Consider the following 57671-nt stretch of genomic DNA (forward strand, 5'->3'; position numbering starts at 1 on the left):
CGTTTGTAAAAGTAGTTACATTGTAACCTTTATCATTCAGTAATAATATATGGGGTTTTAACAGGTCGATTTCATCATCGGCCCATAATATTTTAGTTTCTTGCATGTTATTGTAAAAATAGGTGAATATTGCCGTTATATATTTGCAGGCAAATTAAAGTATAAATAAAAATAGCAATTTTTGTACCGTATCTGTCTATTTAACTATTTTTAACGATTGAATAAGAAGAAAATAATAAATGATCCGGTTTACGGATTCATAAGCATACCGTCCGAGTTGGTTTACGATGTTATATCTCATCCGTATTTTCAGCGTTTGCGCTACATCAAGCAACTTGGCATGACGCATTTGGTTTATCCGGGTGCCTTACACACGCGTTTTCACCACGCGTTGGGTGTTATGCATTTAATGAATCTGGCAATAGAGATATTAAGAAGCAAAGGACATTCTATTTCTGCTGAGGAAGAAGAAGCTGCAACTTTAGCCATTTTACTACACGATATCGGGCATGGTCCTTTTTCGCATGCACTTGAACATTCTTTGGTAACCGGAATAAAACACGAAGACATTTCGACCAGGTTAATGCAGGAATTAAATGCACACTTTGACGGAAAATTAACACAGGCTATAGCGGTTTTTAATGGTACACATCCAAAAAAGTTTCTTCATCAGCTTATATCCGGCCAGCTGGATTTAGATAGAATGGATTATCTGAACCGGGACAGCTTTTTTACCGGTGTAAGTGAGGGTGTAATTAGTTTCGACCGGATTATTAAAATGTTTAACGTTTATGATGATGACCTGGTAATTGAAGAAAAAGGCATTTATTCCATAGAAAAATTTCTAATTGCCCGCAGGTTGATGTATTGGCAGGTTTACTTGCATAAAACAGTTATTTCTGGAGAAATGCTTTTAGTTAAAATACTCGAAAGGGCTAAACAGCTATCTGTTGAGGGTTATGATCTTTTTGCTTCTCCATCTTTAAATCATTTTCTTAAAAACAATATTAACGAAGATGATTTTTTTAATGGCCAAACCCATATAGAGCATTTTACCAATTTAGACGATCAGGATATTTATGCCGCTGTAAAAGTTTGGGCTAAACATGCGGATAAAATACTGTCTACTTTATGCAAAATGCTAACCTCAAGAAATTTATATAAAGTGGAAATGGGAAATGAGATGGCCAATGAAGGCAGGATTCAATTTTTGCAAAATGCAGCCGTAAATTTACTGGGTATTCGCCCGGAAGAAGCTCGGTATTTTGTATTTACAGAGTCCATAAAAAACCGTGCATACAATGCCGGAGTTGGGAATATTAAAATTTTGATGAAAAATAACGATATTGTAGACATTGCAAAAGCTTCTGATTTATCAAATCTGGAGTCGTTACAAAAAACGGTAGAGAAATACATTCTCTGCTACCCCAGAGGGATTTAAGCCTTTTTAACAAAATATTTAACTTTAACTGCCGTTTTTAGTCTTATTATTGTGTAAAATATACACTCATTAACCCTAACAGGTTTTTTTGTTCATATCAATTTAACATTTACCTTTGTACGATGCAATTTACTGCCAAGCAGATAAGCGAGTTTTTAAACGGTTCCATTGATGGCAACCCAGATGTAGCTGTAACAGAACTCTCAAAGATAGAAGATGGGAAAGAAGGCTCTTTGTCTTTTCTTTCCAATCCTAAATATGAAAACTTTTTGTACTCTACACAGGCATCTGTGGTTATTGTCTCTAAAGATTTTAATCCTACGCAAGAATATACCAGCACTTTAATACGTGTTGATAATCCTTATAGTTCTTTTACCGTTTTACTGGATAAATACAACGAGGCCGTAAATGCCCAGTCAGAACAGTCGGGGGTTGATAAGCTGGCTTATGTAGATCCATCTGCTAAAATTGGCAAGAACGTATTTATCGGCGCTTTTTCTTACATAGCGGAAAATGTGGAGATTGCAGATGGGACCAAAATAAAAACACAAACTTTTATCGGTGCCAACTCTAAAATTGGCAATAACTGTACGTTTTTTCCGGGTGTTAAAATTTACCACAATTCCATTATTGGAGATCGCGTGGTTATCCATTCAAATACCGTAATTGGTAGCGATGGATTTGGTTTTGCACCACAAAAGGATGGCACTTACAACAAAATACCGCAAATTGGCAATGTAATTATTGAAGATGATGTTGAAATTGGTGCCAATACTACGGTAGACCGAGCTACAATGGGCTCTACAACCATAAAAAAAGGCGCAAAAATCGATAATCTGATACAAATTGCACACAATGCCGAAATTGGCGAAAACACCGTCTTAGCTGCTCAATCGGGCGTATCTGGAAGCACAAAAATTGGTGCTAACAGTGTAATCGGTGGTCAGGTGGGCATTGCAGGCCATTTAAGCTTAGCAAAAGGTACTCAAATTGGTGCCCAGGCTGGAATCAACTTTAATATAACAGAAGAAAATAAACAATGGCACGGTAGCCCTGCCCAACCTTTACGTAACTGGATGCGTGCCTCAGTAATTTTCAAACATCTTCCTGACGTTGAAAAAAGAATTAATGCGCTTGAGGAAGAACTAAAAAAACTTACATCCGAGTTGGAAAAGAATACAATACACAATGAACGTTAGACAAAAAACGATTAAAAAAGAAACATCTGTATCTGGTGTTGGTTTACATACCGGAGCAAATGTTACCCTTACCTTTTGCCCTGCGCCAGAGAATCATGGCTTCAAATTTCAACGTATCGATCTTGATGGTCATCCCATTATTGAGGCCGATGCAGACAATGTAACCGATACATCCCGCGGCACTACGCTTACCCAAAATGGCGCCAGTGTAAGCACTGTAGAGCATGTTATGGCTTCGCTAATTGGCATGGACCTGGATAACGTTTTAATCAAACTTGACGGCCCTGAAACACCAATTATGGATGGCAGTTCTATTCAGTTTATTGATTTGCTGGAAGAAGTTGGTGCCATTGAACAAAATGCCGATCGTGAGTATTTTACCATTCCGCATAACATTACCTACACCGAAGCAGATAGAAAAGTAGAGATTGTGGCAATGCCATTAGACGACTACCGGTTTACCTGCATGATCGATTATAACTCTCCCGTATTGGGCAGTCAGCACGCTGGCATTAGTACCATTGCAGAGTTTAAAAAAGAAATTGCTTCTTGCCGCACATTCTGCTTTCTACACGAATTGGAATATCAGCTGCAGCATAACCTGATAAAAGGTGGCGATTTAAATAACGCCATTGTTATTGTGGATAAAGAAGTAACCAAAGATGAATTAAACCATCTTGCAAAATTATTTAACCGTGCCGATATTGATGTTGCCCCACAAGGTATACTAAACAATATGGAGTTGCGCTACCAAAACGAACCTGCCCGCCATAAACTTTTAGATATGATTGGCGATTTGGCTTTGGTAGGTATGCACCTTAAAGGCCATATCATGGCCGCACGTCCTGGCCATGCCGCTAATGTTGCTTTTGCGAAAAAGATAAAAGCAGCCATTAAAAAAGAGAAAAACAAAAAAATACAAAAAGTGTACGATCCAAGCGCAAAACCATTGTACGACGTTGTTCAGATCATGGACATTTTGCCTCATCGTCAACCCTTTTTATTTGTAGATAAAATTTTAGAACTTTCAAAAAACCATGTAGTAGGCGTTAAAAACGTAACCATGAACGAAGAGTTCTTTAAAGGCCATTTCCCAGGTGCACCGGTTTTTCCTGGCGTTATTCAGATTGAGGCTATGGCCCAGGTAGGCGGGATTTTAGTTTTAAGTACCGTTCCTGATCCAAGAAATTACTTAACTTACTTTTTAAAAATAGACAACGTACGTTTCAGGGCGCAAGTGCTTCCTGGAGATACCATTGTTTTCCGTTGCGATTTATTAGAACCCATCAGAAGAGGTATTGCACAGATGAAAGGTGTTGGTATGGTTGGCGAAAAGATTGTTGTAGAGGCCGAAATGATGGCCCAAATTTCTAAAATTAAACAAACAGAACCTGCACAATAATGATACAACCATTAGCATATATACATCCCCAGGCTAAAATTGCCGAAAACGTAGTAATCGAACCTTTTGTAGTCATACATAAGGATGTGGAGATTGGAGAAGGCACCTGGATTGGTTCTAACGTAACCATTATGGATGGTGCGCGTATTGGTAAAAACTGCCGCATTTTTCCGGGCGCTGTAATATCCGGCGAGCCTCAGGATTTAAAATTCGCAGGCGAGGTGACAACGGCCGAAATTGGCGATAACACCACTATCAGAGAATGCGTAACCATTAACAGAGGTACAAAAGACAAATGGAAAACAACCATTGGAAGTAACTGTCTAATTCAGGCTTATTCTCACATTGCACACGATTGTGAAGTTGGCAATAACTGTATTTTCTCTAACAGCACCACTTTAGCCGGCCACATTACCATAGGCAACAATGTTGTTTTAGCGGGCTTAGTAGCCATTCACCAGTTTGTTAAAGTAGGTTCTTACGCTTTTGTAACTGGTGGTTCATTAGTTCGTAAAGATGTTCCTCCTTATGTTAAGGCCGCACGCGAACCTCTTTCTTATGCCGGTATTAATTCTGTAGGCCTGCGTAGAAGAGGATTTACAAACGAGCAAATTGATGAAATTCAGGAAATTTACCGTGTTCTTTTTGTAAAACACAACAATGTAACCAAAGCTTTGGATATGATCGAAGCCGAATTTAAACCAACGGAAATCCGTGATGAAATTGTTGATTTCATCCGCAATTCAAACCGCGGTGTAATGAAGGGCTTTGGCATGGGAAGCTAATTTAGAGCCAAAGGTAAAAGACCAAAGCACAGATAAAAAATAAGTATAACATGTTCATGGCTACTTTAACGCTAATCAGAACCAACTCAGATAACGCCGATTTTAGACAATTGGTTGCTTTGCTGGATCAGGATTTAGCCCTTAGAGATGGCGATGAACATGCTTTTTACGCCCAGTTTAATAAAGTTGATGCCATTAAAGAAGTGGTTGTGGCTTATCAAAACGAAACACCGGTTGGCTGTGGCGCGATAAAACCCTTTTCTGCCACAGAAGCCGAAGTAAAAAGGATGTTTGTGCATCCAGACAACCGAAATAAAGGTATAGCAGCTAAAATTGTTACCGAACTGGAAAACTGGGCAACGGAAATAGGTTTTTCTGCCACAATGCTCGAAACCGGCAAAAAACAACCCGAAGCCATAGCGTTATATCAAAAGGCTGGTTACAGCATTATACCTAATTACGGTCAATACATCGGCGTGGCAAACAGCGTTTGTATGTCTAAAACTTTAAGCCTCGGATGAAAATTAGCTTAAACAACGTTGGCAGAAGATTTAACAAAGAGTGGATTTTCAAAAATTTGAGCACGGAGTTTGTAACGGGAAAAAGCTATGCCATTTTGGGCCCCAATGGCTCAGGTAAATCTACCTTGCTAAGTGTTTTAACTGGAAGTTTAACCCCATCAGAAGGAGACATTACCTACCATACAACAAAAGAAATTCCTGTAGAAAATATTTACCAGCACATTAGTCTTGCAGCACCATACTTAGAACTTGTTGAAACATTTACCTTAAAAGAAATTATTGAATTCCATTTTAAGTTTAAAGATTATGCTGAGGGTGTAAACGCGAAAGAACTAATTACCATCCTGGGTTTGGAAAAATCGGCAAATAAAGAAATTAAGTATTTTTCATCAGGAATGAAGCAAAGAACCAAACTTGCTCTTGCTTGTTGCGCCAACACCCCAATTTTATTTTTAGATGAACCAACCAGCAATTTAGACGTTCAAGGGATAAATTGGTACCGCGAATTGATTGAAAATTTTTCAAAAGACAGGTTAACGATAATTGGTTCAAATCAAATCCAGGAATACGAATTCTGCTCAGAAACCATTCAAATATCTGACTACAAGCAATTTACCTAAAAATCAATTCTCCTTCTAAACGTCTGTTTTGTCATACATTTGTATTATAAATATTTTTTTAAAAAAATATTTTGTAATTAATAAATAGTTCTTACCTTTGCACCACCAAAAAGAGAAACATTTATTAAACAATTCTCTTCCAGGAAACGAATTTATTTCTGCATTGCAGAATCAAAATATACAGCTGTAAAAGGCAAAAAATTTTTTCATAGTTTAGTTTGAGGTTTAGGTTGATTATGCCTTTGGAGTGGTTCCCAAAGGCATTTCTTTTATATTAGCTTTTTTGTTAATTTTTTTACCTTTGAATTCAAAATCGAATTAAAACAAAAGTATTTCTAATAAAACATGGCAAAAGCATCAGAAGTAAAAAGCGGAAATGTTCTTCGTTTTAACGGAGATTTGGTAAGTGTAGAAGAATATATCCACCGCACGCCAGGAAATTTAAGGGCATTTTATCAGGCTCGGATGAGAAATGTAAAAACAGGAAAAATAGTTGAATACCGTTTCCGTACTGATGAAGAAGTAACCATTTGCCGGGTTGAAACCAGCGATTATCAGTATTTATATGAAGATGGTGATTATTTAGTGGTGATGGACAACAATACTTTTGAGCAATACAATATCCCGAAATTACTTTTCGGTACGGCTGTAAAGTTTCTTAAAGAAGGTATGAACGTTACCATTGCCTTTGAAAGCGAAGAGCCGATTGTTGCGCAATTACCAAACAGTGTTGAACTGGAAATTACCTATTCAGAACCTGCCGTTAAAGGGGATACTTCTACCAGTGCACAAAAATATGCCACTGTTGAAACGGGTGCCGAAATCAGGGTGCCCTTGTTTATCAATCAGGGCGATAAAGTTAAAGTAGACACAAAAACAGGCGACTATATAGAACGGGTTAAATAATTCGGTTCACAAAATAGTTGAAATGCCTTTGGAGAAATTCAAAGGCATTTTTTATTGCTTATTGCAACCCGGTATAGTAAAACTGGATTTACAACCCTAAACCTGATTGTACGGATGCCCCGGTTTTTTTATTGGGGCAGGAGGAAAAGCGGGACTTTAATAGCCGATGGAACACAGAACAGTCCTTTCCAAATTCTTTAAAAACCCAATGCATCTATAAAACAGGCTAATAAATGCAGAACACAAAGAATTTGCGCTATATTTTTACTAAAATAATTTTACCTTTGCCGACACGAAAAACTGAAATATAAAATCCAAATCAGGATAACACAATATGGCAAAAGCATCAGAAATAAAAACCGGTAACATTCTTCGTATAAACAACGAACTGGTTACTGTTGACGAATGGAATCACCGTACACCAGGAAAAGGCGGCGCATTTTACACTGGTAAATTCCGCAACATTAAATCAGGAAGAATTGTTGAAGCTCGTATGAATACCGACGAGGCTGTAGAAATCTGTCGCGTAGAAACTAATGATTACCAATATTTATACGAAGAAGGTGATTACTTGGTGGTAATGGACAACAACAGTTACGAGCAGTTTAACGTTGAAAAAGCTTTGTTTGGCAATGCCATAAAGTTTTTAAAAGAAGGCATGAACATTATTGTTTCAATGGAAAGCGATGAAGCGATTATGGCTCAATTACCAAACTTTGCTGAATTTGAAATTACGTATTCAGAGCCTGCTGTTAAAGGTGATACTTCTACAAATGCACTAAAAGCAGCTACACTTGAAAATGGTGTTGAAGTTAAAGTTCCAATGTTTGTTAACCAAGGAGACAAAATTAAAATTGATACCCGCACAGGGGAATACGTGGAGCGCGTAAAATAATTTTACCGCAACAAGATTACTGAAAGCCTTTAAAGATTTAACTTTAAAGGCTTTTTTATGCAATACAATGCACAAATGAGACATAAAGGCCAGACAGTATATTTTATTATTTAACTTTGTTATTATGCTGAAAGCAGAGATCAGAAAGCAAGCCCTTAAAGAACGTCTGGCGTTAAATGAAAACGAATACGTCGCCCTAAACAACAAGCTCTTAAATCAGTTTAAACAGCTTGATTTTACCAAAATTAAAACACTCCACATCTTTTTACCTATCGCGGAAAAAAGAGAACCCAATACTTTTATTCTGATTGACTGGATGCAAAAAAATCATTCTGAAATTAAAATTATTGTGCCCCGTGCCGATTTTGAAACGGCTTTAATGACCAACCATGAGTATATTGGATTTGATGATTTAAAGAAAAACCTTTACAACATCCTTGAACCGCAAAAAGGAGGTTTGTATGAAGATGAAATTGACATGGTGATTGTTCCTTTACTCGCTTTTGATCAAAATGGTTATCGGGTTGGTTACGGCAAAGGCTTTTACGACCGGTTTTTACAAAATATAGATACTCAGAAAATAGGCTTATCTTTGAGCGCGGCAATCGATAAAATAGATGATGTTCATGAAAATGACATCCGATTGGATTTTTGTATTACACCCACTCAAATTTTAGCTTTTTAAACACAGTCATGGAAAAGGAAATCGTTATCAAAACAGAAAAACAATACGAGGATAATATGATTGCTGTTTTTGAATTACAGGAAAAGGAAGAACTAACACCTGAAGACCTAAAGCAGATTGAATTAATGTTAAAAGCTGGAGAAAAATACGAGGCTGATCATTTGTAGTGCTGCAACTGTTGCGCCTTAATAAAATCACTCACCAGATAGGCAATTAATTTAGAGGTCAACTTATTTACCCGTCCATCAATCATTCTGGATGCGCCTTCGGTTAAATGGAGGTATGTATAATTTTTATTTCCGGTTAATATTAATTTCCTGATGTCGTTTACAGCAAATCCAGAAGGGGTTTCTGCACTGGAAAGTACATTTTGAATACAATCCAGATCAACCTCCAGGCCAGTATGGCCGCTTAATTTAGAAAGCAAACCCATATGATCACTTCCTTTCAAAACATCATCAAAAAACACTGCATCTAATTTCGGGTCTTCCTCAATTTGATTTAGAATGGTTTCATTATTATAATTTTGATGCAATCCAAAAATAGAATAATGATTTAAAAAGCCTTCTTTTAAGGCATAAGTAAACCCGTTTCCACTGTGCCGGCCTTCCATGGCCCTTAAATCAGCATGCGCATCAACGTTAATTACATCAATTGGCTTTTTTAAAGCGAGAGACGATCCTTTAATAATTGGGTAAGCATTATTATGCCCGCCACCAATTACAATTGGGATTTTACCCGCGGCCACAATTTTTTCAATCACCGGATAAACGAGGTTGTCTATATCTGCTACTTTATTTCTTAAACCTTCAACAGAGGCATCGTTGGGTTCTTCAATTTCAAAATGGCCTAAAACCAAAAGTTCATCGCCACGAAGAAATTTATTACTCTGAATATTAAGAATAGCCACAATACCTGGTTTCCAGGTAGAAGCTGCCCCCGCATTGCCATAATTTGCCCGCACACCAATATCTTCCGGAATGCCCAATAAAACAAATTTAGCCGTCGATGATTTGATTTCATCCAAAGCATTAACTACCTGTACTTTTTCAGCAAGTTTTACCTCTCCTTCCCTATAAATAAGGAGTTTGTTGATCTCTTCCTGATTGTATAGTTTAAAACTATCCATTGTAAATTTTTCCGTTTAAAATAACCGTTTCTATCTGTGGCTGCCCAAAACTATAAGGCAAATAAGCCACTGACGGCATTGGCCTGGTGATAAATAAGTTTGCTTTTTTACCAATCGCAATGCTTCCAAAATCTGCACTGAGTTCCATTGCTGCTGCTCCATTTAAAGATGCCGCATTTATAGCTTGCTCGGGCAGTAATTTCATTTTTATGCAGGCCAGCGAAACCACAAAATTCATATTCCCTGAAGGTGTTGAACCCGGATTATAATCTGTAGCCAGCGCCATTGGTAAATTTGCAGCAATAAACCCTTTTGCATTGGCAAATGGAATGCCTAAGTAAAACGAGCACGACGGCAATAAGGTTACAATGGTTGTTGTATTTTTTAGGCTGTTGATTACATTTTCGTCTGTTTCTTCCAGATGATCAACTGAAACGGCTTTATTTTTAACACCAACCTCTACTCCGCCTGAAACGGACAACTGATTGGCATGGATTTTTGGTTTAAGCCCATATCTTGCACCAGCCTGCAAAATCAGATCGGTTTCCTCAACAGAAAAGAATCCCTTTTCACAAAAAACATCGATGTAATCTGCAAGGTTCTCTGCAGCAATTTTAGGCAGCATTTCGTCAACAATTAAATTGATATAACCTTTGTGATTATCCTTGTAAGCATTTGGATAAGCATGCGCAGCTAAAAATGTTGCTTTAACCGGAATTGGAAACCGCTGTTTTAAACGTTGGATAACCCGCAGCATTTTCAATTCACTTTCTACCGTTAAGCCGTAACCGCTTTTAATTTCAACAGCACCAGTACCCAACATAATCATTTGTTGTAATCTGTTGGATGCGCTTTTAAACAATTCCTCTTCTGTGGCAATTTGCAATTTACGGGCAGAATTTAAAATTCCACCACCCGCAGCGGCAATTTCTTCATAACTTTTACCTTCAATTTTCATGGCAAATTCTTCTTCGCGCGATGCAGCAAACACAATGTGCGTATGACTATCGCACCAGGAAGGAAAAACATATTTTCCCTGCACATCAATGGCGGGTATGCCCGAAACAGAAGCCGGCAATTGCTCCATGGTTCCAAAATCTTTTATTAAATCATTTTCGATTAAAAGCCAGGCATTTTCCAAAACAGGCAAATTTGCCATTTCGTTTCCTGAAAGAACTAATTTTTCTTTACCATGCAAGCCAACAAGGCCTTTTATATTTATGATTAGCATTTGGTTAGGTGTTATAAGTTGCGGTTATAAAAAAGCAAGGGATTCAAACCATTCTAAATTTTATATCCAATACTATTCTATTTCTAAAAGAACAGGGCAATGGTCTGAATGTATCGCATCTGCAAGGATTCTAACATTTTTTAAACGTTTTTCCATTGGCTTTGTTGCTAAATGGTAATCAATACGCCAACCCAGGTTTTTACCTCTCGAACCTGCCCGGTAACTCCACCAGGTATAATGATGGGGATCTTTATTAAAATGACGGAAAGCATCTATAAAGCCATTTTCCAAAAACAGTTGCATCCATTCCCTTTCTTGGGGCAAAAAGCCTGAAGAATTTGCATTCGATTTTGGGTTATGGATATCAATGGCAGTATGGCAAATATTATAATCTCCGCTAACAATTAAATTTGGGATTTCTTTGCGCAGGCTTCCAATATACTGATCAAAGAAACGCATAAATTCGTACTTTTTCACCTGGCGTTCATCTCCACTTGAGCCTGAGGGCATGTATAAGCTCATTAAGGAAAAATCATCAAAATCTGCCCTTAATATTCTGCCTTCCTTATCAATCCATTCTTCTCCGCAACCATATTCAACATGGTTTGGTTTTACCCTTGTAAGGATGGCCACGCCGCTATAGCCTTTTTTTTCGGCCGGAAACCAGTAATGATGATAGCCCAATTGCTCAATTAAAGCAATGATTTCAGGAATTTGAACGGGCAAAGCTTTAACTTCCTGCAAACAAATCATATCAGCATTGGTTGCCTGCAACCAGCCAAAAAAGTTTTTAGTACTTGCGGCACGAATCCCATTAACGTTATAAGAAATAATCTTCATTTAATTTTACTGGTTTAAGATTTAACTTTTATCGATTCCTGTAAAAGTTGCTTTTCCAGCTTTTTTGCTTCCCTTTTTTTCAAAAGTGAAATCTCCATTTTTACATCTTCTTTTGGTCTGTTGTTCCCGTCAGTGGTTAAAGCTGCAATTTTATCAACCATATCCAAGCCCACAACAATTTCTCCGTAAACGGTATAATTCCGATCCAGGTGTGGCGTACCCCCAATGGTTTTATAAACCTGCCTTTGCCATTCAGGAATTTTAAACTTCAACCGTTTTTCTTCCAGGTTATTCAACTGCTCATCGGTAAAAACTTTTCCCTGCACCAAATAAAACTGGCATCCGCTTGATGCTTTTTCAGGATTATTATCTCGTGCTGCAGCCAAGGTTCCTTTTTTATGAAATAAGCTATCCCGAAATTCGGCCGGAATTGTATAACCCACATCACCATTACCTAAAAGAGAATCGGGTTTTGCCGTTTTAGAATCCGGATCTCCGCCCTGAATCATAAAATCTTTAATTACACGGTGAAATAAGGTTCCATTGTAAAAGCCAGATTTAGTAAGCTTGATAAAGTTATCTCTATGCAAAGGAGTTTCATTATATAACTTTACAATACATTCGCCGTATTGGGTTTTTATCCGTACGTACTGGTTTTTGGGTTTAGCGGCAAATGCCGAAAGCACAGAAAATGTGCATAGCAACAATAATAATCGTTTCATTTTAATGGTGTTTCGGCTAAATTAAATTAAAAAATGAAATTCATTAAATAAATGAATCACTAATTCAATATTTTTTCACATACCTTTGTATCCATGAAAGTTAAACAAAAAATAGCACTGTCTATGGCCGTATTTTATGCGGTTAGTGTTATTGGTTTGGCTATGAGTTTGCATTTTTGTGGAGGGAAACTTGCTAACGTCCACTTCTTTAGCAGCGAAATTTCATGCAATCTTTGTAAGGATATTCCGGTATCAAAAAAAGATGATGGCTGCTGCAAAAACACGGAAGTAAGCGTTAAAGTTAAAGATAGTCACCAGGTAGAGGCTCAGATACAAATGCCGAAACTATTTTCTATCCAGCTTTTTCTGCATCCGCCGGTTTTAGAATTTTTAAGCAATATCACCCCGGAATTTTTCAGTAAAATTTCCAATAAAGCGCCTCCATTATCTTCGCGGCTCTCTCTTCATATTTTCAACTGCATTTTCAGGAATTAGGATTTTCTTGCATTTCCATCGTGCTGAAGCAATTTCAGCATCAGTTTGGCTATTCAGGCGTTGATTAAGCACCACAATAGTTCATCCATTATTCTAATTCAAAAAAATCATGAAAGCAATTAAAATATTCAGCATTATTATGCTCTTTTTTGCCGCGAAAATATCGGCACAACAAATTTCTACAGCGGATTTACAGGTAACGGGCTTAACTTGCTCCATGTGCTCTAACGCAACAGAAAAATCTTTAAAAACCCTTAATTTCATCGGATCAATTAAGGCAGATTTAAATAAAAACATCTTTGTTTTAACCTTTAAAAAAGGTGCTGACATTAGCCTTGACCAGGTAAGAAAAAAAGTACAGGATGCGGGTTTTTCTGTTGGTAATTTAACTGCCGATTTTAATTTCGACCAGGTAAAAGTTGATGATAAAGGACAGGCTATTGTTGATGGCAACGTTTATCGTTTTGTAAATGCAAAAAACAAAACTTTAAATGGCATTGTAAAAGCAACCGTTATCGATAAAGATTTTATCTCAGGTTCTCAATTTAAAAAACAAGCTTCGGCGGTTAATTCTGATGCTTACAGCAGCGGTACGGGTATTGTAAACGGTAAAAAAACCCGGATTTATCATTTAAGCATTTCTTAATGATGAAAAAACTATGCGTAGTGGTACTGGTTATGATCGGTACCATTACAACTGCCTTTAGTCAGGAATTATATGTTTTTACGGAGCCGGCCAGTAATATGCCCTCAAAATCAATTGGGGTAAGGATTACTAACGAAGGCATGTTTAACAACCCCGGATTTGTGAGTCGTACCATTCCTGAGGTAATGATTGGCTTTAACAAAAACCTGATGATGCATGCACAGGCTTTTCTATCTGACATGGACGGAAATTATAGGCTTGAGGGTGGAAGTTTGTATGCTAAATACAGGTTTATTTCCATGGATGAGGCCCAAAGTCATTTCAGGGCAGCAGCATTCGGACGAATCAGCACCAGCAAACGGCCTACCTATACAAGGGATATAAACCTGGAGGGCGACAACAGTGGCTTGCAGGGTGGTTTTATTTTCACACAGCTTTTACATAAGCTTGCTTTATCTGCAACTTTGGGTTATGCCCATGCCTTTCAAAACAACGAAAGACAGGTTGCAGGTATGCCCGAACCAAAAAATATGCTTTCATATAGCTTATCTTCCGGTTACCTGGTATTGCCTGTGGTTTACAAAGATTATAAACAACCCAATTTTAATGTTTATCTTGAATTGTTGGGCAAAACAGACCCTCAAAGCGGAAAATCCTATCTGGATCTGGCACCCGCGGTTCAGGTGATCTTAAACAGTACAACACGAATTGATTTGGGATACCGTTTTCAGGCGGCTGGAAATTTAGAAGACCGGTACACCAAAAACATGTACATGATCCGTGCAGAATTTAACTTTTTTAATGTTTTAAAATAAAATCAAAATGAAAAAAATAATATTTATGATGGCTTTCGTAACCATCTTCTCAACAAAATTCAGTTTCGCACAAAGTAAAACCGACCTGGCATTTAATCAAGTATTAACGGCATATTATGATGTAAAAAATGCTTTAGCAACAGATAAAAAAGATTTAGCAATTGAAAAATCGAAAGTTTTATTGGCTAAAGTAGAGGCCGTTCCGCATACAGATATATCTGATGCGGCACATAAAACCTGGATGGAACAGGCTGCCATTATTAAAACCAATGCTAAAACCCTTTCGGCATCAAAGGATATTAAAGCCCAAAGAAAATCGTTCGAGAACATTTCTTACGCCATGATTAAAACTTTAAAAGCCGTAAAGTTTAACACTGAAACGGTTTATGTACAGCATTGCCCGATGGCAAAAGCGAGTTGGCTAAATGAAAAAGAAAACATAGAAAATCCTTACTACGGAAAAATGATGTTTGAATGTGGTGATGTTAGTGAAACGATAAAAGCGAACTAATGAAAATACATATCAAAAATATGGTATGTGACCGGTGTAAAATGGTGGTTAAGGCGGAGCTTGAAAAGCTCGGCCTTAAACCCCTATCGGTTGAGCTGGGTGAAGTTACATTTGCGGAACCAATAAGCCCTGATAACAAAGATAGAATTGCAAAAAGCTTAAACCCAATGGGTTTTGACCTGCTTGAAGATAAGAAAACGCAACTGGCAGAGCAGATTAAAACACTCATTATTAACCTGGTTCATTATAACGAAGATACTTTAAAAGTTAATTTATCTGCTTATTTAAGCGACCAGCTGAATGCTGAATACAATCACATAAGCACTGTGTTCTCGGAGGTCGAAAACCAAACCATTGAAAAGTATTTTATAGCTCAAAAAATTGAAAAGGCAAAAGAAATGCTGAGTTACGGAGAGCTTACACTGAGCCAGATTGCATACCAACTCAATTACAGTAGCGTTGCACACCTTTCTGCACAATTTAAAAAGGTTACCGGCACTACTCCATCGGCTTACAAATTGTCTTCAAAAGATCTTCGTAAGACACTCGACAAAGTTTAGTGCTGTTTATTTTTCTTACCATACATCAATACTTAAACCATTGGTTCTATAGTAATTTTGCTTTATATTGTTAAACACTAAGAAACTCTATATCAGGCTTCTTTTAAAAAAAATTACTATGAAAAAATTATTCTTATTTCTAATCGCTACCTCAATAAGTGTAGCGTCCTTTGCGCAAACAAGCTGGAAAATAGATCCTATGCATTCGTTTGTTAATTTCTCTGTTAAACACATGGGAATTTCTTTTGTTGACGGTTCATTCAAAAAATTTGATGGCACAATTTCAGCTTCTAAACCTGATTTAACAGATGCTAAAATCAATTTTACAGTTGACGTAAACAGCATTACTACAGGTGTGGATATGAGAGATGGCCATTTAAAAACAGATGATTTTTTCAATGCAGAAAAATTCCCTGCCATGACGTTTGAAAGCACTTCTTTTAAAAAATTAAGCGGAAATAATTACGAATTGAGTGGCAAATTAACCATTCGCGATGTTACCAAAGAAGTAAAATTTACAGTAGTTTATGGTGGTACCGCTAAAGATCAGCAGGGCAACACCAAAGCCGGCTTTGGTGCAACAACAACCATTAACCGTTTGGATTATAACATTAAATATGATCCTACCGGTGCTGGTGTTGCTAAAGATGTTACAATAAAATTAAACCTGGAATTTGTTCAGGCAAAATAATATTAATCTAAAATCTGTCACATTGAGCTTGTCGAATAGCTAAAAATCTATTCGGCAAGTTCAGCATGGCGTGGAAAAAATATGTCAGCACAATCTCAATTCAGAAATTTTACCCAGGGCTTAGCCCAAACAGATTTAATGCCAACGCTTTTTATTGGCCATGGTTCGCCCATGAATGGCATTGAGGTAAATGAGTTTAGTAAGAGTTGGGCTGATTTGGCAAAAAATATCCCGGTTCCTAAAGCAGTGCTTGTTGTTTCTGCGCACTGGTATACACACGGAACTTTTGTTACCGCCATGGATTTCCCTTCCACCATTCACGATTTTGGCGGGTTTCCGCAACAACTTTTTGATGTTCAATATCCAGCACCCGGCAATCCCGAATTGGCTGCAGAAATTCCGGGGCTAATTCATTCTACACCTGTGGGTTTGGATCACGACTGGGGCTTGGACCATGGTGCATGGACCGTTGTTCGTCACATATATCCTGAAGCTCAAATTCCCGTTTTGCAACTAAGCATTGACTATACAAAATCTCCTGAGCAACATTATGAAATAGCCAAAGAAATTTATGCCCTGCGCAAAAAAGGAATATTAGTTTTGGGCAGTGGTAATATGGTGCATAATTTACGCATGTTGAGCTGGGAAATGATAAATGGTGGTGGTTACGACTGGGCAATGGAAATGAATGATAAATTTAAAAGTCTCATTGCAAACGGCGACCATAAACCATTGATTAATTACCGAAGCCTTGGTTCAGAAGCCATGCTTGCTATCCCAACACCTGAACACTATTTACCCCTGATTTATACATTAGGATTAAAAAATGATCAAGAGGAATTATCTTTTTTTAATGATAAAGCAGTGGGCGGCTCATTAACCATGACCTCCGTTTTAGTTGGCTAAAATAGCAGGATTAATTCCTTTTATATTTAAACGTTGATTTTCTATTCTGCCCATTTTTTGTCCCTTCTATCCAGGCCAGTAAATTTTCTTTGCCCTGATTCTGGTAAATAATTCTTTGAGGAAAATCGTGCGTTAAGTTTTCAAACACAAAAGTATTATTTTTAGTAGAAATTAACTTAAAGCAAACTTCCTTACCATCGTTTTGTGCTTTAACAGTAGAGCAATAAAAAACGTCATTACCGCTCTTTTTTATCAGAAGCGTTTCAGTTAACAAGCTATCGCCTTGCGCATTTACCCTACAACTTTCTCCTTTAAAACTTTTATCAGGATTTATGCTCCACCGCTCAATAATTTTCCCTTTAGACATCTGCATCTCCCATGCGCCCAGCAGAAAGCTAAACGTTTTAGGTAAACGACCTTGGGCTGCGACCCCTAAACTCATGCAAAAAGTCAATAATAAAAATAGGTTTAAAATTTTCATTTCTCTATTGCGTTGGTAATATGTGCGAGATGGTGTTTTCCATGCCAGGCATAGGTGCCTAACATATTGGCTAAAGTGAGTTCTTTTCCAATTAAAGGATGAATATATTTACGTTGATAATCCTCAGTCTTTATCGTTTTAAGAAAAGCAACCCACCTCTGGTGCAAACTTTCCAATAAAATAACCGACAACTTAATATCACCGTTTTTTGCCTCTGCTGTTTCTGCCCAGCGTTCTTCATAATATGGCCTTATAATGGGTACCTCTTCTGTTATGGCTTGTTTGAAACGGATGTACGCATTCATGTGGCTATCAGGCAAATGGTGTACAACCTGTCTTAATGTCCAGCCGCCGGGGCGATAAGTAAGGTTTAACTCCTCTTCACTCAAGTTTTCAGTAGCCTGTTTTATCTGCCTGGGTAAAGCCTCTATCTCAGAAATCCAAGTTTCAGCCTGCTGAACATCAAAAATTTCAGGCATTGAAAATTGTCCAACTGGGTATTTAAGTTTTTCTAAATCCATAAAACCAAAATAGCACTTTTACAGCACATTCGGTCAGAATTAATTTTTACATCAATTTCTTTAACCATTTTAATAAACCTTGTTTTTCCTGATAAGGTGGATAAATCATTTTTGTTAGTCCCAATTTAGATTGAAAAACGACAGATCGCTCGTGAGAGAAAGTTTTAAAGCCAAATATTCCATGGCAACTGCCCATGCCACTGCTGTTTATACCGCCAAAAGGCAAGTTAGGATTACTAATGTGAACTAAAACATCGTTAACACAAGTTCCGCCCGCACTGGTTTCCTTTATTATTTTTTCCTTGTTTTTAGTATTATCACTAAAAATATAAAGAGCCAGTGGCTTATCTTTCGCATTAATAAAATCTATCGCTTCCTGTAAATTTTTATAATTAACAATTGGCAATACCGGACCAAAAATTTCTTCCTGCATAATTGGGTTTTGAGCATCAACGTCAGTTAAAACTGTAGGACTTATGGTCAAATCCTGTTCATTGACTTCTCCCCCAAAAATTAGTTTTGCACCATCTTTTACAGCGTTTTTTAATAATCCCCTCAATCGTTCAAACTGCTTTTCATTAATTATTTTTCCGTAAGTTGCTTTATTAATTGCCCCATTTTCGAAAAACATGTTTTCCGTTGCTGTTTTATAATAACTGACAAAATTTGCTTCCAGTTTTTTGTCAATTAAGACATAATCGGGTGCAATACAGGTTTGCCCGGCATTTACCAGCTTGCCCCATGCAATTTTTTCAGCTGCTTTTTTAAGGTCAGTGGTATCATCCACAATCACGGGCGATTTGCCTCCAAGTTCTAAGGTAACAGAAGTTAAATTTTTGGCCGCAGCCTCCATAACCACTTTTCCTATTGCGGTACTCCCGGTAAAAAATATATGGTCAAATGGGAGTGCCAACAAAGCTGTAGATACATCAGCATCTCCTTCAAAACAAGCTATTTCCTGAGCATTAAATGTTTTAGAAATTAATTTGTTGATTATGCCTGCTGTGGCTGTACTTAATTCAGATGGCTTTAAAATTGCACAATTTCCTGCTGCTATCGCCGAGATCAACGGGCTCATAATTAACTGCAAGGGGTAATTCCATGGTGCAATAATCAAACACACGCCCTTAGGCTCATAGTAAATTTTATTCCCGGCAAAAAAATTGCTTAATGTTTTACCCGCTGATTTAGGTTTCATCCAGCTACTCAATTTTTTAACCGCATGATCTATTTCCGCATAAGTAAAAAACAGTTCCGTTACAGCCGTTTCGAAACGACTTTTGCGTAAATCTTTTTGCAGCGCGGCATAAATTTCTTCCTCAAAACTTTCCAGCGCCTGTTTAAGTTTTTTAAGTTTTAAAATGCGGGTCTTGGCGTCCGTTTTACGCAGCTCGAATTTATATTTCTGCTGCTGAACAAAAATTTCTTTTACTTTTTCTTTCATTTTTTTGTTGCTTTTAAACTTTCGAAACGCACTCAGCTGTTTCGATAAACTTAGCCCGCCTTGCCTTAGATGTGAGCTAAATTTAGTTAAATTGAAATCATTTCATTAAAAATTCATTCATTTAAAGCATATTGCGGTTAATTTTAAATCCCGAAAATGAAGAAATTGTTTTCTGTTTTAGCATTATTCATTCCTTTTATTATAAATGCACAAACCATTAAAACAGATGTACTGGTTTTAGGCAACGGTGATGCCGCCTATTCTGCGGGCTTACAAGCATCCCGTTCAGGTGCTAAAACCATTATTTTAACACAAAAGGAACCTTTCGACCTTAAAAAAATAGGTGAAGGAAAGCCCGCTGTGGTCAAAAAAATGTATTTGATTATTCAGATTAAAAATATTGCCTCAATGAGTTTACCTGACGAAGAGCAAAAACCTTCAAAAAAGAAAAAAGGTGAAAAAGAGACCATAGACAGCGCCAGGCTTTTTAAGATTATTAATAACATTGCTTTCCAGGAAATTAAGCGTTCGGGAAATGGCTGGGACGTTAAACTTACCAAAGACAAAAACATTAAAGCCAAGGTTTTAATTCTTGCCGATGATGCTGAAAAAACGATTTCCGCTTTAAAAATTCAAGCTTTAAAACCTGCCGAAAGCAGTGCTTTAAATTACAATCAGGATTTATACCGCACAACTATTGCTGGAATAAATAACAGCGGGCAATTTCTTTCTTTATATAATTTAATTCCCGAAGACCAGGGAAATTTAATTTTTATTCCGGCCGGCAATTTAGAAATCGGACAAGCTGCAGGAGCAACTGCCGCTGCATTTTATACAAAAAAAACAAGTGAGTCGGCACTAAAAACCATTCAAGGCAAATTATTAAGCTATAAACTTCCACTACTGCCTTTTGAAGATGTTGAAACCACAGATTCAAACTGGCTTGCCATACAAAAAATAGGCGTTACAGGAATTATTAAGGCTGAATTAAAAAATGGATCCACTTATTTTAATCCATCGCAGCACGTTAAATATGATGAAATTAAACAACCGCTAAAAGACTATTATTACAAAGCTCAGATTTGGTTCGATGACCATCAAAATGTGCCCATCGATTTAGAGAATGTAATTTCTATGGTTTGTTATGTTGGCAATAAATCAGTGGGTGCGACTAAAAATGAACTTGAAAAAAAGTGGAATAAAACCTATAAATTCAATTCTAAGTACGACTTAAAAAGCGTACTAACGCGTCGCGAATTTTCAGTGGTGATCAATGATTATTTAAAACCATTTGATGTTATCAATGTAGATAAAACCGGTCGAATTATCCGATAGCAGCTAAACGCGATTGAGCCTTCCGGGAACCTTTAAATCTGCAATAAGCACGTTGTAACATTTCCATTTCCTTATGAAATTGGTTTACGCTTTATCTAAATTGCGGTATTCAAACTTAATTTCATGAAGAAATATTTACTTTTCCTTTTGCTTTGTTCGGGCAAATATGCTTTTGCGCAACAAATTGCCCCGCTAACAGTTGACAAAATTATGCGCGACCCAAAATGGATGGGCGCAGCACCAGGCAATTATCGATGGACTGCAGATAGCAAAACCCTATACTTCAACTGGAATCCCGAAAATAAGCCTAAAGAGGAACTGTATAAAGTTTCAATCTCTACTACAAAGCCAGTTAAAGCGGCTGATAAAGAAGATGAAAAACGACTGAGCTTAAACTACGTTTACAACAAAGGAAATACACTCGGTTTAGTTGAAAAAAACGGAGATATTTATCTTCAAAACTTTAAAAACAATGAAGAAACCCGTTTAACCAATACGATGGAGCGCGAAAGCAACCCTGTTTTTTTAGCCAATGGCCACATTGTTTTTCAAAAAGAAGACAATCTTTATGAAATTAATCTTCAATCTGCTGCCTCCAGGCAGCTAACCAATTTTGTTAAAGGGAAAAAAGCAACTAAAGCAGATGCAAAAATTTCTGAGCAGGATAAATGGCTTAAAGCCGAACAAACGGATTTATTTGACATCATTAAAAAAAGAAACGCCGAAAGTAAAGATAAACCCAGAAATGGAAGAGGTCGTTTTTCTACTGACACGAAATCTTTAAAAGAAATTTATACTGAAGAAAAGTTTTTAAACGGACAGACCATTAGTCCTGACGGGCATTTTATTACGTATAAACTTACCGTTCCGGCACAGAACAACCACAACACCATTGTACCAAATTATGTTACTTCATCTGGCTATACAGAAGATATTCCGGGACGGGCAAAGGTTGGTGAAAACGAAAGCACTTCGCAAAGCTTTATTTACGACACACAAAAAGACACTGTTTATGCCATTCAAACGGCTTCCATTCCTGGAATTAAAGATTTACCTGATTATTTAAAAGATTACCCTAAAGCGCTCGAAGAAGCTAAAAAGAAAAATGAAGATCGAAATGTAAATCTTTTCGGCCCGCTTTGGAATGAAAATGGAAGCACAGCAATTGTGGTTGCTGTTTCTACAGATAATAAAGACCGCTGGATTTTAAAGCTTGATGCCTCTACAGGTAAATTTTCTTTAGTTAACCGGCAGCGTGATGAAGCCTGGATTGCAGGACCTGGAATTGGCGGTTATTATGCAGGGAATACAGGCTGGATAGATAACGATCATTTTTACTACCAGAGCGAGGCTACAGGTTATTCTCATTTATATGTGGCCAACCTGTTAACCGGAGATCAGAAACAATTAACTTCGGGCAAATGGGAAGTGCAAACATTAAAGCTCTCGAAAGATAAAAGCATCTTTTATTTTACGGCGAATAAGGAGCATCCGGGAATAACCAATTTCTTTAAAATTGGTGTAAACGGAGGGGAGCCTGTACAAATTACCACCATGAAGGGCCTAAATGAGATTACCCTTTCTCCCGATGAAAAATGGATTGCCATTAACTACTCATTTATGGATAAACCCTGGGAATTATATTTACAAGCCAATAAACCCGGGGCAAAGGCCATAAAAATTACGCAATCAACTTCAGCTGAGTTTAATTCATACAAGTGGCGTCAGCCAGATTTGGTGAATTTTAAAAACCGCTATGGTGCAGATGTGTACGCAAGAATTTATAAATCAGAAAACCCTGACCCTAACCATCCTGCTGTAGTTTTTGTTCATGGCGCAGGTTATCTTCAAAATGTGCACTATGGCTGGAGCCAGTATTTCCGTGAATATATGTTTAACAATCTGCTTGCAGATAATGGTTATACGGTAATTGATATTGATTATACCGGGAGTTCGGGTTATGGCCGCGACCACCGCACCGGAATTTACCGTCACATGGGCGGAAAAGATTTAACAGACCAGGTAGATGGCGTAAAACTTTTAGTAGAGAAATATGGCGTTAACCCTAAGCACGTTGGCCTATACGGCGGTTCTTATGGTGGATTTATTACGCTAATGGCTATGTTTAACGAATCGGATGTTTTTGCAAGCGGTGCAGCACTAAGATCGGTTACCGACTGGGCGCATTACAACCACGGTTATACATCCAACATTTTAAACGAGCCTTTTAACGATCCTATCGCATATAAACAAAGTTCTCCTATTAATTTTGCTGATAAACTGAAAGGAAATTTATTAATGGCACACGGAATGGTTGATGTAAATGTTCATTTCCAGGACATTGTAAGAATAACACAACGTTTTATTGAACTTGGAAAAAACAATTGGGAACTGGCCGTTTACCCGGTAGAGGATCACGGTTTTGTGGAGCCAAGCAGCTGGACTGATGAATACAAACGGATTTTTAAACTGTATGAAAATACGCTTAAAAAATAAACAGAAACCCTCCTGAAAAAATCAGGAGGGTTTTTATTTTAACTGAAGGGCTGTAACCATCAAACTGTCTTCTTCCGAACGCTGCATCCATTAGTAAGCGGTCATGCTGAGGAACGAAGCATCTGCAACCGATTAAGGGGATGCTGCATCCATCAGCATGACATAAACTTACTAAAAAATATTTTTGCAAACAGCAGGGCTAAATAAGCCAGAAACTACATTCCTTCCTGTTCAAATATGTAAAATAACGAAATCTTATACATTCTATATTGATTATAGTTTTTATCTATATTGATATCAATATTAACAATCAACAATTAATAAAATGGGGTTGATTGACACCTGTTTTAGCCTTACCTTTGTGGCACAAAATTAAAGACAAAAAATTATGGCAATAGTAGGTAAAAAATTCCCGAGTGTTAGTATTGATGCAATGTCAGATATGGGTGATGACTTGAAAATCAATGTATTTGAAGAAGCTGTAAATAAAAACAGTAAAGTATTATTATTCTGGTATCCAAAAGATTTTACTTTCGTTTGCCCTACTGAATTACATGCTTTCCAAGCAGCCTTACCTGATTTCGAAAAAAGAAATACAATTGTTATTGGTGCATCATGCGATACAAACGAAGTTCACTTTGCATGGTTAAACACGCCAAAAGATAATGGTGGTATTGAAGGTGTTACTTATCCTATTTTAGCAGATACACACAGACATTTATCTAACATTTTAGGTATTCTTGATCAGGAAGTTGAATACGATGAAGAAGGAAATGAAGTATTTACAGGTTCAAATGTTTCTTTCAGAGCAACTTATTTAATTGATGAAACTGGTAAAGTTTTCCACGAAAGTGTAAACGATATGCCGCTTGGCAGAAATGTTAAAGAATATTTACGTTTAATTGATGCTTATGCCCACGTTCAAAAACATGGCGAAGTTTGTCCTGCAAACTGGGAAGAAGGAAAAGAAGCAATGAACGCAAACAGAACTGGAGTAGCTGAATATTTAGCCGCTAACTAATTAAACAAAATAGTATGTTTTTAGAATTAACAGAAGATAATCTTCAACAATATCTGGCCGATAACAGCAAGGTAATGGTTCAGTATGCTGCATCCTGGTGTGGTAACTGCAGGATCATGAAGCCTAAGTTTAAGAAATTGGCCTCAGAAAATGAAGATGTTGCTTTCTTAATTGTTGATGCTGAAAAATTCCCAAACTCCCGCAAATTTGCCAACGTTGATAACTTGCCAACATTTGCAGCCTTTGATGGCGGATCTTTGGTAGATCAGGTACAAACCAACAAAGCAGAAGGTTTAGTAGAATTATTTAATAAGATAAAGTAATGAAGATTCCAGTAATAAGACAATTATTCCAAAATACCACTCCTGAACAACTTGAAACAACTTTAGAGGTTTTAGAGGCTTTTTGCGAATTTAGAGGCGTAAGTGAACACGAGCTTGATGTAGCAGGCGAAATGATTACCAATATTTGCGGTGCACTTGAAGTACACCAAATGGTAAAAGATGGCGCTGTGGAGAAAGATGCACTTAACGCATTCGGGCAAAAAGTGATGGGGTCTATTGACAGATAATCATCTTACAACGAATCCATTTTATTAAGATAAGGCCCTCACAAATGTAAGTTTGTGAGGGCTTTCTTTTTGATTAATATTACATTAAGCTAAATAATTGCCAAAATGCTAAGGTAAAGCTTAGGCTAAAGCCTATTGTAGAGATAATTTTTAGTTTAGCCGCTTTCCTTGTTTGCAGGTACAAAAGTCCAGCTAAAAGCAAAAAAACAAGTGCAATAAGCGTTAATAACACCGGGCTTTGTAAAAAACTAGGAAATACAGATAAGTAATCACTTTGTGTACTTTCAAAAGATGTGTTTCTATTGGCTACCTTAAACCACCAAATCATATCGGCAATAAACACGAGCAACAGTGTTGTTGCTGCCATAAATTTAATTTTAAATTGAGCTTTCATTTCTGTTTTTGGTTAGCTATCTAATAATTGAATATATGATTTTTTGGCCTTAATTTAAAAACAGGCCATAAAACAAGAGCAGCCCCTGCAGATCTATAAAGATAATATGGTTTGATTTTTATAACTTTAAGGTATGAAGACAGAAACCATAGAAGAGTTCTACAATCGCATTGCACCGGGTTATTCATTAGGCGCCAGCTATAAGCCGCAGCAATTTAATGTACAACCACGCAACTATAACTGTGGTACCTCTGCAACGGCTTATAATCGCCGCGATTTCTATAAAATCTCGTTGGTAATAGGCGAAGGAACACTTTACTATGCCAATAAAGGTATAAAAATCGATCGGCCTGCCCTGATGTTTTCCAACCCTATGATTCCTTATTCGTGGGAACCAGCTTCAGAAGATCAAAGCGGTTACTTTTGTTTATTTACTGAGGGTTTTATCCATACCGAAAGCCATCAGAGTAGTGTTTTAGAATCACCTCTTTTTAAAGTGGGCAGCGACCCTGTGTTTTTCCTGGATGAAAAACAGCAGGAAAAAGTATGTTCCATTTACGAATCGATGATGCAGGAAATTGAAACCGAATATTTGCACAAAACGGAGTTACTCAGGTCTTACGTGCATTTGCTCATCCACGAAGCTTTGAAAATGCAGCCCGCGCAAAACTATTTTAAACACCCCAATGCAACTTCAAGAATTACTAATCTTTTCCTGGAGCTTTTAGAACGACAATTTCCGATAGATACACCAAAACACTATTTACCACTGAAAACGCCAAACGATTTTGCCCTCAAATTATCGGTACATGTAAATCATTTAAACCGGGCGGTAAAACAGATTACGGGCAAAACAACAGGCTTACATATTGCAGATAGAATTATGGCCGAAGCTAAAGCATTGCTTAAACATACCGACTGGAATGTATCGGAAATAGCGAATTGCCTGGGTTTTGAATACCCTGCATATTTTAATAATTTTTTTAAAAAACATGCCTTAATTACACCAAGCACTTTTAGAGTGCAATAGTTTGATTTTTATAGTTTTTGGTTGGATTAGCTTAATACCTTTCTTCTGGCTGCGCTGTAAATTTGTTTAAACAAAAACAAAGAAATTCTACAATTATGAAATATAGAAAATTAGGTAAAACAGAAGAGCAACTTTCGGCATTAGGTTTAGGTTGCATGGGTATGAGTTTCGCTTATGGCCCTACGGACGATGATGAGTCTATCGCTACATTGCATAAAGCGTTGGATTTAGGTGTAAATTTTTGGGATACAGCCGATATGTATGCAAATGGCGATAATGAAGCCCTTATATCAAAGGTATTAGTTCCGAACCGAGACAAAATTTTTATTGCTACCAAATTTGGTTTTAGATTTAAAGGCGACGAAGCCAGCCCGAGCAACTCTGCCAATACGTATTTTGATGGCTCTCCGGCTTATGTTAAAACTGCTGTAGAAAAAAGCCTGAAAAGGCTTAAAATTGACACCATTGATCTTTATTATGCGCATAGAATAGACCCTAATGTGCCCGTTGAAGATATGGTTGGTGCAATGGCCGAATTGGTAAAAGAAGGCAAGGTTAGGCACTTAGGTTTGTCTGAGGCTTCGCCTGCTTCAATTAGGAAAGCACATGCTGTACACCCTATTGCAGCTTTGCAAAGTGAGTATTCTCTTTTAAGCAGAGATGTGGAAGGCGAAATTTTATCAACCATTAGAGAACTTGGCATTAGCTTAATTCCTTACAGCCCATTAGCCCGCGGGTTAGTAACCAATACTTTTACCAATGTAGCTGATTTGGCCGAAACGGATTTTAGAAGAACCTTACCACGCTATCAGGAGGCGTATGCCGATAATAACCAAAAACTGGTTGAGGGCTTTGCAACCATAGCAAAAGATAAAAGCTGTACCCCTGCTCAATTGGCCCTTGCGTGGGTATTAGGCCAGGGTGATGATATTATTCCGATTCCAGGGACTAAAAAAAGAAAATACCTGGAAGAAAATGTTGGTGCGCTGAATGTTAATTTATCAGCAGATGATTTTAAAACCATTGACAATCTTTTAAAGCAGTTTCCAAACACTGGCGCAAGATATAGCGAAGGGGCTTTAAAAATGGTTAATAAATAGATTTCAAATGTAAAAGGGCCGGAATTAATTCCGGCCCTTTTATTATTCTATCTTTCTGAAGAACGACTACATTAAATTAGGCTAAATTTCTGCCCGCATTCACAATACCAAATACCGTTCTAACGGCCAGCTTCTCTAAAGCATGCTGCTCTTTCTCGTTATGATCGTGCTGTAATTTCTCCAAAGCAAAATGCTGAATCAAAACCAGCGGAAGAATAATTTTTTCGCGGGTTGCTATAGATTTTTTATCTACAGGATAATTCGCCATTAAAGTTGGCTGTCCTGATAATTTTAAGAGCATCTCCTTCGCTAATTCAAACTCATCATGTAATTGAGTCCAAAAAGCACCAAACTCCTTGTCGCCCGCCAAATGGGCCGTAATGGTAAAGTCTGATTTACTCATGCTCATCATACAATTATCTACGATGGTTTTTAAGTAATCAGAATCCTGATAAACTTTAACCACTTTACTCCAGTTGCCCGCCTTTTCCTGGTTTTTTAAAGATGTACCCATGCCATAAAAACCCGGTACATTTTGCTTTAACATGCTCCAGGCAGTTACAAAGCTAATGGCCCTTAAATCTTCCAGTTTCATTTCGCCACCGCCATTTCTTTTTACCGGTCTGCTGCTGATGTTTACCTGCGACAATAATTTTAAAGGAGATAGTTTTTCCAGGTAACTTACAAAAAGCGGATGTTCGCGTAAATCAACAAAGGCTTTGTAACTGTCTTCGGCCATTTCATCTAAAAGAGTTTTATTTTCCTCATCCAAAAGGATATTGTGTTTTTCTTTTAGGCCCGAAGTAAGCCCCGCGTTAATCAATTGCTCGATGTTAAATTCGGCACTTTCCACTGAGCCATACTGAGAACTAATGGTTTGCCCCTGTACGGTTAACTGCATGTTTTTATTGGCAATTTCTTTCCCCATGGAAGCATAAAAACGATGTGTTTTACCACCGCCACGTGCAGGTGGTCCGCCACGCCCATCAAAAAATGCCAGCTGAATATTGTGTTTTTCAGATATAGCCGTTAAGGAGGTTTTTCCGTTAAATATAGACCAGTTGGCCATCAAATATCCGCCATCTTTTGTACTGTCAGAATAGCCAAGCATAATGTGCTGCTTGTTTCCCCTATTGGCTAAATGTGCTTTATAAAACGGATTGCTATATAGGGTATCCATGATTTTAGCAGCCCCTTTTAAATCCGTTACGGTTTCGAAAAGAGGTACAAAATCAATGGTCAAATTATCTTTGCTCCAACCGTTCCAAAGAAATAATTCTACCAGCTGCAGAATATCAGTGGCTTGCTGGCAATTGCTGATGATGAACCTGTGGCAGGCTTTTTCACCATTGCGTTTTTGAATGCCTTTAATTTCTTTTATTGTCTGGATGGTATCTTCAATCAGGTCATCAGATTCTGTTGCATAATTAATGCTGGCTTCTTTAAACGAAATAATTTTAATTTTTTCATCTTCTGACAGCTGATCGTAATCAGCAGGGTACAGTGAAGAAATGGGTTTATTTTGCCTGCAATAGGCATGAACGTTGCGCAATACGCGGCTATCCTGGCGAATATCAAGTGAAGCGAAGTAATTGCCATATAAATCAACCTTTCTGATCAAATCATTTACCAGGTCTACAAATAAGCCATCGTGTTCTACGAGTAGAGTATCCTTAATTTTATTTAAATTTTCCCTTAGTGCGTCAGAAATATCTTCGATTTCGCAGGTTTGATCAAAAGCATTTTTATAAAGCACATCGTGTAAAATGGCAATATTTTCTTCAACTCCCCTAAAGGTAATGCGGCGTTTAATTACCCTGAAATCGCGGTAATAACAACGGAAAAGGATTTGACGTAGCATTTTAGAAACTTCCAGGGTGGTATCGGCATGGATATTTGGGTTGCCATCTCTATCGCCACCAGGCCAAAACCCCAGTTCTAAAATTTTCTTGGTTTCTAAATTATATTCATCCAGGTTCTGATCTATTTCTTCCTGGATATTAGCCGCAGCAAAATAAAAGGTGTTTTCTAAAAACCAGGCTAAATTTAAAGCCTCATCCACGGGTGTAGGTGATTTTTTATTGAAAAACGGTGTTTTACCCAATTGCTGTAAAAGCGAGTTCATGGCCGTAATGTTGTTGTCTCTTATTGCCGAAGTTAAATCGGTAATAATGGCTAAAACGCTGCCAGGATAAAACTGCGTAGGGTGCGCGGTTAATACCAGGCGCAACGAAAGCTCGTCAATAAGCTTTTCTATTTTAGCCAGGGCCGTTTTATTATCCACATTTTTTTTAAGGATAAAAGAAAGTGTACTTTGCTCATCAGTTGTGTTTAGCTTGGTAAAAGAAGCATCTTCAACCGCATCAAAAAGAACCACCTGACGCTCGATATATTGAATAAAACGGAACAGCAAATCAACAATATCGGTATTTTCTTTATAGCTGGTGTATTTCGCAAAAAACTCTTCAATTATTTGGGCAGGTTTCTGGTTTTGCTTAATTCCTTCTTCGCAACTCTTAAAAAACAAAGGCAATAAGGTTCCTGTATCCTTAATCTTGTAAAATGGAAGGGTTAGAAAAAGACTGTTAAAAAGCTCAAATTTTGAGATGACCTCATTGTTAAAAATGGATTCCCGCTGAGTTGTTAAACGAAGTTTAGGCATAGCTTAATCAATAGTTTTGTATATGGTAATACTACAAAAAATGCTTAAACTATGAAAATTAACGGGCCAACAATTTGGATAATTGTAGAATAAATTTTAATTTTAGAATCTTATTTGGGTATTTGATACTTGAATAAGAACATTTGCAATGTTTAAGGGCATTGCATTGATTGTTAATTTTTTGGGTTAAAACAGCCGATCTAATAAAATAGACCGGCTGTTTTTATTTATTGCCAATTTTAAAGGCTTTTTGTTGCCAACTTAATGTACATCGGCAGGAATCTCTACATTTTTCTTAAACTTTTGAAGATATAGCAGAGGGATTGAGAATAGCATAATTAATCCTGCCACCCAATAAGCATCATCATAAGTTAATAGCATCGTTTGTCTGGTTACAATTCCTTCCATGGCTTTTGCCGCCATGATTTTTGCATCCATAAAACCTTGCCCTTTTGCCATAAATCCTTTAATTAAAATATTAAAACGCTCTACAAAAGCAGGGTTATAATCATTAACATTAGTTAAAAGGTTACTTCTGTGAAAACCTGAGCGAATGTGGATTAAAGTTGTTAAAGCTGCAATACCAAACGATCCACCCAGTTGACGCATCATGTTGTTTAAGCCTGAACCCTGACCAATTTCGGGGCCTTTCAAATCCTGAATGGCCAATGTTGTTAAAGGTACAAACAGTAAAGCCATACCAACACCGCGGATAACCAAAGGTAAAAAGAAATCACCCGTTCCCGATTGCAGGGTAGAATTGCTCAACATCCAGCAAAAAACGAAGAACAAAAACATTCCTATGGTTGCCATAAACTGAGCCGGAATTCCCTTTTTAAGCATAATACCAATAAATGGCATCATAACAATGGTACATAAACCACCGGGGAATAAAAGCTCTCCGGTTTGTAAAGCCGAGAAGCCCAACAGGTTTTGACAAAAAACGGGAAACACGAATACTGAACCATACAAACCAAACCCCAGGATAAAAGAGGTAAACATACCCACAGAGAAACTTCTGTGGCGCATAATTTTAAAGTTCACAATTGGGTGATCTGTGGTTGTTTCTCTCCATATGAAAAGTAATAAACCAAAAACCGAAGCCGCTGCCAAAGCTGTAATATATGGCGTTGCAAACCAATCTTCGCTCTCTCCTTTTTCTAACACCGTTTGTAAACTACCTACTGCAATTGCCAGTAATGCAATTCCCCACCAATCGACAGGTTGACCCTGCCCTTCTTTCGGGGTAGCCCGCACAAAGGTATATGTACAGTAGGCGGCGAGTATTCCGACGGGAATATTTACATAAAATATCCACGGCCAGGAGCTGATATCCAAAATATATCCACCAATGGTTGGCCCAACAGTAGGTCCCACAACTGCACCCAAACCAAATAAGGCTGTTGCAATACCCACATCTTCACGTGGCCAGGTTTCAATTAAAATGGCTTGTGCGGTTGATATTAAACCACCACCGGCAAGGCCCTGTATAATCCGGAATAAAATTAACTCGTTTAATGATGTAGCGTTACCGCATAAAAAAGAAACGAGTGTAAAAACAATAATGGAGGTAAGGAAATAATTTTTCCTGCCGAACCGGTTTCCCAGCCAGCCAGACATGGGCAATACGATAACGTTTGCTACCGCATAGCCTGTAGAAAGCCAGGCAACATCCTCCAATGTAGCGCCCAGGTTTCCTTGTATTTGTGGAATTGCTACGTTTACGATTGTTGTATCAATCAACTCCAATAATGAAGCTGTGATTACCGTAAAAGTAATAACCCACTTTTTTAAACCTACTTCGGCCATTTTAATTTTTATTTAGTAGATACTGATGCTTTAACGCTCATTCCTGGACGTAACTTTGCCAATAACTCTTTTGACGGATGAATTCTGATTTTAACAGGAACACGCTGAACAACTTTAACAAAGTTACCAGTAGCATTATCAGGAGGTAATAAAGATCCTTTTGCACCAGTAATTGGAGAGAAATTATATACTTCGCCTTCAATTTTTTCATTTGGATAAGCATCAACTTCAATTTCTACCTTAGATCCTGTTTTGATTTTTTCCAATTGGGTTTCTTTAAAGTTTGCTGTTACATAAATACTTCCATCATTTACGATAGAGAATAATGATTGACCAGCCTGAACCAATTGTCCTTTTTGAACATTCTTTTTAGAAACAATACCCGAAGCCGGTGCTTTAATATCTGTATAAGATAACTGAAGTTTAGCAAAATCAATATCACTCTGGCGTTGACTGATTACATTGCTGCTTACTGCCAGTTGCGATTGAGTGGTACCTACTTGTTTAACCGCAGCATTGTATTGATCCTGTGCGGCCTGATAAGCTGCCAAAGCAGATTGTTTTGCCGCTTCTGCTGATTCTTTATTCGCCTTTGCCTGATCGAAAGCCTGTTGTGTTATCGAGCCATCTTTAACCAGGTTTTCATAACGATTATAATCTTTCTGTGCTAAATTTACTTTAACCGTTGCAGCCTGAACATTTGATTTTGCTGCATCAACGTTTGCTTTTGCTGTTCCGGTATTGGCTTGGGTAGCCGCAATCTGCGATTCTGCAACGCCAACTCCAGCACTGGCACCTTTTTGACCAGATTGCGCCTGTTCTAATTTTACTTTGTAATCGTTGTCATCAAGCTTAACTAAAACCTGCCCTTCGGCTACATGGGTATTTTCTTCAAAATTAATATCCTTTACATAACCGCCAACACGGGCAACAACAGGACTGATATCTCCATCAATCTGCGCATCATCCGTATCTACGTGTTTGCTATAATAATTCCACTCTGTGATACCAAATACCACACCTATTATTAGTAAAACACCTAAAATGATGGGTACTACTAAGTTCTTTTTTTTCTTTTCAGTTGTCATTGCCGTATTTATTGCGTTATTTTTCCTGTTGATTTTAGTAATGTATAGTAAGCCAAACCTGCGTCGGCTTTAGCTATTTCTAAGTTTATTTTTGCCTGGTATAATAAAGTTTCTGCATCGATACGATCGGTTACAGAAGCCACATTATTTTTATATTTTGAGGCCAATAATTTATCATTTTCAGTTGCCTGTGCGATGGAAGTTTCTAAAACTTTAATCTTATCAATGGCAACCTGATAGTTTTGGTAATTTTTATTAATGTCGGTTTTTACCTGATCGGATAATATATCTTTCTGAATGGTAATTTCGCTTTGCTGAATTTTAGCTTCTGAAACTTTATTTCTATTGGTCCAAATGCTGCCGATGTTCCAGCTAACTGTTGCGCCTAAAGTAACCGGAAGCAGGTATTGATTTACCGGCGGAATAAAATTACCGCTTGGGTTAATGTAATATAAATTTGCACCCACACCTACCGTAGGTAAAGTATTGGCTTTTATCGTTTTGATATTAAAATCAGCCACCTTATTTTGCACATCAAGCTGTTTCAGTTCCTGGCGGTTTGCCATTGCCACACCAATATAATCGTTTAATGCGCCGGCTACTTTTAACCCTCCATCCGGATCTGCAATTTTAACTTCAGTATCCTCTGGCAAGCCCAGCAAAATATCCAGGTTATAATTAATAATCTTACGGTTACTTTCGATATCCATTTCGGTTAACGAAACATTTGCCTGTTGCAGTTGAAAACGAAGAACATCGTTTTTAGTTACAATCCCCTGATCAAAAAAGCGCTGCGCCTGTTTAATTTGGGCCGCTATTGATTCTAAATTTTGATTAACAACTTTTTTGCTTTGCAACACTTTATATAAATTATAATAAGTGTTAATTACAGCATAGGTAATTTCTTCCTTGCTTTTATCGGCATCTAAACGCGCTACATCAGCCAATAATTTGGTTGATTCTTTGGCATATCTTAATTTACCACCTCCGTAAACCAATTCCTGCACTGCAGCCGTACCTACAAAAGCATCTGCTCTTTTAGGCAATTGTAATGATGACCCTCCTCCTGGCAAAGTAAAAGTACTGGTCGGAATTTCAGCGTGGTTATACATAAAACTTGCATTTGCTGTTGGCAAAGCATTGTCTTTTACAATCGCCAGCTGGGCAACAGCCTGGTCTATTTTGTTTTGAGAGAGTTTTAAATTTTTACTATTGGCTATGCCAAGTTCTATTGCCTGGTTGATGTTTAATTCCTTCGTGCTTTGTGCAAATAAAGCTGCAGGAATTAATGATGCCGCAAGCATTAATCTAATTGATTTGGGTATCATCTTTTTGTTGTTAAATAAACTGTTGTTAAATCTTGTAAATGAGTTATTGCCCGCTCTTTGATCATTTTTTTATCTTTCGGATTATTCAGATCGAAGTGAGAGCAGGGCATTACTTTATTTGGCGCAATAACGATATTGGTAACGGTGCCCATAATGGTGGCAATTACCATCCTAACATCAACTTTGTTAAAGCTGCCATCCTCAATACCATCTGTTATTATTCGATCTATAAGCTGCATGTTCTGGCTCATGGCATCTTTAATCTTATCGTACATTTCCGGCCTTTGAGTTAAAGATAATTCCCTGTGCATCATTTTATGAAATGCCGGATTATTAAGAATTCTGTTTACATAACCCTCAATAACTTTGTGCAGTTTCTCTAATGATGAAATTTTATCTTCATTGATGATTTTTAACTGAGATGCAAAGCCCGCAATACGGTCGTTCATAATCTCTACAAAAACACCTTCCTTAGAACCGAAATAGTAGTTAATCATTGCCATATTTGCTCCAGATTCTTTCGCAATCTGGCGAGTAGAGGTACCTTCATACCCCGTTTCGCAAAACAACTTTTCAGCTGCTTCAAGAATGGCTTGTTTTTTATCTATCTTTTCTGTTTTCATTTCTTTTTGACGACACAAAATTAATCAAACGATTGATTAATTACCAAATGTTTATATACATCTTTTACATTTCCTTGATAAAACCCTAAGTTTGATGTAAATAATCTTTCCTGCTTATGAGAATTGACCGCTTGACCTTTTTGGCTTTTATATTTTCACTGCTCCTGTTTTCGTCCTTTAGTGCCCAAAAAAAGGAAGCTCAAAGCTGGATCAGGATAAATTTATTAGGCTACCCCACCCAATCGGTTAAGGTTGCCGTTTGGGCAAGTAAAACCGGCGAAAGCCCAACTCGTTTTGAAATTATTGAAAAAGAGGGCTCAAAAGTGGTGTATGCATCAACAAATATTAAGATTTTTGGTGCATACGGTCCGTTTACCGAAACAGCCCGTTTAAATTTTTCTGATTTCGAATTAAAAGGCCAGTTCTACATCAGGGCCAATGGTGTTTTATCTCCACTCCTGTTAATAAATGATGATGTTTATAAAGGTGCGGCAGATTTTTGCCTGCGCTATATGCGCCAGCAACGCAGTGGCTTTAACCCTTATTTGAAAGACAGCTGCCATACGCATGATGGCTTTGTTTTATACGGGCAAAAAGCCGGCCTAAAAGACAGTACACATTTTAATGCTTCGGGTGGCTGGCACGATGCCAGTGATTACCTGCAATACAGCACAACATCTGCCAATGCTGCTTATCATTTATTAATGGCTTACCGCGATTTTCCGCAGGTATTTGGAGATGAAAAACAAGCAAATGGCCTGGATGGAAAAAACGGAATTGCAGATGTTTTGGATGAGGCAAAATGGGGCCTCGACTGGCTCCTTAAAATGCACCCTGAAAAGAACATCATGTTTAACCAACTGGCCGATGACCGCGACCACTTGGCCATGCGGATTCCGAAAGAAGATAACCAATATGGGAAAGGCTTTGAGCGCCCGCTGTATTTTATAACAGGCGAGCCACAACAAAGAGGAAAGTTTTTGAACAACACCACCGGTACCAGTTCTACTGCCGCTAAATTTAGCAGCGCATTTAATTTAGGTGCTGTTTTATTTAAAGATCAAGACCGCAGATATGCTCAGCTGCTTAATCAAAAAGCAAAAACGGCCTGGGATTTTGCTTTACAAAAACCTGGCGTTACCCAAACGGTTTCGGTTAAATCGCCATACATATACGCCGAAGACAACTGGGTAGACGATATGGAACTGGCGGCAGCTTTAGGTTTTAAAAAAGATAAGGCTTTAAAATACGCTGAAATGGAAAAAACAACGCCCTGGATGTTGAAGGATACCGCTGCGCATTATCAGTACTACCCATTTATTAACCTGGGCCACTACGAACTGGCGAAACAACTGCGGGGCAAAGAGAAAAATAAAATTACTGATTATTATAAACAAGGCATTGAGCAAGTATGGAACAGGGCAAAAGAAAATGCTTTTTATCGTGGTGTTCCTTTTGTTTGGTGCAGCAACAATTTAACGGTTGCCTTTGCCATGCAATGTAATTGGTATGCAGACTTAACAGCAAGCGATACCTTCGCTGAACTGGAACAGGCAAATTTTGACTGGATATTGGGCTGCAATCCCTGGGGAACGAGCATGGTTTATGGCCTACCCAGCTGGGGCGATACTCCGATTGATCCACATTCGGCATTTACCCATTTAAAAAATTATCCTATAGATGGTGGCTTGGTTGATGGCCCGGTTTATACGAACATTTACAAAGGGTTGATTGGCATAAAATTATCTGATGCAGATGAATATGCCCCATTTCAAAGCAACTTGGCTGTTTACCATGATGACTATGGGGATTACAGCACCAACGAGCCAACGATGGATGGAACTGCTTCGTTAATTTATTTATTGGCGGCAAAGGAGGCGCAATCCAAGCCAAAAAAGTATTAGCCCCGGTGCGAGGGGGCGAAACCGTTAGTTTAGGTGCCACCATTCGCGGCGATTCTTTAAAGAAAAAAATTGCCTTGGTTTTTACAGGTGATGAATTTGCTGATGGAGCAGATTTAATTAAAAAAGCCCTGTTAGCCGAAAACATAAAGGCTTCTTTCTTTTTAACCGGAAATTTTTATCGAAATACCCATTTCAAAAACTTAATTATAACATTGAAGAAAGATGGTCATTATTTAGGCCCTCATTCCGACCAGCATTTGTTGTATTGTGATTGGAATAACCGGGATAGCCTTTTAGTTACCCCACAGGAATTTGAAAAGGATTTAAACACAAATTATAAAGTAATGGCTTCCTTTGGGATAAACAGAACCTCGGCCAGATTTTTTCTGCCCCCGTATGAGTGGTACAATAAAACAATTGCTTCTTGGACAGCAAAGGCCAACTTAAAACTGGTTAATTTTACACCAGGAACCCGGTCAAACGCCGACTACACCTACCCTGAAATGGGAAAATCTTACCGCAGCAGTGATGAAATTTTTCAATCTATCGTTAAATACAACGAATCAAAACCAAATGGTTTAAACGGATTTATTTTGTTATTACATATTGGTACAGACCCCAGGAGAACAGATAAATTTTACAGGAGACTTCCTGAATTAATTAACTATTTAAAAGAGAATGATTATGAATTGGTCAGAATTGATCATTTATTAAAGGATTAAATTATTATCTCAAATTAAAATTTAAAATAAATATTAACTTTGCCTCCAAATAATAAAAAACATGAGTGTACAAGAAAACAGCAGCAACAATTTTAACTGGCTTTATTATGCTTTGGGTTTAATCTTCGGTGTTTTAACCGCAGTAATCATTACTCAGAGTTATATTTTTGCTTTCTTAGGTGCTATATTAGGTTTGTTATCAGCAGGCTTATTTTTAAACGCCATTGTAAAAGGCAGAAAATACTAATTCTTAGTATTTCAAATCAGAGGCTGTTTACCCCTCTATTTCATCATTTTATAAAAATAATTTCGCAGCAGATGAGGAATATCTTAATTGTTGTTTTCGCTTTTTTATGTTTTGGATTAAAGGCTCAGGAAGCCACAAAAGACGAAGTTAAATTTGCTGCAGCCGACCCAAGTCCTGCAGACATTCTTTACTTTCCGCTAAATGCACCAAAGGCTAAAAGCGAAGATCTTTCCAAACCTGTAATAAAGGTTATCTATTCACGTCCACAAAAAAAAGGACGTGAAATTTTTGGTGTTCTGGAGCAATACGGTAAAGTTTGGCGTTTTGGAGCCAATGAAAATACAGAAATTAAATTTTTCGAAAAAGTAAGTATTGGAGGCAAAAAAATAAAGGCCGGTACTTATAGCTTATTCGCCATTCCGGATAAGGATAAATGGTTTATTATTATCAATAAACAAACAGATAAATGGGGTGCTTTTAGTTATGACCAATCTAAGGATGTTGTCCGTGTAGAGCTACCCGTTAAAACTTTAACCAAGCCAATAGAATTTTTCTCTTTAACTTTTGTTAAAACAGATAAAGGTGCTAACCTGATTGCTGGGTGGGACAAAACACAGGTTGAACTTCCAATATTATTCTAAAACTTCGAGCATCGATTCTTCCTCTATGTAAGGTTATGGGCTTTACCCCGTGCCTGCATGGGTATGCTTTGTAACATTAATCAGTTGTAAGGAACTAATTACTAAGTGGTTTTGTATATTTGGTTTGAGCGAATACTATAATTTAAATAGTATGGCTTTTAACCAAATCGTTTTAATAACAACCTAACTTAAAAAACAAAACCATGAAAAATTTAAAAGAATCCCAAAAATTATCGCGAGCGGCGCTTAAAAACGTAATGGGTGGTGGTAAAATACCACCTGCAGGCTGTAGCTGTTTTTGCTACATTGGCAATGTAAAATCAAACCACTCTTGTACAACCTATTGTGCTGATGGTTCAATACCAGGTTTAGAATCGGGTGCTGATGGCGGATCTGGTGCAGATTGTGGAACACCAAAACCTTTAAATTAGTACCTCCATCATTGTATATAAAAATTAAAGCCCTTAGAAATGCTAAGGGCTTTAATTTTTTAAGTTATTTCGCCAGCCATAAACGGATCTGTAGTTGTTATTTCTCCGGTTTCTATTTTTCCGGCATAACGGTGTTTAAATAAGGTATTACCCGTTTGCAGAATACTGAAATCGTACCAGTTGCCATTTTTAGCTACATTAAGCACCACCATTGTAGTCGATTTTGGCTTTACGACTACATTTTGGCTCGTTGCCTTGTATTTATTGTCTACAACCTGTAATGTAACGGGTAGAGAACCTTTATTTTCGAAAGAAAAAACAAGGCTACCGGTTAACTTTTTTGTAACCAGTCCGTTTTGCTCCGGAAAAGCCTTGATGCTTAAATGGCCGCTCTTTTTATCTCCTTTAAATAATCTGTAAAAACCGTTAGGCCCTGTTACCGAGAAATCGTATAGGTTATTATCAAAATCATCCAGGCTAATTTTATCTTTTATTACATCGCCTGCTTTAACCGCATAAGCCCATACTTTTCCTTCAACGCCTTTAAATTTCGAAACCGTACTCATATTAAATGGCGCTCCAATGGTTTCTGTCTCGCTGCCAAATAAGGTTTTTATAGATTTGAAAGTAAGCTCAACCTCATTATTTATTATTTCTGCATCAATCGTTAAGTGGTATGGTAAAGCGCAGGCCGGCTTGGCACCTTTTTCCTGTTTCGGCATATGTGCTGATGTTTGTACCGAAAAACCTTCGTTTTTGTTGATTTTAGCCACTTCGTTCCGGTTTAATGCCGTTGGGCCAACCTGGGCGGGTTTATTTTTAGCGTTACCAATATTGGTAACCACAACCTCACGCTTTAAGGGTTCGGGAGATTTTATCGCTTCACCATTGTAAGGCCTGAAAACTGAAGTTAAATCGCCTGAAATAGCCCTTCTCCAATCACTAATGTTATTGCTTTTTACTGTTTTACCTGTTTTTTTGGTTAGCCATTTTTCCATAAACATCAATGAAGAGGTATGGTCTAAAACCTGCGAATTTACAAAACCACCTTTACTCCAGGGCGAGGCAATAACCATTGGCACACGATAGCCCATTCCAATCGGGCTACCCTTTCGGGCTTCAAAATCAGTTGCATAATTAATACCCGGCGATACTTTTCCGCTCGACGGATCATTAGGATTTGGCACGACAAACGGTGGCTGATGATCAAAATATCCATCATTTTCATCATAGGTTAAAACGAAAATGGTTTTCTTCCAAACTTCCGGGTTTTTAGTTAAAATATCCAAAGCTTCGCTTACATACCAGGTTCCATATAGTGGCGAGCTGGTATGATCTGAAAAACGTTGCGGAGCAACCAGCCAGGATACCGGAGGAAGTTTTCCGCTGTCTACATCTTTTCTGAATTGGTGAAAAATATCGCCTTTTGGTATGTTTATAGTTTCCGGTTCGCCTTTATCATTTGTAAAAGTAAACGGTGCAAGCTCTAAATAATCAGCCTGGTCGATATTGGTTTGGAAAGCTTTATCAATCAGATTTTTTTCCTTCCGGGAAAGCTTGTCGTATTTGGCCTGAACTTCTTTAGCACTTAAAGCAGGTTTAACAGTGTTGTCTCCGTTTTTCCTGAAATAAGCAGATAATTTAACATTATGCCTGCTCACGTATTCCAGCGGATTATCACCATAATTCCCTAACCAATCATCAATCTCGCCCTCGGGAAGCTTGGATGTCCAGAGTTCGTTTTGGTAAACCCTCCAGTCAATTCCATTATCTTCCAGCGTTTCCTGAAAGGTAGGCCAGTCTACAAATACATTATTTTGCGATTCTGCCTGGTCGTTATTAACTACGGCTATTTTATTTTCGCTTTTTTCGCCCCTGATCGTTCCTGTAAAGAAAAATAATCGGTTTGGTGTTGTTCCGGTTAAAGAAGAGCAAAAATGTTGATCACACACCGTAAAAGCATCTGCCATGGCGTAATAGAAAGGAATATCATTTCTATCATAATGCGCTAATGTCATTGGCGATTTAACAGGTAACCATTTATCATAACGGCCGCCATTTCTGGCCGCAACCTGATCGTTCCACGAATGTGGCAAACCACCTTGCCAGGTAATTTTGGTTTTATTAATGTCTACATGAAAAGGCGCATACGTGTAGCCCGCCAAATCTTTTTGCAGCCAAACTTTATTTCCATCGGGTTGGATATGCGGATGCGGGTCATTAAAACCCCTTACGCCTTTCATTGCACCAAACATATGGTCGAATGATCGGTTTTCCTGCATTAAAAATACAATGTGTTCCGCATCGTAAAATGTGCTCCCGGGTTCGGGATTGATTGACATGGCTTTGAGTACTGAGCTGGGCAAGGCATTGGCCATACCCGTAGCACCGGCAAATAATGCTGCCTTTTTTAAAAATTCTCTACGTGAGTCCATAATTTATACAATATAGCTTAGATATTGCAATTTAGACAAAGCCTGTTAATTTAAAAAGATGTAATGAGATTGATGCAAATTCAATTGACCATTCGACGCAGAAATTATAATGCAAAATATAAGATGAAATCATAATCCACCTTATATTGTATCCTGTTCTATTTCTGGTATACCCTTACATAATCTACTTTCATGGTGGCAGGATATACAGATTCATCAATTCCCTTCATTCCACCCCAGTTACCACCTACAGCCAGGTTTAAAATGACGTGGAAGTTTTGATCAAACGGCCATTCTCCAGCACCTTTGCCCGAATTTTTAAAGGTTAAAAATTTTTGATCGTCTACATAGAAATCTATTTTATCCTTAAACCATTCTACGGCATAAACATGGTAAGCCGTGTAAAGATTTTCCATTTTAATCCCTTTAGTTACCTGGGTATGGATAACATGGTTAAATTTCTCGGTATGCACACTACCGTAAACGGTATCAGGATCAAAACCAACATGCTCCATAATGTCTATTTCTCCACTTTTTGGCCAGTTTCCATATTTCCAATCCGTTGGCAGCATCCATATTGCAGGCCACAGGCCTCTTCCTTTGGGTAAAATTGCCCTTACTTCTACACGGCCGTATTTAAAATCGAATTTATTTTTACTCACCAAACGAGCAGAAGTATAATGGTTCTTTTCTTTATCTGCTTTAACGGCTATAATGTTCAGGTTACCTTTTTTAACAACCGCGTTAGTGGTATCTGCTTCAGTGTAATACTGCAATTCGTTATTTCCCCAACCATTTCCGCCGATGTCATAATTCCAGTTTTTAGTCAGCGGCAAACCTTTATCGTTAAACTCATCTGCCCATTTAAGCTTCCAGCCTAAGGCTATAGGTGCTTTTTTTATTTCTTCGAAAAGCAATTCGGGTTCATTAGTGGTAATGTATTCTACACGATGCGCCAAAAGCCATTGCATTTCAGGAACTGTATTAACCGTCCACGCATTTACAGTTAAACCTAATTTCTGGGCATTTTCAATCCAGTTATCTTTCTGGTAAACACTATAATAATAATCAGCTCCGGTTAACTGATCTGCCTTTAATTGCTCGACTGTTTTATCGCCATTTAAGTAAGCAACTTTAGCCTTTGGCAATAGCTCCAATACCCGTTTACAATAATCATAATCGAAACTGATGTATTCTACCCAATCAACGGCTTTCAGTTTTTGAACCATTTCTATTGATTTATTGGTTACATCAATACCACGGGCTTTACTAATTAAGGAGGGCTTTATTTCTAAAATAAGTTTGGTGGTGGTTTGCTTTTTTCCTGCAAGGAGATAGCTTTCTAAAGTTGGAATTTTTTCCCCGTTAGACATTGTTTTGGTCAGCAAATCGGCATAGGTTACTTTTTCTATCGTTAAACCCTGAAATTCAGGATCGTGGTTTACAACCAAAACCTGGTCTGATGTCATCCATACATCAAATTCAGAACCATAGCAACCAATTTTAACCGCTTCATTTAAAGAGGCGATTGAATTTTGCGGAAAGTTATTTTTTTTCCAGGCTCCGCGGTGGGCAATAACCTGGTTTTTATTCCAGTTAAATTTTTGGGCAAAAGATGCTGATGTTACCATCATGATTAATAAAAGAGTAGAAAAAGATTTCATCGTATTTGGGATCATTTCAATAAATCCAAAAATAGACTATTTATGTAAATCAGAAGTTAACTTTATGATGTTGTTACATTAACGTAAATATACACCAACGCAGCATTATTATTTCCGTCAAAGGCTTTTGCCGTTATTTATTATTTTTTCTTTTTATCCAGTCCATATATTTTTACATTTACAAATATGGCTGGCAATAACTATAACGAGCTGATTAAAAAGATAGATGAGTTTATCCGAAAGTTTTATTTAAATAAGATTTTACGGGGAAGCATTTACGTAGCTGCAATCTTATTGGCTTTATACCTGCTCGTTTTCCTTAGTTTATACTACCTTCATCCGGGTGCGGGCTTAAAAACCTTTATCTTTTTTACTTATCTTTTAGTTGGTGCTTTTCTTATTTGTATTTTAATTGTGAAACCCCTAATGGCCATGCTAAAATTAGGGAAACACCTTTCTTTTGACGAAGCCTCTGTTATTATTGGAAATCATTTTGCGGATATAAAAGATAAATTGCTTAATACATTACAATTACACCAACAAGCAGAGAAATTACCTGAAAATAATCAACTGATTTTAGCCAGTATTGACCAGAAAATATTAGAATTAAAACCGGTTCCTTTTTACACCGCTGTTAGAATTAACGACAACCGTAAATACCTGAAGTATCTGTTTATCCCACTTTCAATTATTCTGATTATCGGCATCATCGCTCCAGCCATTTTAAAGGAAGGTACCAACAGCTTTTTTAAGTACAATGAATACATTGCACCTAAGGCACCATTTAATTTTAGCTTATTAAACAAGAAATTAACAGTTACGCAGGGTGATGATTTAGTGCTCAATTTGAAATTATCGGGCAACGAATTACCTCAGGAGATTTATGTTGAAGATGGAAAAAACACGTACAAACTCGAAAAAATAAACATCAACCAGTTTAACTACCTGATAAAAAACATTCAGAACGATAAAAAATTAGTTTTCAAAGGCGGTGGTTTTAGCTCTTCTACCTTTAGTATTGCGGTAAAACCGCGCCCCGAATTGCTAAATGTTACCGCAACCTTAAATTATCCGACTTACCTGGGCAAAAATAATGAAGAAATTTCCAATGTAGGTGATATGCTTTTACCGGAAGGAACAAAAGTAACCTGGAATTTTAAAACAGCTAAAAGCAATGGCCTGTTGTTTACCTTTAATGGAACGGAGCATCTTTTAACGGTAAAGAATAACGAATCTGGGTTTAATGCTACCTTAAAAACGAACGCTAAATACAGCATTACACCCAAAAATGAGTTTATAACCCTTAGTGATTCTCTCTCTCACCAGATTACAGTTATAAAAGATCAATCGCCCGAAATTTCTGTAGAAGAAAAACCCGATTCAGCGAGTAATAAAATGTTATACTTTTCAGGTCAGGTTACCGATGATTATGGTTTTAGCCGTTTAAGCTTTAAATACAACATTAAAGAGAACAACAAAATTATTGGTACCGTAACCAAAAACATTCCTATAAAAAGCAATATCCCTGAAAATCGGTTTTTCTATTTCTGGGATCTAAAATCGGCTGCATTAAAACCTGGCCAAAGCCTGGAATATTATTTTGAAGTGGCCGATAATGATGCCGTAAATGGCGCAAAAATTACCCGTTCGGAAATTAAAACCTTTAAACAGCCGAGCAAAAAAGAAACAGCCGAGCAAATAAATGCAAGCAACCAGGCCTTAAAGCAAAAAATGCAATCTGCCATCCGCCTTGCCTCTACCATAGAAAAGGAAAGTAAAAAAGTTGCCGAAAGTTTGATTGATAAAAAACAAATCTCTTTTGAGGATAAAAAGCAAATTGAGCAATTGCTCGATAAACAAAAACAACTTGAAGAAGCTGTTAAAGAAATCAAAGATTTAAATGAGAAGAATGGGCAGCAAAAACAAGAAGATCAACAACAAAATGAAGACCTCTTAGAAAAACAAAAACAGATTAAAGATTTGTTTGACAATGTTTTAGATGAGAAAACTAAAGACTTATTGCAAAAACTTCAAAATTTGATGAATGAGCGCAATAAAGATCAGACCAAAAACGAGCTTTCGAAAATGCAGCTGGACAATAAAACGCTTAAAAATGAATTAGACCGTATTTTAGAGCTCTACAAACAACTTGAATTTGAGCAAAATCTTCAGAATGATATTGACAGGCTGAATGAACTGGCGAAACAACAAAAAGAGTTAAGCGAGCAAACCAAAGATAAAAAACAGGATAACAATACTTTAAAAGAAAAACAGGATGCTTTAAATAAAGAACTTAACGACCTTAAAAAGGACATTAAAGACCTGGAGAAAAAGAATGAGGGTTTAGAGCGCCCAAACCCATTCGAGAATCCTGAAAAGGATATGCAGGATATTCAGAAAGAACAACAGGACAGTAAAGATGCCTTAGATAAAAAGGACTCAAAAGAGGCCAGTCAAAAACAGCAAAAGGCGGCAGAGCAAATGGAAAAACTTTCCAAAAAGATGAGTGACATGCAGCAGCAAGGTGAAGAAATGGAAAACAACCTGAACGCTAAAGAATTACGTCGCCTACTCGAAAACCTTTTAAATACTTCATTTGAGCAAGAAAAGGTTATGTTAACGCTAAAAAAAATGACATCTGCCGATCCTTCTTACATTGGCAACGTTCAAAAACAACGTAACATTAAAGACAACCTTAAAACCATTGCCGATAGTTTGTATGCGTTAAGTAAAAGGGTTCCGCAGATAGAATCAACCGTTAACGAGGAGATGAATAAAATAAACTTCAACCTCGATAAAAGTTTAGAAAGTTTGGGCGAAAGAAGAACCCCGGAGGCCAATCGTTATCAGCAATTTACCATGACTTCGATCAACAATTTAACGTTAATGCTGAGCGAAGCTTTAAATCAGTTGCAAAATATGTCCAAAAACTCCAAGGGTGGAAAAGGCAAACAAAAGCAAGGAATGAAACAGCTTTCGCAAATGCAGGACCAGCTAAATAAAAGCATGCAGAAAGCCAGGGAGCAAATGCAAAAACCTGGTAACCAGGGCACTGTAGGAAAAGGCGAAATGAGTAAGGAGTTTGGAAAAATGGCACAGCAACAGCAAATGATCAGACAGGCGCTTGAAAAAATAAACAGAGAAGATAATAAAGACGGCACGGGTAAAATGGGCAACCTGAACGAGGCGATTAAGGAAATGAAACAAACAGAATCTGATTTGGTGAATAAGCGTTTACAACAGGAAACCATGCAGCGCCAGAAAGAACTGTTAACTAAACTTTTAGATGCCGAAAAAGCAGAGCGCGATCAGGACGAAGACAGTAAGAGAGAAAGTAAAGCAGCCAAAGAGTTCCCTCCTGCTTATCAAAAAATGATTGATGAGTATAAAAAACAGCAACAAAACGGAACAGATATGCTGCAAAAACTCCCACCATCTTTAAATTATTATTACAAAAATAAAATTGCCGAGTATTTAAAGTCTTTGAATATAAGGCAATAAATCTGCCATGTGCGTTACCCTGGATTTATTTTAGTGTCTTTTAAAAAAAACCTGTAAATCGAATCGTCATAGAAGTTCGTATTGTAATTTGATTTCAGTACCGCATGTTTAAATAGGACAAAATTATATTTGCTAAATTTGCATCATAAATTATAAAATTATGCCTGCAATACAGTTTTTCCCGGAAGAAATCAGCTACAATCTGCCTCAAAAAATTAAAATCAGAAAGTGGCTTAAAGCTTCAATAGAAAAGGAAGGCTATAAATTACAGGAACTCAATTTTATTTTCTGTAGCGACGAATATTTGCTGGGCATAAATCAACAATACTTAAACCACGATACCTATACGGATATTATTACTTTCGATAACGCTGAAGAAGAAAAACTGATTGTAAGCGATATCTTCATTAGCATTGAACGTGTAAAGGAAAATGCCAAAACTTTTAAAACCGACGAGTTTGATGAGGTTTGCCGCATCATGATTCATGGAACATTACATCTGCTGGGTTTTAAGGATAAAGGAAAAGCGGCAAAAACTTTAATGACTCAAAAAGAGGATCAATACCTTGCTTTAAGAGCCGAATTTGGGCTGATATAAGCGTTCTGATCCATTTTTCCTATTACAGAGGCGCATCACGCTTGCTTAACAAATTTCCCGCATGATCAATGTCTTAGATGACATCACGGCAAGCAGGTCTGCCTATTGATCTTGATGTAAATTTGCAATTAACACCCAACAAGTCCAAACCCCCATTTCTTCGTTCAGCTTTTAAGCCAGCATGGTCAATGTTTCGGTTGGCACTGAAAAAGCTTAACCAGTAACTTTAAAAGAAAGATTGCAAGCCGGCAGTTTTTGTTTCTTTTTGCTGTCAAAAAGAAAACAAGCCCCCGCGGCCAGCGGATAAATAGTATTGTCTTAGCCAGACGGGCTTTGTACCTTTTTCTTAACAAAAAGGTACCCAAAAGTCAAGGCTTGCACCCTTCCTTGAATAGCAGCATCAGAATTCCAATCCCGGCAATATGAGGCTTAGGCCTTTTCACCTCCCAACGCCCGCTGCATATTCCCTTGGTTATTAGAAACATTAAAGTTTATTCAAGAATTCTAATATGCTCTCCTACGAAATGCTGCTATGCCGATGGCGTGCTTGGGTTAAAGCAGTAGAAAATTAAAGCTGGTTTAGCATGACCACCCAACAAGGCCTAACTACTATTTCTCCGTTCAGCTTTTAAACCGGCATGGTCAATGTTTCGGATGGCACTGAAAAAGCCTCACCACTAACTTTGAAAGAAAGATTGCGAGCCGGCAGTTTTTGTTTCTTTTTGCTGTCAAAAAGAAAACAAGCCCCGCGGTCAGCAGAATAATTGTCTTAGCCAGACAGGCTTCGTACCTTTTTCTTAACAAAAAGGTATCCAAAAGTCAAGGCTTGCACCCTTCCTTGAATAGCAGCATCAGAATTCCGATCCCGGCAATATGAGGCTTAGGCCTTTTCACCTCCCAACGCCCGCTGCATATTCCCTTGGCTATTCAAAGTATGAAAGGGAATACAAGAATTCTAATGTGCTTTTCTGCGAAATGCTGCTATGCCGGAGAAGTGCTTAGGTTAAAACAATAGAGAATTTAAAGTTAGTTCAGCATGATGTACAATTGCAATTAACACCCAACAAGGCCTAACTACTATTTCTCCGTTCAGCTTTTAAACCGGCATGGTCAATGTTTCGGCTGGTACTGAAAAAGCTCACCAATAACTTTAAAAGAAAGATTGCAAGCCGGCAGTTTTTGTTTCTTTTTGCTGTCAAAAAGAAAACAGCCCCCGCGGCCAGCGGAATAATTGTCTTAGCCAGACAGGCTTCGTACCTTTTTCTTAACAAAAAGGTACCCAAAAGTCAAGGCTTGCACCCTTTCTTGAATAGCAGCATCAGAATTCCGATCGCGGCAATATGAGGCTTAGGCCTTTTCACCTCCCAACGCCCGCTGCATATTCCCTTGGTTATTAGAAACATTAAAGTTTATTCAAGAATTCTAATATGCTCTCCTACGAAATGCTGCTATGCCGGTGGCGTGCTTGGGTTAAAGCAGTAGAAAATTAAAGCTGGTTTAGCATGACCACCCAGCAAGGCCAAAGCACGACTTCTTCGTTCAGCTTTAAACCGGCATGGTCAATGTTTCGGCTCGCACTGAGAAAGCCTCACCAATAACTTTAAAAGAAAGATTGCGAGCCGGCAGTTTTTTGTTTCTTTTTGCTGTCAAAAAGAAAACAGCCCCCGCGGCCAGCGGATAAATACATTATCTCAATAGAAAAATTCTACTTCCTTTACCAAAAATCACTGAATAAAACTTCAAAACATCTTTACAATTCAAAATTTCTCCTCCCGTTCGTCTAATAATTACTGGCGTTCGTCTATAATTAACTCACGCTGGTATAATACAGCCAAATCACGTGAAACGTTTCCCAACAACCCACGTCTTATATTCAAAACAACAACAAAAAGATTTAAAAAATTAAAAATATACAGTTATGAAAACTTCTATCAAAACATTATTCGCAACAGCTTTAACCGCAATCGTTTTAACTTCAGCAACAACCGTTAAAGCCACTGAAAACAATTCAAACTACACCAACATTACTTCGGTTAAAAACATTACCAAAATTAACATTAGTGGAAATGTAAAATTAATCTTAGTTCAGGATGCTAAAGAAAGTGTTCAGGTTTATGACAGCTATTACACCAAAAATGCTTTAGTTCAACAACAAGATGGCGAGCTTCGCATTAGTTCTTTCAATAAAGAAACGCTTACCGTAATTGCGCATGTAAATAACATCTCTTCAATAGAAGCATCAAACAACTCAAGTGTGAGTACCAGTGGTAGCTTTAATTTATTAAACCTAAAAGTTTCACTAAACGATTTAGCAAGCGCAGATATCAATACAAATACGGTAAACTTAAATACAATTGTGAATAACGGAGCCTCTTTAAAATTGAGCGGAACTACTGAAAGTTACACCGCTGTGTTAGGCACAATTGCTAAATTAAATATGAACGACTTTTCAGCAGCCGACAGCAATGTAAGCACAGCAGCCGTACATACTTATACCGCTTCTCGTTACGAAGATTTAAAAGTTGATTTATTAGAATCTTTATTCTAATCCGTCACATCAAAGATAAAGTTTAGTTTTAGTTAATGATCAAACAGCGGAGGAGCGATTCCTCCAGCTGTTTCTTTTTTTAAAGCCAATTCATATTCAAAATTGAGCTAATACAACAAGATTAAGATCGATTTTTGAGAAATCGTTCCGATTTAATCGATTATGATGCAATTATTACTTCAATATAAGTAGTTGATTTGTAATAAGCTTTTTCCGGGTTTCTATATCCTAATATTTTATACTTACTTTTGCAATAATTTTCTTTTATAAAAATCCGAAACACTTTGAGCACTTTAATTGCGGCAGAAGGCTTGGGTCATGGTTATCATGACGAATGGCTATTTAAAAATTTAACCCTGGGTATTAATTCCGGACAACGCGTTGCGCTTGTTGGTATTAATGGTGCGGGTAAGAGTACATTATTAAAATTACTTGCGGAAAGATTCCCACCCCTCGAGGGCAAAATTGTAAAAAATAAAGCAGTTAAAATTGGTTTTTTAGATCAGGATCCCCAGTTCAATGAAGGCGATTCTATCAGTGATTTTATCTTCTCTTTAGATAACAAACAGCAACAATTAATAAAAGAATACGAGGAATTAATTGAAAACCCTAATCCCGACGAAAGAACACTTAACCGTTTATACGAGGAATTGAGTGAACATAATGCCTGGGAATATGAGCATGAGATTAAAACCATTTTAAGTAGAATGGGCATTACTCGTTTACAGCAAAAAATTTCTACCCTATCGGGTGGTCAGAAGAAACGATTAGCCCTAGCTAAACTTTTAATCGAAGACCCGGAAATTTTAGTTTTAGATGAGCCTACTAACCATTTAGATATTGATACGATTGAGTGGCTGGAAAAACTATTAACCACCGGACAAAAAACAATCTTACTGGTTACGCACGATCGCTACTTTTTAGATAATGTTTGCAATACCATTGTAGAGTTAGATCGTGGTAAGATTTATAATTATAACGGAAACTACGCTTACTTCTTAGAAAAGAAAGCCGAGAGAGAAGCATCAGATGCAACGGTTTTACATAAGAACCAACAGCTATTAAAGAAAGAATTAGAGTGGATGCGCAGGATGCCACAGGCTCGTGCTACTAAATCTCAGGCCAGGATTGACGCTTTCTATGACTTAGAGGAAAAATCAAAGAAAAAGACTGATAATCAGAGTATTACACTAAAAGTTAAGATGTCTCGCCAAGGCGGGAAGATTATTGAGCTGGATCATGTTAAACAATCCTTCGATGGCCGTAACATTATAAACGATTTCAGTTATACATTTAAGAAAGCAGACAGAATTGGTTTAGCTGGTAAAAACGGAACGGGAAAATCTACATTATTAAACATCATCACAAGTCATTTAGTACCCGAAGGTGGGAAAGTAGAAACTGGTGAAACGACTGTTTTTGGATATTATAAGCAAGGCGGTTTATCTTTCGATCCAAAAGAAAGAGTAATTGATATTGTAAAATCAGATGCCGAATACATTAAAATGGCCGACGGTTCAATCATCACTGCTTCGCAATTATTAACGCTTTTTCTTTTTCCGCCAAAGAAACAACATGGCATGGTGGAGAAATTAAGCGGAGGTGAAAAGAAACGTTTACACCTGATGAAGGTATTAATGCAGAACCCAAACTTCTTAATTTTAGATGAACCGACCAACGATTTGGACATTGATACCCTAAACGTTTTGGAAGAATTTTTAGAAAACTTCCCGGGTGTTTTGATGTTGGTTTCTCACGACAGGTACCTGCTTGATAAAATGAGTGATCAGCTTTTCATCATGGAAGGCGAAGGCGTAGTTAAAATTTATAATGGGAATTACTCTGAATATAGGATAAGCTTAGATCAGCCAAAGGTTAAAGTTGAAACAAAAAAAACCTCTGCCCCTACTTCTGAAGTTCCGGTTACGGCTGCAAGAAAATTAAGTTTTAAGGAACAAAAAGAATTAGAAGATAGTGAAAAAGCAATGACTTCAACAGAGGAAAAGATTGCCGTATTAACTCAAAGTTTAATTAAAATAGACGCGACAGATTATATTAAAATTCAGGAAGTGACAAAAGAAATCGATTCTTTAAAAGCCGAACTTGATGAATATACTTTGCGTTGGATGGAGCTTTCAGAATAAAAAAAGAACAATTCTAAAACTGTTTTTACGTTTATGTTTCACGTGGAACATTAGAATTTTTCGAGTATAGATTAACATAAAAACAAATTGTTCCACGTGGAACAATTAAGGAATTAAAATAAAATGTTTTCAAAATACGATTTAATAGTTGTTGGTGCAGGGCACGCGGGCTGCGAAGCTGCTGCTGCTGCTGCAAACCTGGGCTCATCTGTTCTACTCATTACGATGAACATGGGCACTATTGCCCAAATGAGCTGTAACCCTGCTATGGGCGGCGTGGCTAAAGGTCAAATTGTTCGTGAAATTGATGCTTTAGGTGGCTACTCAGGTATTATCTCTGATAAAACAACCATTCAGTTCAGAATGCTTAATCAATCCAAAGGCCCCGCCATGTGGAGCCCAAGGGCACAGATTGACAGGATGCGCTTTGCTGAAGAATGGCGATTAACCTTAGAAAGGACGCCAAATTTAGATTTATGGCAAGATAGCGTTGTAGGCCTATTGGTAAAAAATAACACCGTATATGGTGTTAAAACTTCTCTGGGTATTGAAATAGAAAGCAAGGCAGTTGTACTTACTAATGGAACTTTTTTAAATGGTATAATACACATCGGTGAAAAGAAATTCGGAGGAGGTCGTACCGCAGAAAGATCATCAACAGGCATTACCGAACAACTGGTAGAACTGGGAATGGAAGCTGGCCGAATGAAAACCGGAACCCCTCCCCGCGTTGATGGCAGAAGTTTAGATTATTCCAAAATGGAAGAACAATGGGGCGATCAGGACAGGGGTAAATTTTCATTTACCGAAACCCAATTACCAACCGACCAGCGTTGCTGTTGGATTACTTATACCAACAGTGAAGTGCATGAAACTTTAAAAGAAGGCTTCGAAAAATCACCAATGTTTACAGGCCGTATTAAAGGTTTAGGCCCAAGGTACTGCCCGTCTATCGAAGATAAAATTAATCGTTTTGCAGAGCGAGACAGGCATCAAATTTTTGTTGAACCAGAAGGATGGGATACTTGTGAAATTTATGTAAATGGTTTTTCTACTTCTTTGCCAGAGGATGTACAATTTAAAGCGTTAAGACAAATACCAGGATTTGAACAAGCAAAAATGTTCAGACCAGGTTATGCTATTGAATACGATTTCTTCCCACCTACCCAGTTATCATTAACACTCGAAACTAAATTAATTACTAATTTATTTTTAGCCGGACAAATTAACGGAACTACGGGTTACGAAGAAGCGGCATGCCAGGGTTTCATGGCGGGTATAAATGCGCATCAAAAAATAACCGATAAACATGAGCTGATAATGAAAAGATCAGAAAGTTATATTGGTGTATTAATTGATGACTTAGTAACTAAAGGTACGGAAGAACCGTATCGCATGTTTACTTCACGTGCCGAACATAGGTTATTACTAAGACAAGATAATGCAGATATTCGCCTCTCTCCTATTGGCCATGAATTAGGGTTGATTAGCGATGAACGTTTAGAAAAAGTAAATCAGAAAATTGCTAATGCCGACGCTTTGGTTAAATTTACCAGAACGCAGGGAATTGAAATGGCAGATGCAAATCCGATGCTTGAAAGTGTAGGATCGAGTGCGCTCAATCAAAATGTAAAATTACATAGTTTAGTAAGTCGTCCGCAGGTTGGCCTTTTGGATTTAATTAAAGTGAGCAAACCACTTGCCGATAAAACTGCCGACTTAGACAAAGAAACTATTGAGCAGGCTGAAATAAAAATTAAATATGAAAGCTACTTTGAAAAGGAAAATGAAATTGTAGAGAAAATGATGAAAATGGAAGACAAAGAAATCAATCCTGATTTTGACTATAATAAAATTGTTTCCATTTCAAAAGAGGCGCGTGAAAAATTATTTAAAATAAAACCACGCACTTTAGGCCAGGCGTCCCGAATTTCGGGTGTTTCACCTTCTGATATTTCAGTTTTAATGGTTTATATTAATAAGTAATTGATTATCAATACTTTAGATATTATTTATATTGACTTAAAATAAAGCGATATAAACGAAAAAAAATATTTTTTAATCATACAATTCAAAAAACAATAAAAATTAAGCAGAACGTTTAAAAGATGCCAAATTTAAGACACCAGTATTTTAGCCCTGTTAATTTTGTGGTTGTACTCACCCTGCTCCTACTTTCTGCTTGTGCGAGTATTCAAACGCCACAAGGCGGACCAAAAGACACAACACCTCCAAAAATTTTGAGCATGACTCCAAAAAATCAAACGCTGAATTTTAAGGAGAAAAAAATTGTAATTGAATTTGATGAATATTTTAATATTAAAGATGAATATAAGGAATTCTCAATTTCTCCAGATCAGGAAAAAGCACCACTCTTAAAAAAGCGGCAAAAAAGGTTGGAAATTACTTTGCAGGATTCTTTAGAAAAAAATACAACCTATACTTTAAATTTTGGTAAAGCCATTGCCGATGTTAATGAAAATAATGTAGTAAAAAATTTATCTTATGTATTTTCTACCGGCCCTACTATTGATTCTTTAAGCATCAGCGGAAAAGTTACAAGTGCATTAACTGCCGAAGCTGAAAAAGATGTAACTGTATTTATCTTTCCACTTGAAAGGGATACTTTATTTGGAAAGAAGCGCCCTTCCATTTATACTTTAACAGATAGCTCTGGAAATTATAAATTGAATAATTTACGAAAAGGCAAATACAAGATTTATGCATTAAAAGAAGCCAGCGGCGGTGGCGATAAAATATACCAACAAATTTCTGATGAAATTGGCTTTCAGAAAGAACCATTGACATTAGAGAAAAACATAGAAAATGTTAACCTGGAAACATTTAAGGAACTTGCTCCTGAATTTAGAGTGCTTGAGCGGAAATTAAATAATGATGGAAGTATTATATTAACCTTTAATCAGCAATTAAAAAGCCCAAAAATAACAATAATGGATCCACCTGCAGTTGATGTAGGTAAAAAAGTTTTCTTCAACAAAACCAATGATACTGCCAAAGTTTGGCTTAATGATTTAGGCTTTGATTCGGTAAAAGTGGCCATTCAGGATCAGGGTAAAGTTTTACAAACGGTTAATTTTACAAGGGCAAAAAGAGATACTTATACCAGGGATGTTATTGCTTCAGATAACTTAAGCGGCAGTAAATTAAATCCTTTTCAATCTTTTACCCTAACCTTCGGTCTTCCAATTACAGCAACAGATGCTTCAAAAGTTACGCTTTTGGAAGATTCGGTTAAACGAACAAATTTTGAACTGGTAAAAGATAGCACCGACTTTTTAAAATATTATGTAAAATATCCATGGAAGCAAAAAAGAAGTTACGAACTTACTTTTGGAGCAGGCACTTTTACAGGCATTTTTAGTGCGAAAAATAAAGAATTTAAGAAATCCTTTAAGCTGGAAACAGCCGACAGTTATGGCACTTTATCATTAAAAATAGAGGTCCCGGATACAACAAAAAGCTATATTGTTGAATTTATTAATGAGAAAAAAGTCCCGATTAAATCTACGGTTATTACTAAAAACTCGACAATAATTTTTGCCAACTATCCAGCTGCCAAATACATGGTTAGGGTTGTTTACGATGATAATAAAAATGGTATATGGGACACGGGAAATGTAAAAAATGCTATTCAACCTGAAAAAATATGGTACTCGCCAACAGAAATGTCGCTACGAGCAAACTGGGAAAGAGAAGAGAAATTGGTTATACCCAATCCCCCTACCCTATAAACTGATTTAAGGATTGGTAAACCAACCCGAATACATAATATAATTATCTGGTAACTTATTTAATAAAGTCCTTTGCGCTTCCGTAATGGGCTTTATTTTTTTTGCGGGTGTTCCAGCATATAAATAACCTGTTTCGCAAATTGTATTTTCGAGTACTACTGATCCAGCGGCAATTATACAATACGATTCTATGATGGCATGATCCATTACAATAGCACCCATACCAATTAAAACGTTATCCTCTACTGTACAACCGTGTACGATTGCATTATGCCCTACTGACACTCGATTACCGATGTGCGTAGACGCTTTTAAGTACGTAGCATGAATTACTGCGCCGTCCTGTATATTTGATTCATTTCCAATGGTAATGGCATTTACATCGCCTCTAATCACTGTATTAAACCAAACCGAACAATTGTTTCCTATTACAACATCGCCTACAATGGTGGCATTCTCTGCAATAAAATTATCTTTTCCTATTTCAGGATTCTTTCCCTTTACCGGAAGTATTAAAGGCATATGTTTAAAATTACGTCACCCGAACTATTTCGGGTTTTTTTCTACTAACTTGAGTTCGATAATTAATTCTCCTTTTTCGAGCCTGCGTCCTTGCGAGAAGGTTTTTTCAGCCGACAAAGTAATCTTTCCTGCAAAATAGATTGCTTCAGCTCGCTCAAGCCCAGCTTCACAATGACGATCGCATAAAGAAATGTAGAACAAAGGATGTTAAAAGAAATCAATAATAATCGAACTCAGTTTAATAATTTATTTAAAATACTGTATCTATTAGCTCATTAGCGTGTTTCGGGTAATCTGTAGTATAATGCAAACCCCTGCTTTCTTTACGCTGTATTGCCGATTTAATCACTAAATAAGCCACTTGGATTACATTTCTCAATTCGCAAAGCTTAACAGAAACTTTATTCATCTTATAAAATTCTTCTGTTTCCTGGTAAAGCAAAAACAAACGGCGGTGTGCCCTTTCAAGTCTGAAATCCGATCGCACAATTCCTACATAATCACTCATAATTTTTTGTGTTTCGCGGAGGTTATGCGTTACTAAAATATCTTCATTACTCTGCGTAACACCGTGCGCATTCCACTCAGGTATGTTATCGGGTATTATATTATTTTTAAAATGTTCAATTGCATCCTGAAAAATACGGTGTGCGAAAACGGTTGCTTCTAATAAGGAATTAGATGCCAGTCGATTAGCTCCATGTAAACCTGTTGAAGAACACTCGCCACAAGCATATAAATTTTTAATAGAAGACCGCCCGTATTCATCCACAAGCACACCTCCACACATATAATGTGAAGCTGGCGTAACCGGAATAAAATCCTTAGTCATATCAATACCTATAGATAAACACTTTGCATATATATTTGGAAAGTGTTTTAATATGTCTGCTTTGCTGCGCATGGTAATGTCTAAATAAACAAAATCATCGCCAGACTTCTTCATTTCAGCATCCACCGCCCTTGCAACAATATCTCTTGGTGCCAGCGATTTTCTTTCATCGTACTCCTGCATAAATTCTTCCCCATTTCTACGGCGTAACACCCCGCCAAAACCACGAACTGCTTCAGAAATTAAGAACGAAGGATACTCTCCGGGATGGTGCAAAGCCGTTGGATGGAACTGAATAAATTCCATATTTCTAACTTTTCCTTTCGCACGATAAACCATTGCCATTCCATCACCCGTTGCAATAATCGGATTTGTAGTGGCAGAATATACGTGTCCGGCTCCACCAGAAGCCATGATAGTCACATTTGCCAAAATCTTTTCCACATCGTTAAGCTCTGTGTTAAAGGCATATATGCCATAACAGTTAATATCTTCAGTGCGTTTATCAACAAACTCACCCAGGTGGTGCTGGGTAATTAACTCCAGTGCAAAGTAATGTGTTAATATCTCTATGTTCGGATTCTCATGAATTTCCTTTAATAACACCCGCTCAATCTCGTATCCGGTGATGTCTTTATAGTGTAAAACACGGTGTTCAGAATGCCCGCCCTCTTTAGCTAAATCATAAAAACCAGAATTGTCTTTATCGAAATTTATACCATAGTCTATGATCTCCTGGATCCGCTTAGGTCCCTCTTTTACAACAATTTCCACAATTTTTTCATCGCACAAACCATCACCCGCAATCAAGGTATCCTCGATATGTT

At 37.4% G+C, this 57671-nt stretch carries 53 protein-coding genes (2 of these 53 cut by a window edge); 35 read left to right on the plus strand and 18 right to left on the minus strand.

Translation table 11 applies throughout. The features are described 5' to 3' along the window. On the minus strand, nt 1-106 hold the 5' end (the start) of the coding sequence (locus R2Q77_RS03680; protein WP_316802351.1) for a PglZ domain-containing protein. It extends 1448 nt beyond the left edge of the window; the window shows 106 of its 1554 coding nt (coding positions 1-106); it begins with the start codon at nt 104-106; its stop codon lies off the left edge, out of view. 111 nt (nt 107-217) lie between these two features. Here R2Q77_RS03680 and R2Q77_RS03685 point away from each other — a divergent pair, with 111 nt between their 5' ends. From R2Q77_RS03685 to R2Q77_RS03730, 10 genes are all read left to right on the plus strand, one after another. Continuing rightward, the gene (locus R2Q77_RS03685) at nt 218-1441 is read left to right on the plus strand and encodes an HD domain-containing protein (RefSeq protein ID WP_316802352.1); all 1224 of its coding nucleotides are present in this window, start codon (nt 218-220) and stop codon (nt 1439-1441) included. Nucleotides 1442-1563: 122 nt separating this feature from the next. Then, nucleotides 1564-2640: a UDP-3-O-(3-hydroxymyristoyl)glucosamine N-acyltransferase gene (gene lpxD / locus R2Q77_RS03690; RefSeq protein ID WP_316802353.1), complete on the plus strand. Its 1077-nt coding sequence runs from the start codon at nt 1564-1566 to the stop codon at nt 2638-2640. Beyond that, nucleotides 2630-4042 carry a bifunctional UDP-3-O-[3-hydroxymyristoyl] N-acetylglucosamine deacetylase/3-hydroxyacyl-ACP dehydratase gene (locus R2Q77_RS03695; RefSeq protein ID WP_199157784.1) on the plus strand — a complete coding sequence of 471 codons (1413 nt, stop codon included), beginning with the start codon at nt 2630-2632 and terminating at the stop codon, nt 4040-4042. Before lpxD ends, R2Q77_RS03695 begins: the two co-directional genes overlap by 11 nt. Then, nucleotides 4042-4827: an acyl-ACP--UDP-N-acetylglucosamine O-acyltransferase gene (gene lpxA / locus R2Q77_RS03700; RefSeq protein ID WP_131538271.1), complete on the plus strand. Its 786-nt coding sequence runs from the start codon at nt 4042-4044 to the stop codon at nt 4825-4827. Before R2Q77_RS03695 ends, lpxA begins: the two co-directional genes overlap by 1 nt. Nucleotides 4828-4883: 56 nt before the next feature. After that, nucleotides 4884-5348, plus strand: coding sequence for a GNAT family N-acetyltransferase (locus R2Q77_RS03705; RefSeq protein ID WP_316802354.1), 465 nt, complete (start codon nt 4884-4886; stop codon nt 5346-5348). After that, a complete protein-coding gene (locus tag R2Q77_RS03710; RefSeq protein WP_316802355.1) occupies nt 5345-5968 on the plus strand; it encodes an ABC transporter ATP-binding protein in 624 nt (207 codons plus the stop codon). Before R2Q77_RS03705 ends, R2Q77_RS03710 begins: the two co-directional genes overlap by 4 nt. Before the next feature lie 345 nt (nt 5969-6313). Then, complete coding sequence (gene efp / locus R2Q77_RS03715; protein ID WP_316802356.1) at nt 6314-6874, plus strand: elongation factor P; 561 nt, start codon at nt 6314-6316, stop codon at nt 6872-6874. A gap of 334 nt (nt 6875-7208) precedes the next feature. Beyond that, nucleotides 7209-7769, plus strand: coding sequence for an elongation factor P (gene efp, locus R2Q77_RS03720; protein ID WP_316802357.1), 561 nt, complete (start codon nt 7209-7211; stop codon nt 7767-7769). Between the two features lie 124 nt (nt 7770-7893). After that, nucleotides 7894-8454: a 5-formyltetrahydrofolate cyclo-ligase gene (locus R2Q77_RS03725; protein ID WP_316802358.1), complete on the plus strand. Its 561-nt coding sequence runs from the start codon at nt 7894-7896 to the stop codon at nt 8452-8454. Between the two features lie 8 nt (nt 8455-8462). After that, a complete protein-coding gene (locus R2Q77_RS03730) occupies nt 8463-8621 on the plus strand; it encodes a hypothetical protein (protein WP_316802359.1) in 159 nt (52 codons plus the stop codon). Here R2Q77_RS03730 and R2Q77_RS03735 read toward each other — a convergent pair. The 4 genes from R2Q77_RS03735 to R2Q77_RS03750 all read right to left on the minus strand — a co-directional run bounded on the left by R2Q77_RS03735 (nt 8612) and on the right by R2Q77_RS03750 (nt 12376). Further along, nucleotides 8612-9583 carry a formimidoylglutamase gene (locus R2Q77_RS03735; protein WP_316802360.1) on the minus strand — a complete coding sequence of 324 codons (972 nt, stop codon included), beginning with the start codon at nt 9581-9583 and terminating at the stop codon, nt 8612-8614. The two genes, R2Q77_RS03730 and R2Q77_RS03735, sit on opposite strands and share 10 nt — an antisense overlap. After that, the gene (hutI, locus tag R2Q77_RS03740) at nt 9576-10814 is read right to left on the minus strand and encodes an imidazolonepropionase (RefSeq protein WP_316802361.1); all 1239 of its coding nucleotides are present in this window, start codon (nt 10812-10814) and stop codon (nt 9576-9578) included. The genes R2Q77_RS03735 and hutI overlap by 8 nt, the downstream gene beginning before the upstream one ends. 72 nt (nt 10815-10886) lie before the next feature. After that, on the minus strand, nt 10887-11654 hold the full coding sequence (locus tag R2Q77_RS03745; RefSeq protein WP_316802362.1) for an exodeoxyribonuclease III: 768 nt from the start codon (nt 11652-11654) through the stop codon (nt 10887-10889). A gap of 14 nt (nt 11655-11668) precedes the next feature. After that, nucleotides 11669-12376: a peptidylprolyl isomerase gene (locus R2Q77_RS03750; protein ID WP_316802363.1), complete on the minus strand. Its 708-nt coding sequence runs from the start codon at nt 12374-12376 to the stop codon at nt 11669-11671. A gap of 93 nt (nt 12377-12469) precedes the next feature. Here R2Q77_RS03750 and R2Q77_RS03755 point away from each other — a divergent pair, with 93 nt between their 5' ends. The 7 genes from R2Q77_RS03755 (at nt 12470) to ygiD (ending at nt 17000) form a co-directional block, all read left to right on the plus strand. Continuing rightward, nucleotides 12470-12871 carry an HYC_CC_PP family protein gene (locus tag R2Q77_RS03755; protein ID WP_316802364.1) on the plus strand — a complete coding sequence of 134 codons (402 nt, stop codon included), beginning with the start codon at nt 12470-12472 and terminating at the stop codon, nt 12869-12871. 109 nt (nt 12872-12980) lie between these two features. Further along, a complete protein-coding gene (locus tag R2Q77_RS03760; RefSeq protein ID WP_316802365.1) occupies nt 12981-13517 on the plus strand; it encodes a heavy-metal-associated domain-containing protein in 537 nt (178 codons plus the stop codon). Then, complete coding sequence (locus tag R2Q77_RS03765) at nt 13517-14332, plus strand: hypothetical protein (RefSeq protein ID WP_316802366.1); 816 nt, start codon at nt 13517-13519, stop codon at nt 14330-14332. The genes R2Q77_RS03760 and R2Q77_RS03765 overlap by 1 nt, the downstream gene beginning before the upstream one ends. Nucleotides 14333-14339: 7 nt before the next feature. Then, nucleotides 14340-14843, plus strand: a complete 504-nt coding sequence (locus R2Q77_RS03770; RefSeq protein WP_316802367.1) for a DUF3347 domain-containing protein — start codon at nt 14340-14342, stop codon at nt 14841-14843. Continuing rightward, nucleotides 14843-15403 (plus strand): AraC family transcriptional regulator, encoded by a 561-nt coding sequence (locus R2Q77_RS03775; RefSeq protein ID WP_316802368.1) that lies wholly within the window; start codon nt 14843-14845, stop codon nt 15401-15403. Before R2Q77_RS03770 ends, R2Q77_RS03775 begins: the two co-directional genes overlap by 1 nt. A gap of 118 nt (nt 15404-15521) precedes the next feature. Then, a complete protein-coding gene (locus tag R2Q77_RS03780; protein ID WP_316802369.1) occupies nt 15522-16094 on the plus strand; it encodes a YceI family protein in 573 nt (190 codons plus the stop codon). 81 nt (nt 16095-16175) lie between these two features. Then, the gene (gene ygiD, locus R2Q77_RS03785) at nt 16176-17000 is read left to right on the plus strand and encodes a 4,5-DOPA dioxygenase extradiol (RefSeq protein WP_316802370.1); all 825 of its coding nucleotides are present in this window, start codon (nt 16176-16178) and stop codon (nt 16998-17000) included. A gap of 10 nt (nt 17001-17010) precedes the next feature. Here the strand turns inward: ygiD and R2Q77_RS03790 are convergent, their stop codons facing one another. From R2Q77_RS03790 to R2Q77_RS03800, 3 genes are read right to left on the minus strand one after another with little or no spacing between them, the layout of a single operon-like run. Then, nucleotides 17011-17442, minus strand: coding sequence for a DUF6265 family protein (locus R2Q77_RS03790; RefSeq protein WP_316802371.1), 432 nt, complete (start codon nt 17440-17442; stop codon nt 17011-17013). A 35-nt stretch (nt 17443-17477) separates the two neighbouring features. Further along, nucleotides 17478-18002: a YfiT family bacillithiol transferase gene (locus R2Q77_RS03795; RefSeq protein WP_316802372.1), complete on the minus strand. Its 525-nt coding sequence runs from the start codon at nt 18000-18002 to the stop codon at nt 17478-17480. A 46-nt stretch (nt 18003-18048) separates the two neighbouring features. Further along, nucleotides 18049-19446, minus strand: a complete 1398-nt coding sequence (locus R2Q77_RS03800; protein ID WP_316802373.1) for an aldehyde dehydrogenase family protein — start codon at nt 19444-19446, stop codon at nt 18049-18051. A gap of 156 nt (nt 19447-19602) precedes the next feature. Between R2Q77_RS03800 and R2Q77_RS03805 the strand changes: the two genes are divergently transcribed. The 5 genes from R2Q77_RS03805 (at nt 19603) to R2Q77_RS03825 (ending at nt 24869) form a co-directional block, all read left to right on the plus strand. After that, nucleotides 19603-20781: a hypothetical protein gene (locus tag R2Q77_RS03805; RefSeq protein ID WP_316802374.1), complete on the plus strand. Its 1179-nt coding sequence runs from the start codon at nt 19603-19605 to the stop codon at nt 20779-20781. A gap of 123 nt (nt 20782-20904) precedes the next feature. Next, on the plus strand, nt 20905-23277 hold the full coding sequence (locus R2Q77_RS03810) for a S9 family peptidase (protein ID WP_316802375.1): 2373 nt from the start codon (nt 20905-20907) through the stop codon (nt 23275-23277). Between the two features lie 388 nt (nt 23278-23665). Then, nucleotides 23666-24298, plus strand: a complete 633-nt coding sequence (locus R2Q77_RS03815; RefSeq protein ID WP_316802376.1) for a peroxiredoxin — start codon at nt 23666-23668, stop codon at nt 24296-24298. A 14-nt stretch (nt 24299-24312) separates the two neighbouring features. Next, nucleotides 24313-24621 (plus strand): thioredoxin family protein, encoded by a 309-nt coding sequence (locus tag R2Q77_RS03820; protein ID WP_316802377.1) that lies wholly within the window; start codon nt 24313-24315, stop codon nt 24619-24621. Then, nucleotides 24621-24869, plus strand: coding sequence for a DUF6952 family protein (locus R2Q77_RS03825; RefSeq protein ID WP_316802378.1), 249 nt, complete (start codon nt 24621-24623; stop codon nt 24867-24869). The genes R2Q77_RS03820 and R2Q77_RS03825 overlap by 1 nt, the downstream gene beginning before the upstream one ends. A 79-nt stretch (nt 24870-24948) precedes the next feature. On the opposite strand, the gene R2Q77_RS03830 is transcribed toward R2Q77_RS03825, so the two are convergent. Beyond that, complete coding sequence (locus R2Q77_RS03830; RefSeq protein WP_316802379.1) at nt 24949-25236, minus strand: hypothetical protein; 288 nt, start codon at nt 25234-25236, stop codon at nt 24949-24951. A 160-nt stretch (nt 25237-25396) separates the two neighbouring features. Here R2Q77_RS03830 and R2Q77_RS03835 point away from each other — a divergent pair, with 160 nt between their 5' ends. Beyond that, nucleotides 25397-26293: a helix-turn-helix transcriptional regulator gene (locus R2Q77_RS03835; protein WP_316802380.1), complete on the plus strand. Its 897-nt coding sequence runs from the start codon at nt 25397-25399 to the stop codon at nt 26291-26293. Nucleotides 26294-26388: 95 nt separating this feature from the next. Next, nucleotides 26389-27393 carry an aldo/keto reductase gene (locus R2Q77_RS03840; protein WP_316802381.1) on the plus strand — a complete coding sequence of 335 codons (1005 nt, stop codon included), beginning with the start codon at nt 26389-26391 and terminating at the stop codon, nt 27391-27393. Nucleotides 27394-27469: 76 nt separating this feature from the next. On the opposite strand, the gene R2Q77_RS03845 is transcribed toward R2Q77_RS03840, so the two are convergent. The 5 genes from R2Q77_RS03845 to R2Q77_RS03865 all read right to left on the minus strand — a co-directional run bounded on the left by R2Q77_RS03845 (nt 27470) and on the right by R2Q77_RS03865 (nt 34903). Next, nucleotides 27470-30055 (minus strand): phosphoenolpyruvate carboxylase, encoded by a 2586-nt coding sequence (locus tag R2Q77_RS03845; RefSeq protein ID WP_316802382.1) that lies wholly within the window; start codon nt 30053-30055, stop codon nt 27470-27472. 261 nt (nt 30056-30316) lie between these two features. Continuing rightward, the gene (locus tag R2Q77_RS03850) at nt 30317-31864 is read right to left on the minus strand and encodes a DHA2 family efflux MFS transporter permease subunit (protein WP_316802383.1); all 1548 of its coding nucleotides are present in this window, start codon (nt 31862-31864) and stop codon (nt 30317-30319) included. A gap of 8 nt (nt 31865-31872) precedes the next feature. Continuing rightward, nucleotides 31873-32952 carry an HlyD family secretion protein gene (locus tag R2Q77_RS03855; RefSeq protein ID WP_316802384.1) on the minus strand — a complete coding sequence of 360 codons (1080 nt, stop codon included), beginning with the start codon at nt 32950-32952 and terminating at the stop codon, nt 31873-31875. Between the two features lie 8 nt (nt 32953-32960). Beyond that, a complete protein-coding gene (locus R2Q77_RS03860; RefSeq protein WP_316802385.1) occupies nt 32961-34280 on the minus strand; it encodes a TolC family protein in 1320 nt (439 codons plus the stop codon). Further along, nucleotides 34277-34903 (minus strand): TetR/AcrR family transcriptional regulator, encoded by a 627-nt coding sequence (locus tag R2Q77_RS03865; protein ID WP_316802386.1) that lies wholly within the window; start codon nt 34901-34903, stop codon nt 34277-34279. Before R2Q77_RS03865 ends, R2Q77_RS03860 begins: the two co-directional genes overlap by 4 nt. A gap of 116 nt (nt 34904-35019) precedes the next feature. Here R2Q77_RS03865 and R2Q77_RS03870 point away from each other — a divergent pair, with 116 nt between their 5' ends. The 5 genes from R2Q77_RS03870 to R2Q77_RS03890 all read left to right on the plus strand — a co-directional run bounded on the left by R2Q77_RS03870 (nt 35020) and on the right by R2Q77_RS03890 (nt 38848). After that, nucleotides 35020-36807, plus strand: coding sequence for a glycoside hydrolase family 9 protein (locus R2Q77_RS03870; protein WP_316802387.1), 1788 nt, complete (start codon nt 35020-35022; stop codon nt 36805-36807). Nucleotides 36808-36812: 5 nt separating this feature from the next. Next, on the plus strand, nt 36813-37529 hold the full coding sequence (locus R2Q77_RS03875) for a polysaccharide deacetylase family protein (protein ID WP_316802388.1): 717 nt from the start codon (nt 36813-36815) through the stop codon (nt 37527-37529). A 61-nt stretch (nt 37530-37590) separates the two neighbouring features. Then, the gene (locus R2Q77_RS03880) at nt 37591-37776 is read left to right on the plus strand and encodes a hypothetical protein (protein WP_316802389.1); all 186 of its coding nucleotides are present in this window, start codon (nt 37591-37593) and stop codon (nt 37774-37776) included. A 71-nt stretch (nt 37777-37847) separates the two neighbouring features. Further along, entirely contained in the window at nt 37848-38417 is a 570-nt protein-coding gene (locus R2Q77_RS03885) for a DUF2911 domain-containing protein (RefSeq protein WP_316802390.1), read from the plus strand. Between the two features lie 203 nt (nt 38418-38620). Further along, nucleotides 38621-38848 carry a hypothetical protein gene (locus tag R2Q77_RS03890; protein ID WP_316802391.1) on the plus strand — a complete coding sequence of 76 codons (228 nt, stop codon included), beginning with the start codon at nt 38621-38623 and terminating at the stop codon, nt 38846-38848. Between the two features lie 59 nt (nt 38849-38907). On the opposite strand, the gene R2Q77_RS03895 is transcribed toward R2Q77_RS03890, so the two are convergent. Both R2Q77_RS03895 and R2Q77_RS03900 read right to left on the minus strand, forming a co-directional pair. Then, a complete protein-coding gene (locus R2Q77_RS03895; protein ID WP_316802392.1) occupies nt 38908-41283 on the minus strand; it encodes a phosphocholine-specific phospholipase C in 2376 nt (791 codons plus the stop codon). 158 nt (nt 41284-41441) lie between these two features. Further along, nucleotides 41442-42917: a family 16 glycosylhydrolase gene (locus tag R2Q77_RS03900; protein WP_316802393.1), complete on the minus strand. Its 1476-nt coding sequence runs from the start codon at nt 42915-42917 to the stop codon at nt 41442-41444. A gap of 216 nt (nt 42918-43133) precedes the next feature. Between R2Q77_RS03900 and R2Q77_RS03905 the strand changes: the two genes are divergently transcribed. The 6 genes from R2Q77_RS03905 to R2Q77_RS03930 all read left to right on the plus strand — a co-directional run bounded on the left by R2Q77_RS03905 (nt 43134) and on the right by R2Q77_RS03930 (nt 55490). Next, on the plus strand, nt 43134-46448 hold the full coding sequence (locus R2Q77_RS03905; RefSeq protein ID WP_316802394.1) for a DUF4175 family protein: 3315 nt from the start codon (nt 43134-43136) through the stop codon (nt 46446-46448). Nucleotides 46449-46608: 160 nt separating this feature from the next. Beyond that, nucleotides 46609-47046 carry an rRNA maturation RNase YbeY gene (gene ybeY, locus R2Q77_RS03910; RefSeq protein WP_316802395.1) on the plus strand — a complete coding sequence of 146 codons (438 nt, stop codon included), beginning with the start codon at nt 46609-46611 and terminating at the stop codon, nt 47044-47046. A gap of 1918 nt (nt 47047-48964) precedes the next feature. Next, nucleotides 48965-49594, plus strand: a complete 630-nt coding sequence (locus tag R2Q77_RS03915; protein ID WP_316802396.1) for a GIN domain-containing protein — start codon at nt 48965-48967, stop codon at nt 49592-49594. A 284-nt stretch (nt 49595-49878) separates the two neighbouring features. Further along, a complete protein-coding gene (locus R2Q77_RS03920) occupies nt 49879-51738 on the plus strand; it encodes an ABC-F family ATP-binding cassette domain-containing protein (RefSeq protein WP_316802397.1) in 1860 nt (619 codons plus the stop codon). Nucleotides 51739-51861: 123 nt separating this feature from the next. After that, a complete protein-coding gene (gene mnmG / locus R2Q77_RS03925; protein ID WP_316802398.1) occupies nt 51862-53724 on the plus strand; it encodes a tRNA uridine-5-carboxymethylaminomethyl(34) synthesis enzyme MnmG in 1863 nt (620 codons plus the stop codon). Nucleotides 53725-53846: 122 nt separating this feature from the next. Next, nucleotides 53847-55490: an Ig-like domain-containing protein gene (locus R2Q77_RS03930; protein WP_316802399.1), complete on the plus strand. Its 1644-nt coding sequence runs from the start codon at nt 53847-53849 to the stop codon at nt 55488-55490. A 6-nt stretch (nt 55491-55496) separates the two neighbouring features. Here R2Q77_RS03930 and R2Q77_RS03935 read toward each other — a convergent pair whose 3' ends face one another. Together R2Q77_RS03935 and nadB are read right to left on the minus strand one after the other, a co-directional pair. Continuing rightward, nucleotides 55497-56012: a gamma carbonic anhydrase family protein gene (locus R2Q77_RS03935; RefSeq protein ID WP_316802400.1), complete on the minus strand. Its 516-nt coding sequence runs from the start codon at nt 56010-56012 to the stop codon at nt 55497-55499. 250 nt (nt 56013-56262) lie between these two features. Further along, nucleotides 56263-57671 carry the 3' portion of an L-aspartate oxidase gene (gene nadB / locus R2Q77_RS03940; RefSeq protein ID WP_316802401.1) on the minus strand. Its footprint extends 178 nt past the window's final position, so only the last 1409 of its 1587 coding nucleotides appear in the window; the start codon falls outside the window, past its right edge; its stop codon occupies nt 56263-56265.

The organism is Pedobacter nototheniae, assembly GCF_032678625.1.
GTDB lineage: Bacteria > Bacteroidota > Bacteroidia > Sphingobacteriales > Sphingobacteriaceae > Pedobacter > Pedobacter nototheniae_A.

What these genes read in the sequence shown, in the direction of transcription:
- R2Q77_RS03880 (WP_316802389.1), top strand. Translation starts at nt 37,591, where the DNA reads ATGAGTGTACAAGAAAACAGCAGCAACAATTTTAACTGGCTTTATTAT.
- R2Q77_RS03745 (WP_316802362.1), bottom strand. Translation starts at nt 11,654, where the DNA reads ATGAAGATTATTTCTTATAACGTTAATGGGATTCGTGCCGCAAGTACT.
- R2Q77_RS03930 (WP_316802399.1), top strand. Translation starts at nt 53,847, where the DNA reads ATGCCAAATTTAAGACACCAGTATTTTAGCCCTGTTAATTTTGTGGTT.
- R2Q77_RS03730 (WP_316802359.1), top strand. Translation starts at nt 8,463, where the DNA reads ATGGAAAAGGAAATCGTTATCAAAACAGAAAAACAATACGAGGATAAT.
- R2Q77_RS03780 (WP_316802369.1), top strand. Translation starts at nt 15,522, where the DNA reads ATGAAAAAATTATTCTTATTTCTAATCGCTACCTCAATAAGTGTAGCG.
- lpxD (WP_316802353.1), top strand. Translation starts at nt 1,564, where the DNA reads ATGCAATTTACTGCCAAGCAGATAAGCGAGTTTTTAAACGGTTCCATT.
- R2Q77_RS03905 (WP_316802394.1), top strand. Translation starts at nt 43,134, where the DNA reads ATGGCTGGCAATAACTATAACGAGCTGATTAAAAAGATAGATGAGTTT.
- ygiD (WP_316802370.1), top strand. Translation starts at nt 16,176, where the DNA reads ATGTCAGCACAATCTCAATTCAGAAATTTTACCCAGGGCTTAGCCCAA.
- R2Q77_RS03800 (WP_316802373.1), bottom strand. Translation starts at nt 19,446, where the DNA reads ATGAAAGAAAAAGTAAAAGAAATTTTTGTTCAGCAGCAGAAATATAAA.
- lpxA (WP_131538271.1), top strand. Translation starts at nt 4,042, where the DNA reads ATGATACAACCATTAGCATATATACATCCCCAGGCTAAAATTGCCGAA.
- R2Q77_RS03845 (WP_316802382.1), bottom strand. Translation starts at nt 30,055, where the DNA reads ATGCCTAAACTTCGTTTAACAACTCAGCGGGAATCCATTTTTAACAAT.
- mnmG (WP_316802398.1), top strand. Translation starts at nt 51,862, where the DNA reads ATGTTTTCAAAATACGATTTAATAGTTGTTGGTGCAGGGCACGCGGGC.
- R2Q77_RS03935 (WP_316802400.1), bottom strand. Translation starts at nt 56,012, where the DNA reads ATGCCTTTAATACTTCCGGTAAAGGGAAAGAATCCTGAAATAGGAAAA.
- R2Q77_RS03735 (WP_316802360.1), bottom strand. Translation starts at nt 9,583, where the DNA reads ATGGATAGTTTTAAACTATACAATCAGGAAGAGATCAACAAACTCCTT.
- R2Q77_RS03725 (WP_316802358.1), top strand. Translation starts at nt 7,894, where the DNA reads ATGCTGAAAGCAGAGATCAGAAAGCAAGCCCTTAAAGAACGTCTGGCG.
- R2Q77_RS03840 (WP_316802381.1), top strand. Translation starts at nt 26,389, where the DNA reads ATGAAATATAGAAAATTAGGTAAAACAGAAGAGCAACTTTCGGCATTA.
- R2Q77_RS03830 (WP_316802379.1), bottom strand. Translation starts at nt 25,236, where the DNA reads ATGGCAGCAACAACACTGTTGCTCGTGTTTATTGCCGATATGATTTGG.
- R2Q77_RS03705 (WP_316802354.1), top strand. Translation starts at nt 4,884, where the DNA reads ATGGCTACTTTAACGCTAATCAGAACCAACTCAGATAACGCCGATTTT.
- R2Q77_RS03895 (WP_316802392.1), bottom strand. Translation starts at nt 41,283, where the DNA reads ATGGACTCACGTAGAGAATTTTTAAAAAAGGCAGCATTATTTGCCGGT.
- hutI (WP_316802361.1), bottom strand. Translation starts at nt 10,814, where the DNA reads ATGCTAATCATAAATATAAAAGGCCTTGTTGGCTTGCATGGTAAAGAA.
- R2Q77_RS03900 (WP_316802393.1), bottom strand. Translation starts at nt 42,917, where the DNA reads ATGATGGTAACATCAGCATCTTTTGCCCAAAAATTTAACTGGAATAAA.
- R2Q77_RS03860 (WP_316802385.1), bottom strand. Translation starts at nt 34,280, where the DNA reads ATGATACCCAAATCAATTAGATTAATGCTTGCGGCATCATTAATTCCT.
- R2Q77_RS03885 (WP_316802390.1), top strand. Translation starts at nt 37,848, where the DNA reads ATGAGGAATATCTTAATTGTTGTTTTCGCTTTTTTATGTTTTGGATTA.
- R2Q77_RS03805 (WP_316802374.1), top strand. Translation starts at nt 19,603, where the DNA reads ATGAAGAAATTGTTTTCTGTTTTAGCATTATTCATTCCTTTTATTATA.
- R2Q77_RS03795 (WP_316802372.1), bottom strand. Translation starts at nt 18,002, where the DNA reads ATGGATTTAGAAAAACTTAAATACCCAGTTGGACAATTTTCAATGCCT.
- efp (WP_316802356.1), top strand. Translation starts at nt 6,314, where the DNA reads ATGGCAAAAGCATCAGAAGTAAAAAGCGGAAATGTTCTTCGTTTTAAC.
- R2Q77_RS03750 (WP_316802363.1), bottom strand. Translation starts at nt 12,376, where the DNA reads ATGAAACGATTATTATTGTTGCTATGCACATTTTCTGTGCTTTCGGCA.
- R2Q77_RS03770 (WP_316802367.1), top strand. Translation starts at nt 14,340, where the DNA reads ATGAAAAAAATAATATTTATGATGGCTTTCGTAACCATCTTCTCAACA.
- R2Q77_RS03760 (WP_316802365.1), top strand. Translation starts at nt 12,981, where the DNA reads ATGAAAGCAATTAAAATATTCAGCATTATTATGCTCTTTTTTGCCGCG.
- R2Q77_RS03835 (WP_316802380.1), top strand. Translation starts at nt 25,397, where the DNA reads ATGAAGACAGAAACCATAGAAGAGTTCTACAATCGCATTGCACCGGGT.
- R2Q77_RS03815 (WP_316802376.1), top strand. Translation starts at nt 23,666, where the DNA reads ATGGCAATAGTAGGTAAAAAATTCCCGAGTGTTAGTATTGATGCAATG.
- R2Q77_RS03850 (WP_316802383.1), bottom strand. Translation starts at nt 31,864, where the DNA reads ATGGCCGAAGTAGGTTTAAAAAAGTGGGTTATTACTTTTACGGTAATC.
- efp (WP_316802357.1), top strand. Translation starts at nt 7,209, where the DNA reads ATGGCAAAAGCATCAGAAATAAAAACCGGTAACATTCTTCGTATAAAC.
- R2Q77_RS03820 (WP_316802377.1), top strand. Translation starts at nt 24,313, where the DNA reads ATGTTTTTAGAATTAACAGAAGATAATCTTCAACAATATCTGGCCGAT.
- R2Q77_RS03710 (WP_316802355.1), top strand. Translation starts at nt 5,345, where the DNA reads ATGAAAATTAGCTTAAACAACGTTGGCAGAAGATTTAACAAAGAGTGG.
- R2Q77_RS03810 (WP_316802375.1), top strand. Translation starts at nt 20,905, where the DNA reads ATGAAGAAATATTTACTTTTCCTTTTGCTTTGTTCGGGCAAATATGCT.
- R2Q77_RS03855 (WP_316802384.1), bottom strand. Translation starts at nt 32,952, where the DNA reads ATGACAACTGAAAAGAAAAAAAAGAACTTAGTAGTACCCATCATTTTA.
- R2Q77_RS03870 (WP_316802387.1), top strand. Translation starts at nt 35,020, where the DNA reads ATGAGAATTGACCGCTTGACCTTTTTGGCTTTTATATTTTCACTGCTC.
- R2Q77_RS03765 (WP_316802366.1), top strand. Translation starts at nt 13,517, where the DNA reads ATGATGAAAAAACTATGCGTAGTGGTACTGGTTATGATCGGTACCATT.
- R2Q77_RS03775 (WP_316802368.1), top strand. Translation starts at nt 14,843, where the DNA reads ATGAAAATACATATCAAAAATATGGTATGTGACCGGTGTAAAATGGTG.
- R2Q77_RS03790 (WP_316802371.1), bottom strand. Translation starts at nt 17,442, where the DNA reads ATGAGTTTAGGGGTCGCAGCCCAAGGTCGTTTACCTAAAACGTTTAGC.
- R2Q77_RS03915 (WP_316802396.1), top strand. Translation starts at nt 48,965, where the DNA reads ATGAAAACTTCTATCAAAACATTATTCGCAACAGCTTTAACCGCAATC.
- R2Q77_RS03865 (WP_316802386.1), bottom strand. Translation starts at nt 34,903, where the DNA reads ATGAAAACAGAAAAGATAGATAAAAAACAAGCCATTCTTGAAGCAGCT.
- R2Q77_RS03755 (WP_316802364.1), top strand. Translation starts at nt 12,470, where the DNA reads ATGAAAGTTAAACAAAAAATAGCACTGTCTATGGCCGTATTTTATGCG.
- R2Q77_RS03890 (WP_316802391.1), top strand. Translation starts at nt 38,621, where the DNA reads ATGAAAAATTTAAAAGAATCCCAAAAATTATCGCGAGCGGCGCTTAAA.
- R2Q77_RS03825 (WP_316802378.1), top strand. Translation starts at nt 24,621, where the DNA reads ATGAAGATTCCAGTAATAAGACAATTATTCCAAAATACCACTCCTGAA.
- ybeY (WP_316802395.1), top strand. Translation starts at nt 46,609, where the DNA reads ATGCCTGCAATACAGTTTTTCCCGGAAGAAATCAGCTACAATCTGCCT.
- R2Q77_RS03695 (WP_199157784.1), top strand. Translation starts at nt 2,630, where the DNA reads ATGAACGTTAGACAAAAAACGATTAAAAAAGAAACATCTGTATCTGGT.